The organism is Brachybacterium sp. J153, from assembly GCF_036311905.1.
Lineage (GTDB): Bacteria > Actinomycetota > Actinomycetes > Actinomycetales > Dermabacteraceae > Brachybacterium.
The window spans coordinates 1-57,671 of sequence record NZ_JAZDCH010000009.1 but is presented as its reverse complement, the minus strand read 5'-3'; the positions used below and the strand labels follow the sequence as shown (position 1 = coordinate 57,671).

Annotated in this window: 45 protein-coding genes and 1 other RNA gene (1 of these 46 running past the window's edge); 17 read left to right on the top strand and 29 right to left on the bottom strand. The window is 72.0% G+C overall.

Annotated elements, in window-relative coordinates; all coding sequences use genetic code 11:
• The 8 genes from V1258_RS05290 to V1258_RS05255 form a co-directional block, all read right to left on the bottom strand.
• Window positions 1–906 carry the 5' portion of a glycosyltransferase family 61 protein gene (locus tag V1258_RS05290; RefSeq protein WP_329748686.1) on the bottom strand. It extends 222 nt beyond the left edge of the window, so only the first 906 of its 1,128 coding nucleotides appear in the window; the start codon lies at window positions 904–906; its stop codon lies off the left edge, out of view.
• A 24-nt stretch (window positions 907–930) separates the two neighbouring features.
• On the bottom strand, window positions 931–2,070 hold the full coding sequence (locus tag V1258_RS05285) for a polysaccharide pyruvyl transferase family protein (RefSeq protein WP_329748685.1): 1,140 nt from the start codon (window positions 2,068–2,070) through the stop codon (window positions 931–933).
• Window positions 2,071–2,299: 229 nt separating this feature from the next.
• Complete coding sequence (locus V1258_RS05280; protein WP_329748684.1) at window positions 2,300–3,715, bottom strand: bifunctional dTDP-4-dehydrorhamnose 3,5-epimerase family protein/NAD(P)-dependent oxidoreductase; 1,416 nt, start codon at window positions 3,713–3,715, stop codon at window positions 2,300–2,302.
• A 2-nt stretch (window positions 3,716–3,717) separates the two neighbouring features.
• Window positions 3,718–4,734, bottom strand: a complete 1,017-nt coding sequence (gene rfbB, locus V1258_RS05275) for a dTDP-glucose 4,6-dehydratase (protein ID WP_329748683.1) — start codon at window positions 4,732–4,734, stop codon at window positions 3,718–3,720.
• A 30-nt stretch (window positions 4,735–4,764) separates the two neighbouring features.
• Entirely contained in the window at window positions 4,765–5,661 is an 897-nt protein-coding gene (rfbA, locus tag V1258_RS05270) for a glucose-1-phosphate thymidylyltransferase RfbA (RefSeq protein ID WP_329748682.1), read from the bottom strand.
• Window positions 5,662–6,598: 937 nt separating this feature from the next.
• Window positions 6,599–7,177: a hypothetical protein gene (locus tag V1258_RS05265; protein ID WP_329748681.1), complete on the bottom strand. Its 579-nt coding sequence runs from the start codon at window positions 7,175–7,177 to the stop codon at window positions 6,599–6,601.
• Entirely contained in the window at window positions 7,174–8,028 is an 855-nt protein-coding gene (locus tag V1258_RS05260; protein WP_329748680.1) for a glycosyltransferase family 2 protein, read from the bottom strand. The genes V1258_RS05265 and V1258_RS05260 overlap by 4 nt, the downstream gene beginning before the upstream one ends.
• Window positions 8,018–8,548, bottom strand: a complete 531-nt coding sequence (locus tag V1258_RS05255; protein WP_329748679.1) for a MarR family winged helix-turn-helix transcriptional regulator — start codon at window positions 8,546–8,548, stop codon at window positions 8,018–8,020. Before V1258_RS05255 ends, V1258_RS05260 begins: the two co-directional genes overlap by 11 nt.
• A gap of 118 nt (window positions 8,549–8,666) precedes the next feature.
• Between V1258_RS05255 and V1258_RS05250 the strand changes: the two genes are divergently transcribed.
• Window positions 8,667–9,104 carry a hypothetical protein gene (locus V1258_RS05250; protein WP_329748678.1) on the top strand — a complete coding sequence of 146 codons (438 nt, stop codon included), beginning with the start codon at window positions 8,667–8,669 and terminating at the stop codon, window positions 9,102–9,104.
• Between the two features lie 123 nt (window positions 9,105–9,227).
• Here V1258_RS05250 and V1258_RS05245 read toward each other — a convergent pair whose 3' ends face one another.
• Genes V1258_RS05245 through purB form a run of 7 tightly spaced genes read right to left on the bottom strand, consistent with a single transcriptional unit; the run spans window position 9,228 to window position 16,355 of the window.
• Window positions 9,228–10,586 (bottom strand): M20/M25/M40 family metallo-hydrolase, encoded by a 1,359-nt coding sequence (locus V1258_RS05245; protein WP_329748677.1) that lies wholly within the window; start codon window positions 10,584–10,586, stop codon window positions 9,228–9,230.
• Window positions 10,583–12,040, bottom strand: coding sequence for an MmgE/PrpD family protein (locus tag V1258_RS05240; RefSeq protein WP_329748676.1), 1,458 nt, complete (start codon window positions 12,038–12,040; stop codon window positions 10,583–10,585). The genes V1258_RS05245 and V1258_RS05240 overlap by 4 nt, the downstream gene beginning before the upstream one ends.
• The gene (locus tag V1258_RS05235; RefSeq protein WP_329748675.1) at window positions 12,040–12,888 is read right to left on the bottom strand and encodes an amino acid ABC transporter ATP-binding protein; all 849 of its coding nucleotides are present in this window, start codon (window positions 12,886–12,888) and stop codon (window positions 12,040–12,042) included. Before V1258_RS05235 ends, V1258_RS05240 begins: the two co-directional genes overlap by 1 nt.
• 7 nt (window positions 12,889–12,895) lie before the next feature.
• On the bottom strand, window positions 12,896–13,573 hold the full coding sequence (locus tag V1258_RS05230; protein ID WP_329746267.1) for an amino acid ABC transporter permease: 678 nt from the start codon (window positions 13,571–13,573) through the stop codon (window positions 12,896–12,898).
• A 3-nt stretch (window positions 13,574–13,576) separates the two neighbouring features.
• Complete coding sequence (locus tag V1258_RS05225) at window positions 13,577–14,371, bottom strand: transporter substrate-binding domain-containing protein (protein WP_329748674.1); 795 nt, start codon at window positions 14,369–14,371, stop codon at window positions 13,577–13,579.
• On the bottom strand, window positions 14,368–14,991 hold the full coding sequence (locus V1258_RS05220) for a GNAT family N-acetyltransferase (protein WP_329748673.1): 624 nt from the start codon (window positions 14,989–14,991) through the stop codon (window positions 14,368–14,370). Before V1258_RS05220 ends, V1258_RS05225 begins: the two co-directional genes overlap by 4 nt.
• Complete coding sequence (purB, locus tag V1258_RS05215; protein ID WP_329748672.1) at window positions 14,988–16,355, bottom strand: adenylosuccinate lyase; 1,368 nt, start codon at window positions 16,353–16,355, stop codon at window positions 14,988–14,990. The genes V1258_RS05220 and purB overlap by 4 nt, the downstream gene beginning before the upstream one ends.
• A gap of 386 nt (window positions 16,356–16,741) precedes the next feature.
• Between purB and V1258_RS05210 the strand changes: the two genes are divergently transcribed.
• Window positions 16,742–17,821, top strand: a complete 1,080-nt coding sequence (locus V1258_RS05210; RefSeq protein ID WP_329748671.1) for an adenosine deaminase — start codon at window positions 16,742–16,744, stop codon at window positions 17,819–17,821.
• Between the two features lie 259 nt (window positions 17,822–18,080).
• On the opposite strand, the gene V1258_RS05205 is transcribed toward V1258_RS05210, so the two are convergent.
• Together V1258_RS05205 and V1258_RS05200 are read right to left on the bottom strand one after the other, a co-directional pair.
• The gene (locus V1258_RS05205; RefSeq protein ID WP_329748670.1) at window positions 18,081–19,334 is read right to left on the bottom strand and encodes a galactokinase family protein; all 1,254 of its coding nucleotides are present in this window, start codon (window positions 19,332–19,334) and stop codon (window positions 18,081–18,083) included.
• On the bottom strand, window positions 19,331–20,131 hold the full coding sequence (locus V1258_RS05200; RefSeq protein WP_329748669.1) for a sugar phosphate nucleotidyltransferase: 801 nt from the start codon (window positions 20,129–20,131) through the stop codon (window positions 19,331–19,333). The genes V1258_RS05205 and V1258_RS05200 overlap by 4 nt, the downstream gene beginning before the upstream one ends.
• Window positions 20,132–20,284: 153 nt before the next feature.
• Here V1258_RS05200 and V1258_RS05195 point away from each other — a divergent pair, with 153 nt between their 5' ends.
• On the top strand, window positions 20,285–22,477 hold the full coding sequence (locus V1258_RS05195; protein ID WP_329748668.1) for a potassium transporter Kup: 2,193 nt from the start codon (window positions 20,285–20,287) through the stop codon (window positions 22,475–22,477).
• 18 nt (window positions 22,478–22,495) lie between these two features.
• Here the strand turns inward: V1258_RS05195 and V1258_RS05190 are convergent, their stop codons facing one another.
• The 4 genes from V1258_RS05190 to V1258_RS05175 form a co-directional block, all read right to left on the bottom strand.
• Window positions 22,496–23,782, bottom strand: coding sequence for a glycosyltransferase family 4 protein (locus tag V1258_RS05190; protein WP_329748667.1), 1,287 nt, complete (start codon window positions 23,780–23,782; stop codon window positions 22,496–22,498).
• On the bottom strand, window positions 23,779–24,204 hold the full coding sequence (locus V1258_RS05185) for a PRC-barrel domain-containing protein (protein WP_329748666.1): 426 nt from the start codon (window positions 24,202–24,204) through the stop codon (window positions 23,779–23,781). The genes V1258_RS05190 and V1258_RS05185 overlap by 4 nt, the downstream gene beginning before the upstream one ends.
• A gap of 432 nt (window positions 24,205–24,636) precedes the next feature.
• Entirely contained in the window at window positions 24,637–25,710 is a 1,074-nt protein-coding gene (locus tag V1258_RS05180) for an aspartate-semialdehyde dehydrogenase (RefSeq protein ID WP_329748735.1), read from the bottom strand.
• A gap of 41 nt (window positions 25,711–25,751) precedes the next feature.
• Complete coding sequence (locus V1258_RS05175) at window positions 25,752–27,119, bottom strand: aspartate kinase (RefSeq protein ID WP_329748665.1); 1,368 nt, start codon at window positions 27,117–27,119, stop codon at window positions 25,752–25,754.
• 454 nt (window positions 27,120–27,573) lie between these two features.
• On the opposite strand from V1258_RS05175, the gene V1258_RS05170 reads away from it, so the two are divergent.
• Entirely contained in the window at window positions 27,574–28,629 is a 1,056-nt protein-coding gene (locus V1258_RS05170; protein WP_329748664.1) for a hypothetical protein, read from the top strand.
• Between the two features lie 80 nt (window positions 28,630–28,709).
• Here V1258_RS05170 and V1258_RS05165 read toward each other — a convergent pair whose 3' ends face one another.
• A complete protein-coding gene (locus V1258_RS05165; protein ID WP_329748663.1) occupies window positions 28,710–29,651 on the bottom strand; it encodes a macrolide 2'-phosphotransferase in 942 nt (313 codons plus the stop codon).
• A gap of 293 nt (window positions 29,652–29,944) precedes the next feature.
• Complete coding sequence (locus tag V1258_RS05160; protein WP_329748662.1) at window positions 29,945–32,224, bottom strand: NAD(+) synthase; 2,280 nt, start codon at window positions 32,222–32,224, stop codon at window positions 29,945–29,947.
• 315 nt (window positions 32,225–32,539) lie between these two features.
• On the opposite strand from V1258_RS05160, the gene V1258_RS05155 reads away from it, so the two are divergent.
• From V1258_RS05155 to V1258_RS05135, 5 genes are all read left to right on the top strand, one after another.
• Window positions 32,540–33,403: a carbohydrate ABC transporter permease gene (locus V1258_RS05155; RefSeq protein ID WP_329748661.1), complete on the top strand. Its 864-nt coding sequence runs from the start codon at window positions 32,540–32,542 to the stop codon at window positions 33,401–33,403.
• 13 nt (window positions 33,404–33,416) lie between these two features.
• Window positions 33,417–34,295, top strand: a complete 879-nt coding sequence (locus tag V1258_RS05150) for a carbohydrate ABC transporter permease (RefSeq protein ID WP_329748660.1) — start codon at window positions 33,417–33,419, stop codon at window positions 34,293–34,295.
• 146 nt (window positions 34,296–34,441) lie between these two features.
• Window positions 34,442–35,818 carry an ABC transporter substrate-binding protein gene (locus V1258_RS05145; protein WP_329748659.1) on the top strand — a complete coding sequence of 459 codons (1,377 nt, stop codon included), beginning with the start codon at window positions 34,442–34,444 and terminating at the stop codon, window positions 35,816–35,818.
• Window positions 35,819–36,093: 275 nt separating this feature from the next.
• Window positions 36,094–37,239 carry an ABC transporter ATP-binding protein gene (locus tag V1258_RS05140; RefSeq protein ID WP_329748658.1) on the top strand — a complete coding sequence of 382 codons (1,146 nt, stop codon included), beginning with the start codon at window positions 36,094–36,096 and terminating at the stop codon, window positions 37,237–37,239.
• The gene (locus tag V1258_RS05135; RefSeq protein ID WP_329748657.1) at window positions 37,239–38,498 is read left to right on the top strand and encodes an ABC transporter permease; all 1,260 of its coding nucleotides are present in this window, start codon (window positions 37,239–37,241) and stop codon (window positions 38,496–38,498) included. Before V1258_RS05140 ends, V1258_RS05135 begins: the two co-directional genes overlap by 1 nt.
• Before the next feature lie 57 nt (window positions 38,499–38,555).
• On the opposite strand, the gene V1258_RS05130 is transcribed toward V1258_RS05135, so the two are convergent.
• Both V1258_RS05130 and recR read right to left on the bottom strand, forming a co-directional pair.
• Window positions 38,556–40,295, bottom strand: coding sequence for a hypothetical protein (locus V1258_RS05130; RefSeq protein ID WP_329748656.1), 1,740 nt, complete (start codon window positions 40,293–40,295; stop codon window positions 38,556–38,558).
• A gap of 9 nt (window positions 40,296–40,304) precedes the next feature.
• A complete protein-coding gene (recR, locus tag V1258_RS05125) occupies window positions 40,305–40,898 on the bottom strand; it encodes a recombination mediator RecR (RefSeq protein ID WP_329746247.1) in 594 nt (197 codons plus the stop codon).
• 246 nt (window positions 40,899–41,144) lie between these two features.
• On the opposite strand from recR, the gene V1258_RS05120 reads away from it, so the two are divergent.
• Together V1258_RS05120 and V1258_RS05115 are read left to right on the top strand one after the other, a co-directional pair.
• Window positions 41,145–42,458, top strand: a complete 1,314-nt coding sequence (locus V1258_RS05120) for a glycoside hydrolase family 125 protein (protein WP_329748655.1) — start codon at window positions 41,145–41,147, stop codon at window positions 42,456–42,458.
• Between the two features lie 209 nt (window positions 42,459–42,667).
• Window positions 42,668–43,198, top strand: a complete 531-nt coding sequence (locus V1258_RS05115) for a transcriptional regulator (RefSeq protein ID WP_329746245.1) — start codon at window positions 42,668–42,670, stop codon at window positions 43,196–43,198.
• A gap of 113 nt (window positions 43,199–43,311) precedes the next feature.
• Here the strand turns inward: V1258_RS05115 and V1258_RS05110 are convergent, their stop codons facing one another.
• Window positions 43,312–46,635: a DNA polymerase III subunit gamma and tau gene (locus V1258_RS05110; RefSeq protein ID WP_329748654.1), complete on the bottom strand. Its 3,324-nt coding sequence runs from the start codon at window positions 46,633–46,635 to the stop codon at window positions 43,312–43,314.
• Window positions 46,636–46,786: 151 nt separating this feature from the next.
• Between V1258_RS05110 and V1258_RS05105 the strand changes: the two genes are divergently transcribed.
• The 5 genes from V1258_RS05105 to V1258_RS05085 all read left to right on the top strand — a co-directional run bounded on the left by V1258_RS05105 (window position 46,787) and on the right by V1258_RS05085 (window position 53,063).
• Window positions 46,787–48,187, top strand: a complete 1,401-nt coding sequence (locus tag V1258_RS05105; RefSeq protein WP_329748653.1) for a hypothetical protein — start codon at window positions 46,787–46,789, stop codon at window positions 48,185–48,187.
• Window positions 48,188–48,263: 76 nt separating this feature from the next.
• Window positions 48,264–49,415, top strand: a complete 1,152-nt coding sequence (locus V1258_RS05100) for a WXG100 family type VII secretion target (protein ID WP_329748652.1) — start codon at window positions 48,264–48,266, stop codon at window positions 49,413–49,415.
• 186 nt (window positions 49,416–49,601) lie between these two features.
• Entirely contained in the window at window positions 49,602–49,883 is a 282-nt protein-coding gene (locus V1258_RS05095) for a type II toxin-antitoxin system prevent-host-death family antitoxin (RefSeq protein WP_329748651.1), read from the top strand.
• A gap of 214 nt (window positions 49,884–50,097) precedes the next feature.
• Window positions 50,098–51,600 (top strand): dicarboxylate/amino acid:cation symporter, encoded by a 1,503-nt coding sequence (locus V1258_RS05090; protein WP_329748650.1) that lies wholly within the window; start codon window positions 50,098–50,100, stop codon window positions 51,598–51,600.
• A 170-nt stretch (window positions 51,601–51,770) separates the two neighbouring features.
• A complete protein-coding gene (locus tag V1258_RS05085; protein WP_329748649.1) occupies window positions 51,771–53,063 on the top strand; it encodes an MFS transporter in 1,293 nt (430 codons plus the stop codon).
• A 41-nt stretch (window positions 53,064–53,104) separates the two neighbouring features.
• Here V1258_RS05085 and V1258_RS05080 read toward each other — a convergent pair whose 3' ends face one another.
• The 3 genes from V1258_RS05080 to ffs form a co-directional block, all read right to left on the bottom strand.
• Window positions 53,105–54,523, bottom strand: coding sequence for a TIGR01777 family oxidoreductase (locus V1258_RS05080; protein WP_329748648.1), 1,419 nt, complete (start codon window positions 54,521–54,523; stop codon window positions 53,105–53,107).
• A 98-nt stretch (window positions 54,524–54,621) separates the two neighbouring features.
• On the bottom strand, window positions 54,622–55,581 hold the full coding sequence (locus tag V1258_RS05075) for a CPBP family intramembrane glutamic endopeptidase (RefSeq protein WP_329748647.1): 960 nt from the start codon (window positions 55,579–55,581) through the stop codon (window positions 54,622–54,624).
• A 124-nt stretch (window positions 55,582–55,705) separates the two neighbouring features.
• Window positions 55,706–55,802: signal recognition particle sRNA small type (gene ffs / locus V1258_RS05070), an RNA gene on the bottom strand.
• Window positions 55,803–56,032: 230 nt separating this feature from the next.
• On the opposite strand from ffs, the gene V1258_RS05065 reads away from it, so the two are divergent.
• Window positions 56,033–57,577, top strand: coding sequence for an alanine/glycine:cation symporter family protein (locus V1258_RS05065; RefSeq protein ID WP_329748646.1), 1,545 nt, complete (start codon window positions 56,033–56,035; stop codon window positions 57,575–57,577).
• Window positions 57,578–57,671: the final 94 nt, after the last annotated feature.

The following is a 57,671-nucleotide window of genomic DNA, read 5'->3' as shown; positions in this document are numbered from 1 at the left end:
AGAAGGACCAATTATTGTCTCGGCCCCCGCGAAAAGGGCAAGCTGCTTACTTACGCTAAGGGAATCCGGGACTACAACTTCGAACCCCAAACTCGTCACCGCAGCTTCAACATCGGCACCATTGATGCAATATCTCGCACTCTTCGATGCGATTCCTCCATTTCGGGAAACAAAGATTCGTCTCGGCGTACCGCCATCCACACAGTTCGCGCCGAGGCCCCTCAGATCCGAAACCGCAAATGGAGAAAGGTGGAGGCCGTTCGCCAACTCGGAGATTAGATGAAAGCAATCGGCAGAATAGCTCCTCCACGGCTCGAACTCAATGATGTCCGCCGCGTCCCATCCAACTAGATGCAAAAGCTCCTTCTGGCGGGTATGACGGCAGTAAACAAGCAGCTTTGGAATTCCAAGCTTCTTAAACATTATCGCTCGCGGAAGTATCCTTGCAACGAATGAACCCCAGTTACTAGGTTCCGTGCCGAGCGCTGCTCCGACTGTTCCAGAAATGTGGACCGCGGGCTTGGCTTCCCCGGCACGCCTAAGGCCTACCGTCCCAGGCCCAGCATAAAGAGAAGTGTCTCTGTCGGTCTTGATAAAATTGGCCCACCGAAGGGCGTTGTCGGAGAATACTTTGTCAAGCAGAAACATGCCATCCTGCGAGTTCAAAAGAATTCTATGCCCGTCAGTCTTCCAGTTTTCACCTAGGGTGATATAGAAGCCCTCCATTGGCACAGATTCAATAGGTCGCGGACGCTTGAAGCCGACATCAAACGGGTCATCCCAGAAACGCGCATCGTTCCGGACTTCATGGCGCATCTCCCATTTTGCAAGCACACGAAAGTCTGGACCGCCCCTACGAGGGTCCACTACAAGCTCAAGAACCTCATCCAGATCATCGTATATCACCGGTCTCTCACCCTTCGGACAACTCTAGAGCTCGAAGTTGAGATTATTACCCTCGAGGAACCTCGAATACCCTTCTCGGAGTTCCTTCCTTCTCTCATCGAAAGCGCTAGGGTCGAAATCAAAGAGCCTTCGGAGGTTACCCAAGGTAACACCTTCAGACAAATCGCCCGGACGGACATAGGGGACCCTCATCGTCTGGCACAACTCCAGAGTGCGCGAATCGTGTGCAATGCAAATGGCCGGGACACCTGCCTGAAGGGCAAGCATAACTCCGTGGATTCGCGGACCGATCACAAAATCGAAATCTCGCATATAATTCATCCATGCGGGGACATTAAAGATCGCCGAGGAATATGCTCGGTACCACGCTCTCACGCTTGCTTCGTCTTCAGGGGATCTACCGATCGCCTCTGCCATAAGTTGCTTGGATTCCGGAGCAATTTCATCCCACTCTCCGCGATATCCTTGAAACATCTCTTCCGGGCTCTGAATGATGTATGAGCCATGAGTCTGCTCGACTAGAGCGATCAACGAATGCTCCAAACTCCAAAGATGTCGCCAACGATAGTGGCCCGAGGGGACAGCCACTCGCCGAACGGGGCGCTCTGCCGCCTCGGCAATCTTCTCGCCAAGTTTTCTGTCTGGATTAATGTGAAGGGAGGGGCACCCCAGCACCACTGCCTTGTTGGCAACTCCGTACTTTTCGAGAAGACGGAGCGTATATTCACCTCGGACACTAATGTTTGGCGCGTCGCCGTTTGAGCGTTCGGAAAGCTCCTTTAGCCATCGAACCGAGCCTGCGGGCAGGTCCGGCAAGTCCTTCATGTTGGCGTCAGCTTGCGCGCCGAGGCCGATCGAAACCATTCGCTTCTCGATCTTTGAGAAGTTCTCAGCTTCACCGCCAAGATCCTGATGGATGCCAAGGTGGTTCGCGCATGGAATAACTGCAGTTGAATATGGAGTGCTATTGATTGCATCTGGGTCATCGTGACGATACATACGAGGCAGACTTGAGCCCAATTGCTTATCAATTGCATAGATGAATGCGAGATTGCCGGAGTTGTGGCCAACAGTCCGATTCAGCTCCTTGCCACTCAAGTACGGGGCATCATCCACTGAAGTGGGTGATGACAGGAGGATTACATCAGGATTGCGATTGTTCACAATACACCTCTTCTTTGCTTGCGTGACCTACCATTGTGCGGTACGACCCTCGACGCGGAGCCGCTATTGCCGAACGAATTCTATACAGACTATCTATTCAGGATTGATTTCTGGATGAGCAGCAGCTCCGGGTCGTCCAGCAGATGCTGAACCGCCGATTCTGCGAGGAGTCGTGAGTTCCGCACGATGCGGAGGGGCCCTGGGACCCCGTTCATCGCCTCATCGCCACTCAATCCCGCAGATACGCCTCGAGCGCCACGAGCTGGTCCCGCACAGCGAAACCGGTGGCCTCGAGTCTAGCGAGATCCAGCGCTGACCCCCGCGGCCGCGGCGCGATCGTCCCGTCCCCCTCCGCCCTGCCCTGGACCGCGTAGTAGTCCGCGGTCGCGACGGGGGTTACCCGCTCAGAGTCGTGGCCGGCGAGCGCGAAGACCTGCTTCGCGATCCCCGCCCAGGAGAGCGGCTCGCCGGCGGCGCTTAGGTTGTACACCCCGGCCGCGGGGCGCACGGCGAGCAGGTGCTCGATGCCAGCGGCGAGGTCGTCCGTGAATGTCAAGCGACCGATCTGGTCATCTACCACGCTCGGGTCGATACCCCTCTCGGCAAGGTTCTTCATCGTGGAGACGAAGTTCTTCCCCTCTCCAATGACCCAGCTGGTGCGCACGATGTAGTGATCCGGGAGGATCTGGGCCAGCCGATCGCCGGCGGCCTTGGTCTGCCCATAGACCCCCAGCGGGCTCAGGGGCTCATCCTCGGTGTGGACCTCGATAGTTCCGTCGAACACGTAGTCGCTCGAGACGTGGACCATTGTTGCGCGCTGCGCTCTCGCTGCCTCGACCAGTCTTGCCACGCCGTCCACGTTCGTAGCCCACGCGTCGCGTCGACCCTGGGGTGTCTCGGCGAGGTCCACGGCGGTGTAGGCCGCGGCGTTGACGATCACGCCGTACGGGGCGAAATCGAAGTCTCCGACGGACTCGGCGCTCGCGATGTCGAGGCGGTCCCTGCCCACGAAGTCCACGTCAGGCCGGTCGGCCCAGCGCTTCGCGAGTGCTCTGCCGAGCTGCCCGTTCGCGCCGACCACCAGGGTGCGACGGGGCGGCACCGGGGTGACTTCCGCCAGTCTCGGGTGGGCGAGGTCCTTCGCAGAGAGCTCGGCCTGCTCGAGCGGGATCGGCCACGGGATCGCGACCGTCTCGTCGGCGAGGTTCAGGAAGGTGTACTGGGCTTGTGCGGCGGCGGACCAGTGGTCGTTGACGAGGTACGTGTACGCGGCCGGCGCCTGGAGGGTCTGGAAAGCATTCGCGACACCGCGGGGCACGAAAATCGCCGTCTCCGGGGTGATCTCATGCCAGTAGGCGGTGCCGAAGCTCTCGCCCTCGCGCAGGTCCACCCAGGCGCCGAAGACCTTGCCCGTGGCGACGGAGATGTACTTGTCCCAGGGCTCGGCATGCAGCCCGCGCGTCACGCCCACGGCCTGGTTGAAGGAGATGTTGTTCTGCACCGGCTGGAAGTCCGGCAGGCCCACGGCGAGCATCTTCTCCCGCTGCCAGTTCTCCTTGAACCAGCCCCGGGCGTCGCCATGGACGGGCAGGTCGAGAACGAGCAGCCCGGGGATCGGGGTCTCATGCACTGCGAGCTCCGCCATCGTCACTGTCCCGCCTTCGCGTACTTCGCCTCGGTCTCGGCCTTCTGGCCCCGCCACCACTCCTCGTTCGCGCGGTACCAGTCGATGGTCGCGGCGAGCCCGGCCTCAAAGTCCCGGTAGGCCGGGGTCCAGCCGAGCTCCTCGCGCAGCTTCGTGGAGTCGATCGCGTAGCGCAGGTCGTGGCCGGGACGGTCGGTGACGTGGTCGTAGTCGTCGGACTCCCGGCCCATCTGCTGCAGGATCAGCTCGACGACCTCCTTGTTCGACTTCTCGCCGTCGGCGCCGATCAGGTACGTCTCCCCGAGGCGGCCCTTCTCCAGGATGGTGAGCACGGCGCTCGAGTGGTCGTCTGCGTGGATCCAGTCGCGCACGTTCTCACCCTTGCCGTAGAGGCGGGGGCGGATCCCGTCGAGCAGGTTCGTGATCTGGCGGGGGATGAACTTCTCCACGTGCTGGCGGGGGCCGTAGTTGTTCGAGCAGTTCGAGATCGTCGCCCGCACATCGAAGGACCGCACCCAGGCCCGGACCAGCAGGTCGCTGCCGGCCTTCGTCGAGGAGTACGGGCTCGAGGGGTTGTAGGGGGTGTGCTCGGTGAACCGCTCGGGATCGTCGAGCTCGAGGTCCCCGTAGACTTCGTCGGTCGAGATGTGGTGCAGGCGCGTGCCGTGCTTCCGTGCGGCCTCGAGCAGCGTGTACGTGCCGAGCAGGTTCGTCTGCAGGAAGGGGCTCGGGTCGTTCAGCGAGTTGTCGTTGTGGGACTCGGCGGCGTAGTGCACGATCGCGTCACCCTCTCCGGTCAGCGGGGCGACCAGCTCGTCGACGAGCGCCACGTCAGCAATGTCGCCCTCGACCAGCCGCACCCGATCCTCGGGGAGTCCGGCGAGGGAGGCCGAAGAGCCGGCGTAGGTGAGCTTGTCGAGCACGGTGACGCGGGCATCGGTGTGCGCGAGGACGTGGTGGACGAAGTTGCTGCCGATGAAACCGGCGCCGCCGGTGACGAGGAGGTGGGGGGACGTCATGAGAGATTCTCCTGAGGCTGGGGGTGAGGGTCACTCGGGGGAATGCACGGGGCGCTGGGCGAGCTCACGTTCAAGAGTGTCGATCAGATACCTGCCGTAGCCCGACTTCACCAGAGGCTCAGCACGCTCGCGCAGCTCGTCGTCGCTGAGGAAGCCCATGCGCCAGGCGACCTCCTCCGGCGCGCCGATCGACAGGCCCTGACGGTGCTGCACGGTGCGGATGAACTCGCCGGCCGCTGCGAGGTCGTCGAAGGTTCCGGTGTCGAGCCACGCCGTGCCGCGGGTGAGGACCTCGACCTGCAGGGTGCCGTCCTGGAGGTAGGTGCGGTTCAGGTCGGTGATCTCGAGCTCGCCGCGCGGAGAGGGCTTGAGGGCCTTCGCGCGGTCCACCACGGTCGCGTCGTAGAAGTAGAGGCCGGGGACGGCCAGGTTGGAGCGGGGCTCCTCCGGCTTCTCCTCGAGGGAGATCGCTCGTCCGTTCTCCCCCATCTCGACCACGCCGTAGGACCGCGGATCGTTCACCCAGTATCCGAAGACCGCCGCCCCGTCGACCTCCGAATAGCGACGGAGATGCGAGCCCATCGACTCGCCGTAGAAGAGGTTGTCCCCGAGCACCAGCGCCGCACGATCTCCGTCCAGGAAGCCCTCACCGAGGATGAAGGCCTGCGCCAGTCCATCCGGGGACGGCTGGGCCACGTAGTCGAGACGCACCCCGAAGCGGGAGCCGTCTCCGAGGACACGCTGGAACGCTTTCTGATCATGCGGGGTCGTGATGATCAGGATGTCGCGGATCCCGGCCAGCATCAGCGTGCTCAGCGGGTAGTAGATCATCGGCTTGTCGTAGACCGGCATGAGCTGCTTCGAGACGCCGATGGTCAGGGGGTGCAGTCGCGAGCCGGTGCCGCCCGCCAAGATGATTCCGCGCATAGGTGCAGTATGCCAGCAGGGGCAACGCACACGGAGGCCCGCCCCGCGTTTCCGCAGGTGGGCGTCGTTCGTTCCGGGTAGCCCCCACCGTTCACACATGATCATTTTGCTGTGGAGTCATCGCCCGTTCACCAGCCGCGATGCGCAGGCCTCATCGACGTCCCTCGTCACCGGTAGGACTCCGACACCCAGCGCGGCGGCGAGGAGCAACCGCGAGAAGCCGGGCCCATCGCCGGCGCGGTCGCCGCCTTTCGTCGCGCCAGGGATGGGGAGCGGGAGCCGCTGCTGGTGCGCGTGCTGCGGGTGGTCGTCGGCCGGGAGCTGTCGGGGCTGCTCCGCGCCGCCGTGCACGTGGTCGAGCTGGAGGACTAGCCGGCGGCGACGGCGAGGTTGAGGCCCACCGCTGGTGCAGCGACCCGGAGATCCACGCGCTGATCCGCGACGGCGAGATCGCCGACGGCATCACCCTCTCCGCACTCCTGCTCGCCGGGCTCGGGAACTGAGGTAAACAGTGTCTGTCCCTCTCGATCGCCGCGATGGCCAAGCCGTCTTCTGGCTCGACGTACTGGTCGCGGAGACACGGTTCCTCATCGCCGCGACGGTTCAAGAGCACCGGGCAGTCATTGCGACCCGGAACAGCGCACCACGCAACGACTTTCGGGCGAGGGACGCCCGCATTTTCCGGCGGAGGACTGCAGAGCATCTGACTGGCGTCAGCGCGCGCCTCCGCCAAGGTCTGGACACGGTCCCCTGACAGTTTGGCCCGCCCTCACCGACCAACGGTTGGCGGTGCGACACCCTTCCGACGCAGTCCCACTGACTTGAGTCGGTGGTCGGAGTCACAGTGGCAATCGGCCGAGTCACGCTTGCGCGTGCGCGTCTGCCGCATCGTCCCTTCGGCCACCTCTCTTCAGTCGCCGCCCGGCGCGGGATCGCGTCACGCCGGTGGCGTCGATCGACTGCGTCGCCAGAGAAACGCCGCGAGGACGGAGCCGGTGACCCCCGCCGCGATGTCGAGGGCCGTGTCCGCGGGCGCCGTGTAGATCGCGGAGTCAACCCACCTCGAGCCCGCCAGCTCCATCCCCTCCCACACCACGGCCGCCGCGACCCCGCACCGCACGATCGCCGCGACGGAGGGTCCCGCGGGGCGCAGCACCCGCGCGATCAGCACCGCGATCAGGCCGTTCGCCGCGAGATGCGTGGGGACGTCCCACCAGGGGATCCGCTCGAACAGGAGCAGGAACGAGCTCACTGCGGCGGACAGGCAGACCGCGGAGCTGCCGATCTCCCACGCCAGGGGCAAGGAGGAGCGCCAGGCGACCACCTGGGCCAGGGCGACCAGCATCGAGACCGCGCACTCCACCCACATCCCGAGCCCCGCGAAGACGGCGGCGAGGGCGAGACCCGACCAACGCACCGGCAACAGGGCGAGCGCACGGACCCGCGGCCGGCGCGCGTCGGCCCTCGCACCCGGCGTCGCCCCGGTCCTCGCCGCGTCGCGCAGCTCGGCGCTCATCGGGTGTCCGCCGCCTGCTCGAGGGGCGAGGTCCGTCCGGCGATCACGGCCCGCCCGTCGATCGCTCGCTGCGCCTCGGCGCCGTGGGCGGCGCGGCCGAGGTGGAGGCGCTCGGCCCATCGCTCCCACGGCCGCTGCCGGGCCCAGTTCCGTCGGAGCGTGCTCACCGCGCGTCTGCCGCGCAGCGTCGCGAGGCGGCCGGGGAGCAGTGCCCGCGGGGACATCCCCACGCGCGTCCGCCACGCCAGCAGCACGTCCTCCTCGGGCGCGACGCGGAAGGAGAGGTCCATGTCGTCGTGGACCCCCGCGTCCAGGGACACCTCGTCCCGCACCCGCTCCCACCAGTCCCGGCGCATCGACATGGTTGTGCCGAAGGCGGGGAGGTGGCCGAGGGCCGCTCCCGTGCACAGCATGTACGCCCCGAGATAGGCGATCGCGGCGACCGCTCCCCAGGGGCGCGGCAGCAGGAAGGTCGCCGGACCGGTGACGAGCGCGACGGAGCGTCCGCCAGCGCGGTGGGCCTGCTGATGGGCCGCGACCCATCCCCGCGGGAGCCGGCTGTCGGCGTCGCAGCGCAGGATCAGGTCCCCGCGGGCGGCGTCGTAGCCCGCGGCCGCCGCGGCCGGGATCCCCGGCGCTGGCTCGACGACCAGGCGGCAGCCCGCCCGTCGGGCGACCTCCGCGCTGTCGTCGCGCGACCCGTTGTCCACCACGATGACCTCGGCGGGAGGATGGGTCTGCGCGGCGAGATCGGCGAGCAGGTGCCGCAGATGCCGCGCATCGTCCTTCACGGGGACCACCACGGAGCAGCACGGATCCGTCGCCCTGGACACCGGGCGCCTACTGCTCATCAGCATCACCGGAGGCCCCCAGCTCGTCCAGGGAATGGTGGAGGCGGCGCAGGAAGTCGATGACGACGGCCCGTTCCTGGGCGGTCATGTCCTCCGCGACGGCCATCATGCGCGCGTGCATCGCGCGCAGCCGCTGCTGCACGCGGCGGTGCGCCAGCGCCGTGGGGACAACGGTCGTGGATCGTCGGTCCGTCGGATGGGGCGTGCGCTCGACGTACCCATCCCGCACCAGCCGATCCACCAGCGCGCTGACCGACGCCCCCGAGATCGAGAGCCGCTCGGCGAGGTCCCGCTGGCGGATCCGGCCGCCGTCGGCGTCGGCCGCGAGCAGCAGCCGCAGCGCGAGCAGATCCTTCTCTCCCATGCCCATGTCGTCCCGGAGTTGCGAGCGCATGCGGGAGTTCGACTCCTGATACCGGCGCAGCTCATGCAGCAGCTCGGCTGCGCTGTCCGTACCGGGCCTCCCGGCGCCGTACCAGTAGCCGCCGGGGCTCGTCGCCCGCGAGGTCTGCTCCACCATCCCGGATCACTCTCCGCTCGCACCCGTTGACACCAACACCCAGATTCGTTAGCCTCTCTAATAGTTAGATTACCAAATGAGTGCCGGGTCGTCGAGCCCGCCGACCTGAAGAGGCCCCATGAGCGCGATCACAGACGCCGCACCTCCCGCCTCGCGACGGATCGGTGCGATCACCGAGGTGCCCGGCTCCGCCGACGAGCAGCCCGCTGGCCCCGTGGAGACGGCGGAGGAGGCGACGGATCCCGTCTGGGAGAAGATGGCGGCCCGGGCGGGATCGCGCGCCGCTCGGCGCGCCCGGGCGCTGCCCGCTATCGCCTCGGCGCAGTTCTCGATCCACGGCACGCCGCAGGCCCCCGCCCTCGAGGCGCGCGTGGGGATCCGCGCGAGCGCCGATTTCGCGAAGACGGTCGACGCGGTCATGGAGCGCATCGTCCCCGACGTCGAGAAGGCCCTCGGGCATGACGTCCTCCGCACCGAGATCGACTTCTTCATCGCCCCGGCCCTACCGTCCCTGACCCGCCCGGCGTCCCCGACCACGGTGCTCACCATCGTCTGACCGGGCCGCGGTGCGGATCTCTCCGACGCCGCGCGCTCCCCGTCGGCCGCGCCGTGGCGGCCGGACGCACAGTGACCGCCGGCCGCCTTCACTCGGCCCCGTCGGCCGCCGATCCTCCGCTCCTCAGCAGTCCCCGACCAGCCGCAGCAGCACCCGGGCGCCGAAGCGGATGGCGTCCACCGGGACGCGCTCGTCGATGCCGTGGAAGAGGGGGGCGAAGTCGAGATCAGCGGGCAGCTGGAGCGGGGCGAAGCCGTAGCCGTCGATCCCGATCTGGGAGAGCTGCTTGTTGTCGGTGCCGGCACTGAGGCAGTAGGGGATCAGCTCGGCGCCCGGGTCCTCGGCGAGGATCGAGCGGTGCATCGCCTCGACGAACGCGGTCTCGTGCGGGGCGTCCAGCGACACCCCGATCTTGTCGATGATCACCTCGACATGCTCACCGGAGAGCTCGTCGATGAGCTGCAGCAGGTCGTCCTGGTGGCCGGGGAGGAAGCGGCAGTCGAGCTCCGCCTCCGCGACCTGCGGGATGACGTTGCCCTTGTACCCGGCGTGGAAGGTGGTGACGTTCGCGGAGTCGGCGAGGGTGCCGGCCACGAACTGGCGCGCCCCGCCGAGCAGCGGCAGGAACGACTCCGCGTCGTCCTCCTGCCACGGCGTGCCGGTGATCTCGGAGACCCGGTCGAAGAGGGTGCGGACGCTCGCCACGTACTCGCGCGGGAACTCGTGCGCGTCGATCGCGGCGACCGCCTGGGAGAGGCGCACGATCGCGTTCTCGTCGTTGGGGACCGAGCCGTGACCCGCGCGTCCGGTCGCACGCAGCTTGAGCCAGGCGTAGCCCTTCTCGGCCGTCTGCAGCAGGTAGGCGCGGACGTCCTCGCCCGTGTCCTTCCGCGGCAGGGTGATCGAGTAGCCGCCCACCTCGCTGATCGCCTCGGTGCAGCCCTCGAAGACCTCCGGGTGGTGCTCGATCATCCAGCGGGAGCCGTAGGTGCCGCCCGCCTCCTCGTCGGCGAACATGACGATGACCAGGTCCCGCGGCGGCTTCTGCCCGGTGCGGGCGAGGTGGCGGACGACCGCGAGGATCATCCCGTCCATGTCCTTCATGTCCACGGCGCCGCGGCCGTAGAGCATCCCGTCGATCACCTCCGCGGCGAAGGGATCCACGGACCAGTCCTCCGCCGCGGCGGGCACCACGTCGAGGTGGCCGTGCAGCACCAGGCCGCCGCGCTCGCGGTCCTCGCCCGGAAGGCGCACCACCACGTTGGCGCGGCCCGGCGCGGACTCGAGGATCTGCGGCTGGAGGCCCACCTCCTCGAGCTGGGCGACGACGTACTCCGCCGCTTCCCGCTCCCCCGGGCCCCAGGTCTCCGGGTCGTGGCCGCCGTAGTTGGAGGAGTCGATGCGGATCAGGTCGCGAGTGATGCGCACCGCCTCGTCCTCGACGAGGGCGAGCTGCTCGGGGGTGGGGTCGGCGAGGGTCACGCAGTGGGTCCTTCCAGCGGGGTCGAGGTCGGGGTCGGGGTGGCGGTCAGCTCCGCGAGGAGCCGGCCGACGGGGGTCTGGGGCGGCGCATCGGTGACTCCCAGCAGAGCACGGATCCGCTCGGCGCGGGAGACGTCGCCGGTCGCGGCGGCGAGCTTCGCGCGGCGGGCGTCGGCCGAGAGCGGGGTGCCGGGAGCACCGTGGGGTCGCTGCACCGAGGCGCGGTGGACGGCGCCGCGTGCGGCGTCCACCTCGACCTCGGCCCAGAAGTCGCGGCGCCCGCCGGGGAGCGGTTCCCCGGGGACGTGCTCGCGGCGCACCTTGGCGGCGAGGGCTGTGACCTGCGGGTTCAGGGGGCGCGGGGACAGCTCGGCGAGGTCGGGGGTGCGGCCCAGCAGGATCAGGGCGAGGATCGCCTCGGCGCTGAAGCGGGCCTCCTCCCCGGTGGTGGGGGCGGTGTGGACCAGGGCGGCATCGGCCCCCTGGCGGACCCGCACCACGACCTCGCGAATGGCCGACGGGTCGATGGCGGGGGCGAGCTGGGCGGCGGCATCCGCCATGGACATGGCGGCCGAGCAGAACGGGAACCGCTTCTGCCAGATCCCCGGGGAGAGGATCGCCCAGGTCTCCCCGAACCCGGCGGTGAGCGCCGCCCGCTCCTCCTCCCCCACCCCGAAGGCGGCGAGCAGGCCGGAGGGGCCGGTGACGGCGGCGTCGGCCGTGTGCAGACCGGTCCGGGCCCACTCCACCGCCTCGACGCCGGCCTGCGCGGCGAGGCCCGCGTGCAGCGGCTTGCCGGGGGTGCCGAACTGGGCCCGCACCCCACCGGAGCGCGAGGCCGCGATCGAGAGGGCGGTCGCGGTCTGCTCGGCGTCCAGGCGGAGCAGGTGCGCGCCCGCGGCCGCGGCGGCCACCGCCCCGGCCGTGCCCGTGGGATGCCAGCCGGCGGCGTAGTGCGCGGGGCCGAGGGTGCGGCCGAGCCGCGCCATCACCTCGAGGCCGACCACGTAGGCGGCGTACAGCTCGTCGAGCTGGCGGTCGTCCGCGGCGAGGGCGAGGAGGGTGGGGACCAGCACCGCGGAGGGGTGGCCGCGGACGTCCTCGTGAGTGTCGTCAAGATCCAGCAGATGCGCCTGGAAGCCGCCGACCAGCGCCGCGTGCGCCGCGGTCAGCCCCGGCGTCGCGGGGTCGGTCGGATCCCCGGCACCGATCACGGGGCGGGGCACGGCCGGTGTGCCCTGGTCGCGGGCCCAGGCGAGCAGCCGGTCGCGGTCCGCGAGGGCGGAAGGGTCCTGGGCGACGGCGAGGGACGCGGCGAAGACGTCGCTGAACGCCTCCGCAGCCGCCTCCCGCAGCGCACCCGCGCTCGCACCGCCGTCGCCCGCCGCGCTCGCGCGATCGCCGTCGCCGAACGGATCGGCGGCGGCGACCGCGCGGGCGAGGGCGCCTGTCATCAGCCCGGCAGACCCTGCGGGTCGAGCGGCGAGGCGCCCTGCGGACCGGAGCCCCTCCCGTCGAACCCCGACTCGTCGGACCCCGTCGGCCGCGACACCCCACCCGTGGCGTGCTCGCGCAGGAACCGGCGCGTGCGCTCCTCGCGCGGCTCGCGGATCACCTGGCGGGCCGGGCCCTCCTCGACGATCCGACCCTCGTCGATGAACACCACCCGATCCGCGACGTCGGCCGCGAAAGCCATCTCGTGCGTGACGATGACCAGGGTGATCTCGCGGTCGGCGAGGTCGCGGATCACCGCGAGCACCTCGCCGACGAGCTCGGGGTCCAGGGCGCTGGTCGGCTCGTCCAGCAGGATCGCCGCCGGATGCACGGCGAGCGCCCGCGCGATCGAGACCCGCTGCTGCTGACCGCCGGAGAGGGTCACCGGGAACTGGGTCTGCGTGGCGCCGACGATGCCCACGCGCTCGAGCAGCTCGCGGGCCTCCCGCTCGGCGTCGGCCGTCGCCACGCCCTTCGCGGTGAGGGGGTCCATGACGTTCTGCAGCGCGGTGCGGTTGCGGAACAGGTGGTAGCTCTGGAACACCATCGCGGTCTTCGAGCGCAGCGCCCGCACCTGCTCCCGAGGGATCCGCGGGGCGGTGACGCTCGCGCCATCGATCTCGATGGTGCCGGAGTCCGGGGACTCGAGCAGGTTCAGGCAGCGCAGCAGGGTGGACTTGCCCGAGCCGGACGGCCCGATAATCGCCACCACCTCGCCGCGGCCCACGTGCAGGTCCACACCGTCCAGGACGGTGTTGTCCCCAGACCTCCCGCGGAAGGTCTTCGACAGGCCGGTCACGTCGATCATGCTGCGCTCACCTCACGTACGCGCGGCTGAGCCGCTTCTCGAGTCGGCCCTGCAGGAAGGAGTAGCCCACCACCAGCAGCCAGTACACCAGGCCCACCACCAGGAAGGTTTCGAAGAACCGGAAGCTGGCCGAGGCGATGATCTTCGCCTCCGCGAACAGCTCCGTGAGCCCCAGGGTGAAGGCCACCGACGTCTCCTTGAGCAGGGAGATGAAGATGTTGCCCGTCGCCGGCAGGGCGTTGAACGCCGCCTGCGGGATGATGTAGCGCCGGTACACCTGCGGGGAGGACATGCCGGTCGCGAGACCCGCCTCCAGCTGGCCGCGGTCCACGCTGGTCAGCGCCGCCCGGAAGATCTCCGCGAGATAGCTCGACTCCTTGAGGGAGAAGCCGATGATCGCGGCGGTCAGCGCGTCCATCGTGGACATGGCGGGGATCAGCTGCGGCAGGCCGTAGTAGATGAGGAACAGCTGCACCAGGGTGGGGATGCCGCGGAAGAACGACACGTACACCTGGGCGAGCGGGTCCAGCACCGGCACCCGCAGGAACCGGATCATCGCCACGAGCAGGCCGATGAGGATCGCGAAGGCCATCGAGACCACCGCGATCAGCAGCGTGACCGGCAGGAGCTTGAGCAGCTGGGGCAGGACCTCCAGCATGTACCCCGGATCGAGATCGATACCCATGGATCAGCCTCCGGTGTAGCCCTCGGGCTCGGTCACCACGTCGTCGCCGTAGTACTTCTCCGACAGCTCCAGGAGCGTGCCGGCCTCGCGCAGCGCCGTGATCTGCTCGTTGAACTGGGCGACGAGCTCCGAGCCCTTCTCGAACGGGAAGGCGACGGACTCCCAGGCGATCGGCTCGCCCACGAACTTCAGGTCCGCGCCGGACTTCTGCATCTCCGCGTAGAAGATGCCGGAGGACTGAATGTAGCCGTCGACGCGCCCCGCGAGCAGGTCCTGCATCGCGCCGTCGCGGGTCTCGTAGGTGCGGATCTCGACGTCCACGCCGTTCTCCGCCGCCCAGGTCTCCAGGTGGGTGGTGTTGTTCGAGCCGAGCACGCCCGCGATGGTGTGGCCGGCGATGTCCGCGAGCTCGTTCAGCTCGGTGTTCGAGCCGAGCGCCGCCACGACGGCGCCCATGTACGCGTAGGGCTCGGTGAAGTCGTACTGGGCCGAGCGCTCCTCGGTGACCGCGACGTTGTTCGCGACGGTCTCGAGCTTGCGCGCCTCGAGCTGGCCCATCAGGCCCGAGAAGTCCGCGTTGGTCCAGGTGACGGAGCGGCCCAGGGCCTCGGCGATGGTCTCGATGAGCTCCACGTCGAAGCCGATCAGGGTGCCGTCCTCCTGGTAAGAGTTCGGGAAGGACTGGCCCGTGGAGCCGGCGCGGATCGCGCCGCTGTCGTCGCCGCCGGAGCAGGCGGCGAGGACCGGCGGGAGGGCCAGGACCGACAGGGCGGAGAGGGCGAAGGTGCGACGCTTCATGAGGTGAGTCCTTCCAGGAGGTCGGCGTGGCGGGTACGCCAGCCGGCATAGGCGGGGGGATCGAGGGGACGGAGATAGAAGTTCGTGAGGTGGCCGAGGCCGAGGTCCGCGCTGCCGACGGGCTCGAAGCCGAGGCGCTGATAGTAGGCGCCCAGCCACGGATGGTCGGCGGCCGTTCCGAGGGAGACGGCGGGGGCGTGCAGCTGCGGGATCAGCACCTGGTCGATGAGGGCCTGGATCAGCAGCGCCCCGGTGCCCTTCGGGGCGAGGGTCGGATGCGCCGCGAGCCAGCCGATGTGCGGCAGGCCCAGGTGCCCCGGGTTCGGGCCCCACGGCAGGCGCAGGGAGATGGAGCCGACGAGCGTAGCGGCGGGGGTGGCACCGGCGGAAGCGGCGCCTGCGCCGTTGGCGTCGACCGTGATGGCGTCGACCGTGAGCCCGTAGGCGAGGTTCTCCCGCAGGTGGCGGGCGATCTGCGCGTCGTCCGCGGTCGCGGCGGCGAAGTGGACGCCCAGCCGCTCCGGCTCCGCATAGGCGGCGTGGAGCAGCTCGCGGTACTCGACGAGATGGGACTCGTCGAGCAGCACCAGGGTCGGGCTGGAACCGGCGGGCGCGGTCATGCGCTCTCCGGGGCGGGCAGGACGTCGTCCGCCGCAGCGAGCACGGCGTCGATCGCGTCGGCGGTCTCCCCGAGATAGGCGGTCGCCTCGAGCCAGGAGCGGATCGTCGCCGGATCGAAGTGGGCGGAGACCCGCTCGTCCTCGGCGAGGACGTCGGCGAGGTGCCGGCCCTCCTCGACCGCCGTCATCGAGGCCGCGTAGACCACGTGGTGCGCGGTCTGCTTGCCGAGCTCGCGGCCGATCTCGAACATCGCCTTCTCGGAGAGGATCAGCCCGCCCTGCAGCTCGAGGTTGCGGCGCATGGCGTCCTCGTGGACCACCAGCCCGCCGAGGATCGTGCCCAGGGTGCGCAGCTGCGAGGCGAGGTAGAGGTGGATCTCCGGCAGCGCGATCCACTCCGCGCGCCACGAGATCGCGTCGCGCTCGTGCACGGTCGCGGCACCGTCGAGGATCAGGGCGTGGGCGTGCTTGATCGGGGCGGTCAGCGCCGCCGCGCCCTCGAGCAGCGCCGGATTGCGCTTGTGCGGCATCGTGGTCGAGCCGATCTTCCCGGCCGTGAACGGCTCCTCCACCTCGCCGATCTCGCTGTGCATGAGGGAGGACAGCTCGGTCGCGATCTTGCCGAGGGTGGTCGAGATCAGCGCGAGCACGCTCGAGTACTCGCCCATCCGATCGCGGGCCGCCTGCCAGGAGATCCGCGGCGCGGCGAGGCCCAGGTGGGCGAGGGTGGCGCGCTCGATCTCCCGGCCGCGGCCGTCGAAGCTCGCGTAGGTGCCGACCGCCCCGGAGATGTTGCCGGTGAGCACGTGACCGGTCGCGACCTCGAGGCGGTCCACGTGACGCAGCACCTCGTCGAGCCAGATCGCGGTCTTGAAGCCGAAGGTGGTGGGCAGGGCCTGCACGTAGTGGGTGCGGGCCGCCATCGGGGTGTCCCGGTGCGCGATCGTCAGCGCGCGCAGGGCCTGGCCCACGGCGACCAGGTCGCGGCGCAGCACCGCGGCGGCCTCGCGGATCTGCAGCACCGCGCCGGTGTCGACGATGTCCTGCGTGGTCACGCCGAAGTGGACCCACTCACCGTGCTCGCCCGCGGCGGCCTGCAGCGCGGAAACGGTGGCGTTCAGGGAATGCATCGCCTTCGCGCCCTCGGCGGCGATCGCTCCGAGGTCGAAGTCCCCGGCCGCGGCGGCATCGATCGCGGCGGCGGCCTCGGCCGGAATCACGCCCAGCTCCCCCTCGGCGACGGCGAGCGCGGCCTCCACGTCGAGCTGCCGACGCAGGCGGTTCTCCTCGCTCCAGATCGCCCGCATCTCCGCGGTGCTGAAGCTGTTGCCGATGGTCAGCATGTCCACGACGTGCGATGACACGGAGGGCCTCCCGAGCGTGGGGCAGGGTCGACGGGGCGGGTCGCAGCGCGGCTCGGCCGTAGGCATGCCCTGACCGGCATGTGGACCCGGCGAGATGGTTGATGACGAACATAAGCGTACGTGATGCGGGACTGCGCGGGCCGGGACGTGAGGCGGCTCATGCGGGGGCGGCGGCGAGACACGGGGCAGGGCGGCGGAGCACGACGGGGCGAGGCGGTCATGGACGTCGGTCAGCCGCGTCGACGCTGTCGTTGCTGTCGGTATTCGCGCGCATTCCGACAGCAACGACAGTGTCGCGCCGCGCGGGGCGCTCCCGGGCCGGGATCTCACGGACGGGAGCTCGCGGACGGGAGCTCGCGGGCGGCGGCGGGACGTACCCTGCCGGGATGAGCCTCACCCCCGCGCAGATCCGCTCCCTCCCCACGGCCGTGCTGCACGACCACCTCGACGGCGGGCTGCGCCCGGACACCGTGCTCGCGCTGAGCGTCGAGCTGGGCCTCGAGCCGCCCGCCCGGACCGCCCCCGAGGTCGCCGACTGGTTCCACGATGCCGCGGACTCCGGCTCCCTCCCCCGCTATCTCGCGACCTTCGACCGCACCCTCGCGCTCATGCAGCGGCCCGAGGACCTCCGCCGCATCGCCCGCGAGTTCGTGGAGGACATGGCCGCCGACGGGGTCGTCTACGCCGAGACCCGCTGGGCGCCCCACCAGCATCTCGAGCGCGGCCTCACCCTCGAGCAGGCGATCGAGACGGTGCAGGCCGGGCTCGAGGAGGGGATGGCCGCGGCATCGGAGGCGGGGACGCCGATCCTCGCCGGGCAGCTGCTCTGCTACCTCCGCCACCTCGAGCCGACCGAGGACCTGGTGCGGCTCGCCGATGCCCACCGCGACCGCGGCGTGTGGGGCGTCGACCTCGCCGGGCCCGAGGCCGGGTACCCCGCCTCCCGGTTCCGGGAGGTGTTCGAGCTCGCCCGCTCGCTCGGGGTGCGGGTGACGATCCACGCCGGGGAGGGCGATGGGCCCGCCTCGATCGCCGACGCCCTCGACTGCGGCGCCGAGCGGATCGGGCACGGGGTGCGGATCGCGGAGGACCTGGGCGGGGACGACGCAGGGGCCGAGGCTGGTGGGGCCGGGGCCGTCGCCGCGCGGGTGCTGGCCCACGGGATCTGCCTCGAGGTGTGCCCCAGCTCCAACCTGCAGACCGGAATCGCCTCCACGATCGCCGAGCATCCGGTGCGCCGGCTCGACGCGGCCGGCTTCCGCCTCGCCGTCTCCAGCGACAACCGGCTCATGTCCCGCACCTCGACCAGCCGCGAGCTGACCCGGGTCGCCGAGGCCTGCGACTGGACCGTTCGCGACCTCGAGCGACTCACCCTCACCGCCCTCGACGCCGGCTTCGCTCCCGCCGCAGCCCGGGAGGCGCTGCGACGGGACGTCGTGGAGCCTGCGTACGCCGCCGCGAGGTGAGCTGAGCGGGCGGGGCCCCGGCCCCGGGGCAGAACTCCTGACCTGGGTGGCCGAATCCTCGGCCCGGCTGGCAGACCCGACCCCGCCTCCGACCGTCGCCCCAGGGCAGAACCCCCACAGACTTGGGGGTATTCGGCGCGGATTCCCCCAAGTCTGCGGGGGTTTCGACGCGAGGTGGCGGGGAGACGGGGCAGCCGAGCCGTGGGAGGCGGGGCGGGCTCGGCGGACGGAGCGGGGCACCCCGCCCCACCCAGCGCCCCTACTCCACCCGCCGCCCTGCGGGGCCGGGGCGGGTGACCAGGGTCGTGGCGCGGTCGTGCGCCTGCCCGGGGCCGGAGGCGCGATAGCGGGCGAGCCAGTCGGCGGCGAAGGCGTCGGCCCCCGTCGTCGGCACGAGAGCCCACACGCTCCCCCCGAAGCCCGCCCCGAAGGCGGACGCCGCCCGCGCGCCGAGGTTCTCCGCGAGGCGCACCAGCTCGACCGTCTCCGGCACCTGGTTCCCCAGATGCGTCTCGGCGTACCGCTGCGAGGTGCGCACCGCGGCGGCGAAGGCATCCAGGTCACCGTTCCGCAGCGCCCGGTGCGCCGCCGGCACCAGCTCGACCGACTCGCGCACGAACTGCTCCAGCCGCTCCCGCTCCGACCCCGGCTCCGCCACGAGCAGCAGCGGGGCGAGACGCGCTTCCTCGTCGACCACGACCGGTCCCGCGAGATCCTCCCCGAGCAGCGCCCGCAGTGCGGCCTGCAGGCTGGCGTCGGACCGTCGCGTGCGCCGGTTCCACCGCGCGAGCAGCTCGCCGAGCAGGGCGGGGCCGCGGTTGTACGCCTCCTGAGCGCCGCCCGTCTTCTCCGCGAGCACCCCGCTGACCGCGACGACGAAACTCCACTCCTCCGGCAGCGCGACCCGGTCCAGGATCCGCATCGGATCGAACTCGGCGAGGGAGAGCATCCCCGCCTCGCTCGTGAGCATGCCCGTGTGGTCGAGCGAGCCGCCCGAGGTCCCGACCCCCGTCCGTCCCGCGAGCGTGCCGAAGGTCTTCCCGTTCTCGATCGACGCGGCGTAGCCGGCGACCGCGACCCGGTCCGGGATCTGTGCCTGCCAGGCCTCGGTCGAGGGCACTCCCGCGAGGTCGGCGAGGGCGAGGGCCGTGCCGGTCAGCAGGGCCGAGGAGCTCGACATGCCCGAGGCCGGCGGCAGCGTCGAGGTGATCTCGAGCCGGGCCGCGGGCAGCGCGCCGAAGTTCGCGGTCAGACGGTCCAGGACCGTCTGCAGGTACCGACCCCAATGCCCCGCGGGCAGGCCCGCCTCCTCCCCCGCCCGCAGGCGGAGCGAGCCGTCGACGACGTCGGTCGTGGCCTCGATCGTCCCGTCGGCCCCCGCGATCACGGCGGCGCGCACCGTGACGCCGCGGTCGACGGCGCAGACCAGCACCCGGCCGCCCCCGTAGTCGGTGTGCTTGCCGAGCACCTCGAGCCGGCCGGGCATCTGCCAGGTGACGTCGGCAGAGCTCACAGCGCGACCTCGACGCCGGACAGACGGCGCGCCACCTCATCGATGTCGTCGCGACGCGAGAGGTCCAGCACCCCGCCCGCGAACGGGATGACCTGCACGTGCGCGAGCTCGCGAACCGCGTCGACGATCTCCAGCTCACCGCGGGCCGACGGCGCGATCCGCGCGCATGCCGCGAAGATCTCCTCGGTCAAGGCGAAGGCGTTCATGGAGACGAGGGCGTGCTCGCCCGCGGCCTCGACGGTCGCCGCGTCGGGCTTCTCGACGATCGCCTCGAGGCGGCCGCCCGTCTCCTCGAGCAGGGCGAAGGCGGCGATGCGGTCCTCAGGGATGTTCGACTCGGCGACGAGCGCGGCCCGGTCGAAGCCCAGCAGGGCGTTCCCCTCGGCCTGCAGCAGCGCGCCGACGCCGCCCGTCGGATACAGGTTGTCGCCATTGACCATCACGAACGGCTCCCCGCCGACGGCCTCGCGCGCCGCGGCGACCGCGTCGGCCGTGCCCCGCGGCTCCGCCTGGACGGCGAGCTCGACCCGCAGGCGCTGCGGCGCGACGCGCTGCAGGTGCCGGGTGAAGTCCTCGTGCTCCGGGGCGACGACGAGGATCGCTCGGGTGATGCCCGCGTCGGCGAGCGCGCTGAGGGAGTAGTCGATCAGGCGGTGCGCGCCGATCGGCATGAGCGCCTTGTGCCCGGACGCTGCGGCGGCCGCCTGCTCGTCGGTGAGGGCGGCATCGGCCGACGCGCCGGCGGCGCGCATGCGCGAGCCGAGACCGCGGGCCAGGACGACGGCGGTGGTGATCATGCTGGTCATCGTAGACGCGCGGTGGATCCTCGGTGCCGCGCCGCGGACCGCTCCCTCCGCTCCACGCCCCGGCCGGCACTGGTGACGCACAAGACAGCCCGTGCGGGGCCCAGGGGCTTGCGCCGGGCCGCGGTGGTGGCAGGATTGCCGCTCGTGTCAGAGCACACCTCGGGCGACTCCCTCCGCGGAGAACCCACCGCCGACCCGTCGGCCACCGCGGACGACTCGTCCGACCCCGCCGAACCCTCCGTCGCGCCCCCGCCCGACCACGACCACCCGCACCGCAACCTCGACCACTCGGGCACCGAGCGTCGGCCGAAGCCGCTGCCGCTGCTGGTCCTGGGCGCGCTGGGTGTCGTCTTCGGCGACATCGGCACGAGCCCGCTGTACGCGTTGCAGACCGTCTTCTCGACCCACCACAACGCGGTCGCCCCCACCGAGGCGGACGTGCTGGGCGTCGTGTCGATGGTGCTGTGGTGCCTGATCCTCATCGTCACCGTCACCTACCTGGGCCTGATCATGAAGGCCGACAACCAGGGCGAGGGCGGGATCCTCGCGCTCACCGCGCTGATCGGCCGCAAGCTGACGGGCCGCGGCTCGGGCCGGGAGCTGAAGGTCGCGCTGGTCCTCGGCGTGGTCGGCGCGGCGCTGTTCTACGGCGACTCCGTGATCACCCCGGCGATCTCCGTGCTCTCCGCCTTCGAGGGCATCGAGACCACCGGCTCCGTCTCCAACGCGGTGATCATCCCCGGCGCGGTCGTGGTGCTGACCTGCCTGTTCGCCGTGCAGCGCTGGGGCACCGGCCGCATCGGCGGCACCTTCGGGCCGATCATGGTGACCTGGTTCGTGGTGCTGATCGCGATGGGTCTGCCGCAGATCGTCGCGAACCCGTCGGTCCTCCGCGCGATCTCCCCGCACTACGCGCTCGCCTTCGTCGTCGACCGCCCGGTGGTCGCCTTCATCGCCCTCGGCGCCGTGGTCCTCACCATCACCGGCGCGGAGGCGCTGTACGCGGACATGGGGCACTTCGGACGTCGGCCGATCCTCGTCGCCTGGGCCGCGCTCGTGCTCCCCGCGCTGGTCATCAACTACTTCGGGCAGGGCGCGCTGATCCTCGCCGACCCGACCGCGATCGTGAACCCCTTCTTCTCGCTGGTGCCGGAGGCGCTGCGCCTGCCGCTCGTGGGCCTCGCCGCCGCGGCCACCGTGATCGCCTCCCAGGCCGTGATCTCCGGGGCGTTCTCCGTGTCCCGGCAGGCGACGCGGCTGTCGCTGCTGCCGCGCCTGAAGGTCACGCAGACCGACCGCGAGCAGGGCGGACAGATCTACATCGGCCTGATCAACCTGATCCTCTTCGCGGGCGTGCTCGCGCTCGTGCTGGTCTTCCGCCGCTCCGAGGCGCTCGCCGCCGCGTACGGCCTCGCGGTCACCGCGACGATCATCCTGGTCCTCGCCCTGTTCCTGCTGTACGCGCTGAAGATCCGCCGCTGGCCGCTGTGGCGGGTGCTGCTGCTCGCGGTCGTGGTGGGCGGTCTGGAGCTGGTGCTGCTCGCCGCGAACGTCGTCAAGATCCCCGCCGGCGGCTGGCTGCCGCTGGTCATCGCGGCCGCACTGACCTGCATCATGCTCACCTGGAAGCGCGGCTCGCGGATCATGTTCGGGCGGCGCCGCGAGATGGAGGGGCCGATCCACGAGTTCGTCACCGGACCGGCGCGGCAGGCGCGACGCGTGCCCGGCCTCGCCGTCTACCCGCACGGCGACCCCACCACCGTCCCGCTCGCGCTGCGCACCAACGTCGCGATGAACCAGGTGCTGCACGAGCACGTCGTGATCGTGACGATGAAGCATCTCGGCGTCCCGCACGTGCACCGCGATGACCGCGTCCACGTCGACGACCTCGGCGACCCCTTCGACGGGATCGTGCACGTCACCTACCTCGTCGGCTTCCACGACAGCCAGGACGTCCCGGCCGCGCTGCGCACGGCGGTCGAGGAGCTGGGCGCGCCGCATCGGTTGGGTGGGGCGGCCGGGGCCGGGGCCGGTGGGGCGGCCAGCGTCGGCGGCGCGGCCGGCGCGGACGGCTCGGCCAGCGTCGGCGGCGCGGCCGGGGCCGAGGCGGTCTGCGCCCCGGACTGCACCGCGCACTGCCCCGAGCTGATCGTCGATCCCGAGCAGGCCGTGTACTTCCTGTCCGTCTTCCGCATCGAGCCGGGCAGCGACGACGCCATGCCGCGCTGGCAGCGGGTCCTGTTCCGCCAGCTCGAGAAGGCCTCGGCGAACCGCACCCAGGTGCTGCACCTGCCGCCCGCGCGCACGGTCGTGATGGGCGCGGAGTCGGTGCTCTAGCCCGTAGCCCGGAGGGGCTCAGCGGCGGACGACGCCCTCGAGGATGTCCAGGTACCGGGCGGCGAGCACGTCATCGTCGGCGTTCTCGGCGATCCAGCGTCGGCCGCCGTCCCGCACCGCGGTCCGCGTGCGGTCCGTCGCGATCTCGCGCCACAGCGCGACGAGCGCCTCCTCGTCCTGCGGCGGCACCACGTCGCCCGCCCCCGCGGCGCGGACCACCCCGGCCGCCTCGCCCGCGAGCAGCGCCGTGATGTGGCGCCCCGTGGCGAGCACCTCGTACAGCTTCGACGGGACCGTCCACGCGAACGGGGCCCAGTCCCGCAGCGACACGATCACCGAGTCGGCCCACGCGTACAGGGCGTCGACCTCGGCGTGCGGGACGCGCGGCAGCACCTCGACCGGCGCGCCCAGCTCATGCGCGAGCGCGGCCAGGACCGGCGCCTCCACCCCGTGCCCGACCAGCTTGACCTGCACCGGGACCCCCTCGGCCCGCAGGCGCGCGGCGGCGTGGACCACCGTGTCCAGGCCCTGGGAGCGACCCATGTTGCCGAGGTACAGGCAGCGCAGCTCCGCATGGTCGTCCGGCGCATGATCGCGCTGCCGCGGCACGACGGAGAGGTCGGTCCCGTTCCGCACCACCTGCACGTCCACGATGCCGCGCTCGTGGAGGACGTCGGCGAACAGCTCGGTGGTGGTGACGACCGCGCGCGCCGACCGCTGCCAGCCGGTGACCGCGCGATGCACCCGCTCCTTCGCGAGCGCCACCCCCCAGTCCACGCCTCGACGCGCGGCCGAGCGGCGCGGAGCGTGCGCCACCTCGGCGGGCAGGGCACCGACCGGTCCGACATGCGTGACCAGATCCGGCCAGGCGTCACGCATCTCGACCACGAGCGGAACTCCCCAGGCCACCGAGAGGATTCGGCCCACCAGCAGCGTCGGGATCGCGGGGGCGGTCGCCACGATCACCTCGGGGCGATGCTCGCGGCGGCCGAAGCGGGGCAGCAGCCGGCGCAGCGCGTCCGCCGCCGCGACGGCATGGTCCGCGGTGCGGGTGCCGATGTCGGCCCGATGCGGCAGATACGCGGTGCGGAGGACCGTCTCCCCCTGCGCTCCCCGCTCCACGGCGCCGACGCGATGGTCCCGGCGCTGCTGGCCCGTCGGCCAACCTCCCGGATAGTGCGGCACCGGCGTGGCGACCGTGACCTCGTGCCCCGCGGCCAGGAAGCGCTCGACCAGCGCCGACCAGCGGCGCTGCGGGGCGCCGAACTCGGGGGCGTAGTAGTGGGAGAGCAGCAGGATCCTCATCCGGCGGCGGCCTCCTCGAGGCCCAGGGCGCGGGCCGCCTCCTGGAGGGTCGCCGGGTCGGCATGGCCGAGGGCGGGCGGGCGGATCCCCGCGCGGGCGGCGGTGCTGTCGAGCCGCAGGTGCAGCTCCGGTCCGTGCTCGGCCGACGGGGTCAGCTGCGCGGCGATCTCCGCGGTCGACGCGGCGAGGGCCGCGGCGGGCAGCAGGATCGCGCGGGAGCTGAAGTGCCGGGGGGTCACGGAGACGGCGGCCAGGTCACCGCTGCGATCGTGGAGGTAGACATCGCGGACACGGCCGACGCGGGCACCGTCGGCGCCATGCACCTCGACCCCGGCGAGCAGCTGCCAGCGGGGATCCGTGGTTGCGGGGGTGGTGGATGAGGGGGAAGGCGACGAGGACACACCGGGGACGGAGTCGGCCATGCCCTGGTCTCCTGTCCCGCCGCGGGGCGCTCTCAAGTCGTCGTCGTGATTCCGGGCGAACGGACGCTCGATCCCCTCACCCTTGCCGCTGCCCTTCGCCGACCCCGACCCGTCGAAGCGCGCGGAACCGTGTTATGCAACGGTGGAAACATACTACTCACCTCGGACACTTCTCACGTCCGCCCATCACAATGCGCCGCGGGACCCGCCGACACGGTCCGCGCCCTGGTCAACCCCGCAAACTTGGGGGAAAAGCGCCGGATTCCCCAAATCTGCGCCGTTACCAAAAGGTCACCGAAAGGGCGCGGCGCGAGAGGGGGTCGGAGCGCGGGAAATGGGCGCTCGGGACGGGAGGGGGTCGGCGCACGGGAGCGGGGCGCCCGGATGCGAGAGAGGGCCCGGCGCGGGCCCTGCCCCAACGCGCCGGTCACCTCAGGCGCGGGCGGCGATCAGCTCGGCGATCTGGATGGCGTTGAGCGCGGCGCCCTTGCGCAGGTTGTCGGCGACGGCGAAGAGCACGAGGCCCTTCCCGTCGGGCACCGACTGGTCCTGGCGGATGCGCCCCACGAACGTGCCGTCCTTCCCGGCCGCGTCGAGCGGAGTGGGCAGGTCCACGAGGGTCACGCCCGGGGCGGCGGCGACGATCTCCTCCGCGCGCTGCGGCGAGATCGGACGGTCGAACTCGGCGTGGATCGACAGCGCGTGGCCGGTCATCACCGGCACCCGCACGCAGGTCCCGGCGACGGGCAGGTCCGGCAGGCCGAGGATCTTGCGGGACTCGTTGCGGAGCTTCTGCTCCTCGTCGGTCTCCCCGGAGCCGTCGTCGACCAGGTTGCCGGCCATGGCCAGGACGTTGAAGGCGATCGGCGCGACATAGGTCGAGGGCTCCCCGAGGGAGACCGCCGAGCCGTCCAGCGCGAGCTTCTCCATCTCGTCGGTCCCGGCGCGCACCTGCCCGGCGAGCTCCGCGACCCCGGCGACGCCCGAGCCGGACACCGCCTGGTAGGTGGAGACCTTCAGCCGGGCGAGTCCCGCCTCGTCGTGCAGCGCCTTGAGCGCGGGCATCGCGGCCATCGTGGTGCAGTTCGGGTTCGCGATGATGCCGCGGGGTGCGGACTCGATGGCCTGCGGGTTCACCTCGGCGACCACCAGCGGGACCTGCTCGTCGCGGCGCCAGGCGGAGGAGTTGTCGACCACGGTCGCGCCGGCCTCGGCGAAGCGAGGGGCGAGAGCCTTGGAGGTCGAGCCGCCGGCGGAGAAGATCGCGACGTCGACGCGCTTCCCGTCGGACGTGATGTCCGCGGTCTCGGCGTCCTCGACCGTCAGCGGCAGGCCGGCGTACTGCACGGTCGTCCCGGCGCTGCGGGCGCTCGCGAACACGCGCACGTCGCGGTGGGGGACGGCGCGGTCGGCGAGGAGGGCCAGCATCACGCGGCCCACCTGGCCCGTCGCGCCGACGACCGCGATCACGGGGCCGTCAGGGGTGAATCCGGGGCTGCGCCCCATGTCCACCGCGAGGGCGGGGAAGAGCGGTGTGTTCTGCTCGGTCATCGTCCGGTCCCTCCGTACACCACGGCCTCGGTCTGCTCGGCGTCGAGGCCGAACGCGGAGTGGATCACCCGCACCGCGTCGTCCAGGCGCGACACGTCGGTGACCACCGAGAGGCGGATCTCCGAGGTCGAGATCATGTCGATGTTGATGCCCGCCTCGCCGAGGGAGCGGAACAGGGTCGCCGACACCCCCGGATGCGACTTCATGCCCGCGCCGACGATGCTGACCTTGCCGATCTGGTCGTCGTAGCGGACCTCCGAGTAGCCGATCGCCTCGTGGGCGGCCTCGATCGCGGCGAGCGCGGCGGGAGCGTCGGACTCCGGGAGGGTCAGCGAGATCGCGACCGTGTCGTCGGTCGTCGAGGTGTTCTGCACGATCATGTCGATGTTCGCGCCGGTCGCGGCGACCACGTCGAACAGCAGCGCGGCCTTGCCCGGCGAGTCCGGCACCTCGACGACGGTGATCTTGCCCTGGCTGCGGTCGTGCGCGACGCCGGAGATGATCGGGGCCTCGAGGCCCGGGGCGGGGACGAAGTCCATGGGGAGCTCCTTGCTCGGATCGGCGGCGTCGCGGCGGACGACGTCGGCGGTGCGGACGGTGACGTCGGGGTCGATGGGGATCACGCGCTCGGGATCGTCGGAGACGATCGTGCCCAGGCGCCCCGAGTACGAGGAGCGCACGTGCAGCGGCACGCCGTAGCGGCGCGCGTACTCGACGCTGCGGACCATGAGGATCTTCGCGCCGTTCGCGGCGAGGTCCAGCATCTCCTCGCACGAGATCAGCGGCACGCGGCGGGCCGACGGCACGATGCGCGGATCCGCCGTGAACACCCCGTCGACGTCGGAGTAGATCTCGCAGACGTCGGCCTCGAGCGCCGCCGCGAGCGCGACCGCGGTGGTGTCCGAGCCGCCGCGGCCCAGCGTGGTGATGTCCTTCGTGGTCTGCGAGACGCCCTGGAAGCCGGCGACGATCGCGACCGACCCCGCCTCGAGCGCGTCCCGGATGCGTCCGGGCGTGACCTTGAGGATGTGGGCGCGGCCGTGCACCTCGTCGGTGATCACGCCCGCCTGCGATCCGGTGTAGGCGCGGGCGTCGACGCCGTCGGCGTTCAGCGCCATCGACAGCACCGCCATCGAGATCCGCTCCCCCGCGGTCAGGAGCATGTCCAGCTCGCGGGCCGGCGGGGCGGGCGTGACCTGCTCCGCGAGATCGATCAGCTCATCGGTGGTGTCGCCCATCGCCGAGACCACCACGACCACCTGATGGCCCGCCTTGGAGTACTTCGCGATCCGGTCCGCGACGCGCTTGATCGAGGCGGCGTCTGCAACGGAGGATCCTCCGAACTTCTGGACGACCAGGCTCATGGGGCGCGTTCCTTCGGGTGGGCGAGACGGGTGGGGGCGCGAGGGTCGCGCGCGCGGGGGCGCAGGCACGGCCGACGGTGGCGGCCAGTCTACGAGGGGCCCCGCGGCCGACGGCGGCTCGGGCCGCGTGGCGAGACGGGAATGCAGGTCAGGGGTGGATTCGCAGGGTGACGTGGCGCACGTGGGGTGGGCGGGGTGTGTGGGGCGGCCGGGGCGGCCGGGGCGGCACCGTCCTCAGCCCCGACCCCGTTACCCCCACGAACATGGAGGAATACGCGCCCCATTCCCCCATGTCTGCGGAAGTTCTCGGGGTCCGCCTGCGCCGCGCCTTGCCCTGGGGCTCTGTGCCTCTGGGGCCGCCGATGCCCTGGGGAGGAACGGTCGCCCACGCCGCTGACCTCGGCGTTGTGTACCGTCCCGGGGCAGCGAGCGCCCACGGGGACACCCTGTGGTCATGCCTCGCCGACCCTCCCCGATCCCGCCCGCTCTCCCCCGCCCCGTCTTCACCGCCTCCGAGGCGCGCGCGGTGGGGGTGAGCACCGATCGACTCCGCGCGCAGGACATCCGCCGCCTGGCCTACGGGCTGTACGCGGTGGCCGACGTCGACCTGTCGGAGCGCGCGGTGCTCACCGCGATCACGCGTACCGATCCCGACGCCGTCGTGAGTGGGTTCAGCGCCGCCCGCCTCCTGGGCCTCCCCCTGCCGTCGTGGGTCGCACCGCCTCGACCTGCCGCCGGCGGTTCCAGCGCGCCGAAAGCCGGATACATCCTGAGCGCCGGCGCCGACTCCGGCCTCCCGCGCGCATCCACCCCGAGTCCCACGTACGTCGCCACCGCGGAACCCGGCGCCCCGATGCTCCATCTGACCTCCCAGCGCACGCGGCGGGATCACTCGTTCATCCGCTGGCGCGAGCAGACGCTCCCGGCAGAGCAGATCCTCACCGTCGGCGATCTGCGCCTGACCGACCGCGTGCGGACCTGGCTCGACCTCGGGACGGAGCTGCGCCGTGAGGAGCTGGTGGCGGTCGCCGACCATCTCGTCCGCCGGCCACGGTCCTGGGCCGAGAACCGGAGTGACCCCTATGCGACTCTCGAGCAGCTCGCCGAGGCGGTCGAGGAGCATCCCGGTCGGGGCCGACCTCGCCTGCGGGAGGCGCTGGCGCTGAGCCGGGTCGGCGCCGACTCCGCGGCGGAGACCACCGCGCGCCTCGCCCTCGGACGTGCGGGGATCCCCGAGGCGGAGCTGAACCGGGAGATCGTCGAAGACGGCGTGGGCCTCGGGGAGCCGGATCTGTCGTGGCCCCGGTGGAGGGTCTGCCTCGAGTACGACGGCGCGCATCACCGCCGCAGGGAACAGCATCGCTTCGACATCCGCCGCCGTGAGCAGCGGGAACGGCACGGCTGGATCGAGGTCCAGGCCATGGCCGACGACCTCGCCGACGGCTTCCGCTCCACGGTGCGCCGGCTGGAGCGGGCCCTCCGCGAGCACGGATGGAGCCGGGACGGGTGAGGGCGAGGTGGTGAGGAAACGGCGGCGGTGATGCGCTGTCGGAGCCGCACTGCCGGAGACGAGCCCGGACGCGGCGCGACCTACCCCTCGGCCGGCGGGTCGAGAACGGCGGCCGCGGCGGCGCGATGGTCGGCGTCCCCGGTCTCGAGGGCGTACAGGCCGTAGCCGAGGGGGCTGGCGGAGAACATTTCGGTGCAGTGCTCGGCGAGCCCGTCCCACACCTGACCGCCCCCAGCGACGTATCGCTCGAGCGCCACCTCGAACACGTCGGGTGGCGCGCTGACCTGCAGGAACATCAGGTCCTTAGCGGGGTCGCCGATCGCGGCCGTGGTCCAGTCCAGGACGGCCGAGATGGTCTCCCCCTCGACCAGGGTGTGCGCCGGGTAGAGCTCGCCGTGGGTGAGCACGGTGTGCTGGGGCCAGTAACGGTCCTCGCCGATCCACGCCTCCCAGCGTTCCCGCAGCTCCGGAGCGATACGGAACTCGGCGGCGACGCGCTCGAGGTCGCGGCGCCAGATCTCGCGGACCTGCTCGGGGGTGCGCACGTCGATGCCGGTCGCCGCCGCCTCCGCGGGGTCGAGGCTGTGCAGTTGGGCGACGACGTCCCCGAGGCTCGCCGCATACACCGTCGAGGTCATGTCCACGCGCCACTCGACCTGGCCGTCCGCCGTCATCTCGAGACCCGGCAGACCGGGCAGCAGCGGGTACGCGATGAGTTCCGGTGTGTGGACGCGCCAGTCCGGCACCGCCACGTCGAGATGGGGGCCCACCATCCGCAGCAGACGCGCCTCGACCTCGGCGCGTGCCAGCACGTCCGGCCGACGGGGGATACGCAGCACCCAGTCCTCGCCGTCGGCGGCACGGGCGAAGGCGACCCGGAAGTCGAGCCGAAGCTCCTCGACGCGCACCGACGCGGGGTCGACGTCGAGCCCGTGCCGCGCGGTGAGGGCGGAGATCCCCGCGGCGTCCGACGGCGGGGTGGGGTAGTCCGACGGGGCGGGGTTGTTCGGGGCGTCGATCATCGACCCAGCGTGACAGTCGGAGGCAGCGGGCGCGAGGAAATACCGTTGGCCACTTCCCCTCGCCTCGTGCGCCAAGCCCCCAAGAACCGGGTATCGCGAGCCGGGCCTGGGAGCCGGACCTCACGGATACCCCCACACACTTGGGGGAATTCCGGCTCTATTCCCCCAAGTCTGCGGGGGTTCTCGCGGAGAAGGGCGCGGGGCGGCGTGGGGAAGGGCGCCGGCGCGGGGAAGGGTGCGGGCGGGCGGGGGCGTCCCGGCGAAGCGTGCGCCCCGCCCCCCGCCCCCCACCCTCACTCCTCCGGGACGTCCCGCTCGATCTCCGCGAGCCAGGCGGCCGACGCCGCGTCGGACGGCATCCGCCAGTCGCCCCGCGGCGACAGCGACCCGCCGGCCAGCACCTTCGGGGCGTTCGGCAGCGCGGACCGCTTGAACTGGTTGCTGAAGAAGCGCTTCGTGAAGACGGTCAGCCAGTGCTTGATCTCGGCGCGCGAGTACTCGCGATGGTCAGCCTTTGCGTACCCCGAGGGCCACTCCCCCGCCGCCTGATCGCCCCAGGCCTGATGCGCGAGGTAGGCGATCTTCCCCGGGCCGTAGCCGCGGCGCAGCATGTGGTAGAGCGTGAAGTCGTGCAGGGCGTAGGGGCCGATCGAGTCCTCGGTGGACTGCGCCTTCTGCCCCGGGGCGGTGGGGATCAGCTCCGGCGAGATCTCGGTGTCGAGCACAGCACGCAGCACCTCCGCGGTCGCCGCGTCGAAGATCCCCTCGGAGATGACCCAGCGGATCAGGTGCTGGATGAGGGTCTTCGGCACCCCCGCATTCACGCCGTAGTGGGACATGTGGTCGCCGACGCCGTAGGTGCACCAGCCGAGCGCCAGCTCGGACAGGTCGCCGGTGCCGACCACGATGCCGCCGTGATGGTTCGCGAGGCGGAACAGGTAGTCGTAGCGCATCCCGGCCTGGACGTTCTCGAAGGTCACGTCGTAGACCGGCTCGCCCGCCCCGAAGGGATGCCCCATGTCCTTCAGCATCTGGGTGGAGGCGGGGCGGATGTCGATCGTCTCGAAGGTCGCGCCGATCGCCCGCGAGAGCAGCTCGGCGTTGGAGCGGGTGTGCTCGGTCGTCGCGAAGCCCGGCATCGTGTAGGCGAGGATCTCGGAGCGGTCGCGCCCGAGCCGGTCCATCGCGCGGGCGCAGACGATCAGGGCGTGCGTCGAGTCGAGGCCCCCGGAGACGCCGATGACGGGTCGCGCGCCGCCGGGCTTGTCGCCGCCGATCTGCTGCAGCCGACGCACGAGCCCCGCGACCTGGATGTTGTACGCCTCGTAGCAGTCCAGGGCGAGGAGCGCCGGGTCGTCGGGCACGAAGGGGAAGCGGTCGTGCGGCCGACGCAGCGGCCCGGTCGCGGGCGGGTTCCGCAGCTCGAGCAGCTCGGCGCCGGTCTCGGCAGAGCGCGCGTCGTGCTGGGCCTGGGCGGCGCGTCGTCGGCCGCCGAGCAGGATCGGCGCGGGCACCTCGTCGTCGTCGACGTCGTCTGACTCGTCGTCCCAGAGGTCGGCCGGAGCCCACGGCCCGAACAGGTTCGTCTCGTTCCAGGTCTGGTACTTCTCGAGCGCGTCGGCGTGGGTGCGGCGGTTGTCGTCGAAGGTGTTCTGCCGACGACGCTCGGCGGCGATCCGGTCGAGGTCGACGTCGACGATCGTGTGCCGCACCCCCTGAGGGAACCGCTCGGACTCCCCGAGCAGGTCGCCGCACTCGTACACGAAGGTCTGCCCGTCCCAGGCGAGGTCCGTCGTCGACTCGCCCTCGCCGGCGGCGGCGTAGACGTACGCGCTCTGGGTGCGGGCGGAGGCGGAACGGGCCAGCAGCTTGCGGTCCTCGGCGCGGCCGATGGTGATCGGGGAGCCCGAGAGATTCACGATCACGGTCGCGCCGGCGAGCGCGGCCTCGGCCGACGGCGGGATCGGCACCCACATGTCCTCGCAGATCTCGACGAAGAGCTTCAGCCCGGGCACGTCCTCGACCGTGATGATGCCGTGCGGGGCGAGCGGGGCGAACTGTCCGCCGAGCCGCACCTGCTCGTTGCAGGCGTCGTCGCCGGGCGCGAACCAGCGACGCTCGTAGAACTCGCGGTAGGTGGGGAGGTTCTGCTTCGGGGTGACGCCGAGGATCTGCCCCCGGTGGATCACGACGGCGCAGTTGAAGACGCGGGAGCGGTCCTTCGCGCGGAGCGGGGCACCGAGCACGATGATCGGCATCAGGTCCTCGCTCGCCTCGAGCACGGTGAGCACGGCCAGCTCGGCCGCATCCAGCAGCGGCTCCTGCATGACCAGATCGTCCAGCGAGTATCCCGTCAGCGACAGCTCGGGGAAGACCGCGATCCCGACCTGCTGGTCGTGCAGGTCGCGCAGCACCTCGAGGTGGCGCTCGGCATTCGTGGCCGGGTCGGCGAGCGCCACCGGCAGCGTCACCGCGGCGACGCGCACGAAGCCGTGGTCGTAGACCGAGGCGTGGGGATGGTCGACGGGGTCGGCGGCTGCGGAGGGGCCGGTGGGCTGGGTCGCTGCGCTCATGGTGCCGAGAGTAGTGGAGGGCGTCGCGGCGGGCAGGGTGTCGCGGAGGGCAGGGCGTCGCGGGGAGGGCAGGGCGTCGGGTGGGGCGGGGCGTCGAGAGCGGGTCGGCCCCGTGTCCGCCAAAGGGACGTCAGCGGCACGAGGCCTGTCATATGCAGGTCTCGTGCCGCTCAGAGCCCTTTCATGGACAGCCCTGACCGCTCCTCCCTCTGACGCCCAGCCCACACCCCGTTCCCTCTGGCGCAGCTCCCCCGCCCCGCTGCGGTAGCTTGGGCCGGTGCATCACCGTGACAGCGCAGGCAGGAGGGCGAATCGATGAACTCCCGACGACCCCTTCTGGGCTGGCTCCTGATCGCCCCCAGCCTCATCGGTGTCACGGCCTTCCTCATCCTGCCGGTGCTGCTCGCGTTCCTCGTCTCGCTGTTCCGCTGGGACCTGCTGGGCTCGCGGGAGTTCGTCGGCCTCGAGAACTACGCGGCGCTGCTCACCAGCGGCTCGCTCGCCAACTCGCTCCTGGTCACGGCACTGTTCACCCTGATCTCGGTGCCGGTCTCCCTCGCGATCGGGCTGGTGCTGGCCACGCAGCTGGTCCGGGCGCTGCCGGGATCGGCGATCGTGCGGGTGATCGTGGTGATCCCGTGGGTGTGCGCGCCGCTGGCCCTGGGCGTGGTGTGGAAGTGGATCTTCCAGCCGTCGGTCGGCGCGCTGAACCAGATCCTCGGGGTGCGCATCGAGTGGCTGACCGATCCCTCGCTCGCGCTGCCCGCGGTCGCCTTCGTGGCGATCTGGCAGAACGTCGGCTACATCTCGCTGTTCTTCCAGGCCGGGCTCTCGCGGATCCCCGGCTCGATCTACGAGGCGGCGCGCCTGGACGGGGCGGGTCCGGCGCAGCAGCTGTGGCACATGACGATCCCGCTGCTGCGGCCCACCACGTTCTTCCTCGCCGTCACCCAGGTGGTCGCGAGCTTCCAGGTGTTCGACACGGTGTTCGCGCTGACCGGCGGCGGTCCGCAGCACCGGACCGAGGTGATCGCCTCGCTGATCTACCAGGAGGCCTTCGTCTCGAGCCGACTCGGCCGCGCGAGCGCGATCGCCGTGATCCTGTTCCTACTGCTGGTGGCGATCACGCTGGTCCAGCAGCGGTGGTTCTCCCGCCGCATCACCTACGACATGAGCTGAGAGGAGGAGCGAGATGACTGCCCACTTCGCCCGTCGGCCCCGGAGCGCCACCGCCCTGGGACGCCGCCTCCTCGGCAGCGCCGCCACCTACCTCGTGCTCGCCGTCGCCGCGGCGCTGACCCTCGGCCCCTTCCTGTTCTCGGTGATGACCGCGCTCACCTCCACGCAGCAGTTCGCGCAGCAGGGGCCGCTGTCGATCCCGGCGCCGCCGGTGCTCGACAACGTCGTCGCCCTGTTCACGCCGACCTCCACCTCCGACGGCTTCGTCACCCCGGTGGCGGTGACCGTGCAGATGGTCGCCGTGATCCTGGTGGGCCAGATGGTGTTCTCGGTGCTCGCCGCCTATGCCTTCGCCCAGCTCCGGTTCCCCGGCCGTGACCTGCTGTTCTGGGTGTATATCGCGACGCTGATGGTGCCGCAGGTGGTGGTCGTGGTGCCGCTGTACCTGATGCTCAGCGAGCTGGGTCTGCGCAACACCTTCTGGGCGCTCGTCCTGCCCTTCGTGCTCGGCTCCCCGTACGCGATCTTCCTGCTGCGGGAGAACTTCCGCGGCGTCCCGACCGAGCTGATGGACGCGATGCGGATCGACGGCGCGGGGACGCTGCGGCTGCTGTGGCACCTCGTGGTCCCGCTGAACCGGCCGATCATCGTCACGCTCGTGCTGATCACGGTGGTCACGCACTGGAACAGCTTCATGTGGCCGATGGTCATCACCTCGGGGCCGCAATGGCAGACCCTCACCGTCGCCACCTCCGCGCTGCAGTCGCAGTACAACAACAACTGGACCCTGGTCATGGCCGGGACGACACTGGCGATGCTGCCGCTCGTGCTGCTCATGGTGGTGTTCCAGAAGCAGATCACCCGCTCGATCGGCGACGCGACGCTGCGGTAGGCGGGGCGCGGGGTCGGGGGCGGGGCGGGCGGCGCCGCGCCACTCGCGTTCATACCCCTCCCCCGTCGGGCAACGGATGCGGGGATACTGGGAGGATCCCCCGGGGCCTCACCTCCCGGGGCGGATCCGCGTCCGGAAGGAACCCCATGCTTCGCCGCATCACCCGCCGCACCGTCCTCTCCTCCCTCGCCGCCGCCGGCCTCCTGACCACCGCCGCGGCCTGCTCGCCCACGGGCGGCTCGGGCTCAGGCTCGGGCGGCGATGGCTCCGCGAGTGATGCCGGGGGGAGCACCGGGGGCGACCAGGGCACGCTGACCTTCCGCCTCTGGGACCAGAACGCGGTGCCCGCCTATGAGGAGTCGTTCGCGGCGTTCACCGAGGCCAGCGGCTGGAACGTGAGCATCGACGTGGTGCCGTGGGCGGACTACTGGACGCAGCTGCCCCTCGACATCGCGAGCGGCGACGCGGCCGACGTCTACTGGCTGAACTCCGCGAACTACATCCAGCTCAAGGACTCCGACGCCCTCCTCGACATCAACGAGGTCATCCCCGACGGCGCCGCCCAGTGGGAGCCGTCCGTGGTCGAGCTGTACACGCGCGACGGCGGGCTCTGGGGCGTGCCCCAGATCTGGGACTCGATCGCGCTGTTCTACAACGCGGCGCTGCTGGAGGAGGCGGGGGTGGACCCGTCGGCCCTCGCCTTCGACCCGGCCGCCGCGACCGACTCGCTGCGGGACGCGGCCCGCGCGCTGACCGTGGACGGTGCGGGCCTGCACCCGGGCGAGGACGGCTTCGACCCGGACACCCGCGCACAGTTCGGGTTCAACTCGCAGGCGGACCGGCAGGCGATCATCGGCCCGATGCTGGCCGCGAACGGCGCCGAGTGGCAGAGCGAGGACCAGTACACCTTCGCCTCCCCCGAGGGCATCGCCGCGTTCCAGTACATGGCCGACCTGATCAACGTCGAGAACGTCGCCCCGAGCGCCGCGGACACCAACGAGAACGGTGACTTCACCCGCGACCTGTTCACCCAGGGCAAGCTCGGCCTGTTCCAGTCCGGCCCGTACAACCTGCTGGCGATCTCCGAGGGCGTCGCGGACTCCTTCGAGTGGTCGCTCGCCGCGCCGGTCGCCGGTCCGGCGGGCCCGAAGTCGCTGGTCCACGGCGTGGTCGCCGCCGGAAACGCGAAGGCCGACGAGGCCCGGCAGGAGGGCATCGCCGAGCTGCTCACCTGGCTCGGGTCGAAGGAGGGGCAGCTGCCGCTCGCCGAGAAGGGCGTGTCCTTCCCCGGCCATGTCGAGGCGCAGGACGCCTTCATCGCGTTCTGGGAGGGCAAGGGCGTGGACGTGAGCGTGTTCGTCGAGGCCGCGAAGAACGCCGCGGAGGCGGACACCGGGGCGCGCGCGAACGCCGGCCTGACCGCCGCGATCCCGATCTTCCAGGAGGTCTTCATCGGCCGGCTCACCGCGGAGGAGGGCATCCCGCAGGCTCAGGAGGAGGGCAACGCGGCGATGGCCGGCTGAGCCGACGGGCGGCCGTCGGCGGCGGCGTCCCGAGTCGGCTCCTCCCCGAGCCGGCTCCATCCCGAGCCGGCTCCATCCCAAGTCGGCTCCTCCCCGAGCCGGCTCCTCCCCGAGCCGGCTCCACCCCGTGCCGACGGCGCCGCCGAACCCCGGTGCGCCGGCGCCGCCGGGCCCCGGTGCGTCGGCGCCGCCCTCCACGAATCCGCCACAGATCGTGCCCGGAACGTGCCCGCGCGAGGGGCCCGGAGCGCGCCCGCCCGTGCAAGGGTGAGCCCATGACACAGAACACATCCTCACCCGGGGGCTGGGCGCGAGGATCCCAGGGGGATCAGTCAGGGGTCGGTGCGGCCGACGGGTACGGCTGGGCCGGGGGGCCGTTGCCCGCCGACGGGTACGGCTGGGCCGGGGGACCGACGTCCGCCGGTCCCACGGCAGCGGCTCCCGGCGTCGGCCCCGAGCCGGGCCCGGCAACGGCCTCCGGCATCGTCGTCGAGCACGTCAGCCGGGCTTTCGGCAGCGTGCAGGCGGTCTCCGACCTGACCTTCACCGCGCCGCGCGGGGCGGTGACCGCGCTCGTCGGCCCCAACGGCTGCGGCAAGTCGACGCTCATGCTCATGCTCGCCTCGCTCCTCGCCCCGGACTCCGGGCGAGTGCTCGTGGACGGCGTCGACCCGGCGCACGACTCGCCCGCGGTGCGCGCCGCGGTGGGCTGGATGCCGGACCAGTTCGGGGCCTGGGACTCGCTGCGCGTCGGCGAGGTGCTCGAGGTGATGGGTCGCGCGTACTTCCTGCCGGCGGACCGCCTGCGCCGACGGGTCGACGAGCTGCTGCACCTGCTGGACCTCGACACCCTCGCGGCGCAGCCCGCCCATGTCCTCTCGCGCGGGCAGAAGCAGCGGCTCGGACTCGCCCGCGCCCTGGTGCACGAGCCGCGGGTGCTGATCCTGGACGAGCCGGCCTCGGGCCTGGACCCCGCCTCGCGCCGACGCCTGCTGCGCGTGGTCCGCTCCCTCGCCGAGTCCGGCACGACCGTGCTGGTCTCCAGCCACATCCTCTCCGAGCTCGAGGAGATGGCCGACCACGTGGTGCTGATGGACGCGGGACGCGCCGTGACCTCCTCGTCCGTGAAGGACCTGGCCCGGCTCGCCCGGCCGTGGCGCATCTCCTCGCTCGACGCCGCAGCGCTCGATGGCGCCCTGCGCCGCCTCGGCGTGCGCCACGGCGGGGTGACCCCTCCGGATCGCACACCGAGCGGCCATGCCGAGGCCCGCGTGACCCTCCCCGACGAGGCGACGGCGGCGCGCCTGCTCGCGGATCTCGTCGGCGCCGACGCCCGCGTGATCGGCTTCGCCCCGGAGACCGGCCGTCTCGAGGCGGCCTATCTCGCTTCCCATGCCGCCCGCCGCGAAGGAGCCCTGTGATGAGCCAGCCGCAGAACCCCCAGCAGCCCGCGCAGCAGCCCGCCGCGCCGCACCCGTCGGCCCAGCAGCCGTCGGCCCCGCAGCCGTCGGCCCCGCACCCGTCGGCAGCCCACCCGTCGGCTCCGCAGCCGCACGCCGCCCCGCCCCCTCCCCGCAACGCCCCGCTGAACGGGACGCTGTCCCTGCGCCTGCGCGGTCTGCGCCTGGTGACCTCGCTCGAGCTGCGCCAGCGGATCCGCTCGCGGAAGTGGTACGTCGCGCTCGGGGTGTGGACGCTGATCCTGCTCGGCCTCGGCGGGGTCGCGCTCGTGCCGACGATGCTCTCCTCGGGCTGGTCGGAGGTGCGCTGGATCGCCTCGATCACCTTCAGCCTGCAGGCCATGCTGGTGCTCGCCGCCATGCTGCTGGTGGTGCCGGCGCTGTCCGCCGGATCCCTCAACGGCGACCGCTCCGCCGGGACTCTCGCGATCCTGCAGGCGAGCCTGGTCAGCCCGCTCGAGATCGTGCTCGGCAAGCTCATCGCGGGCTGGGTCACGGGGCTCGCCTTCCTCGTGCTCGCCCTGCCGTCGGTGCTGCCGACGATGTTGCTCGGCGGGATCGCCCCCCTCTACGCGCTGCGGCTCGTGGTGGTGATCGCGCTGCTGACGCTGTGCGTCACCGCGGTGGGCCTGGGCCTCTCGGCGATCACGCAGCGCCAGCTCGGCTCGGTCGTGCTCGCCTACGTGATCGTCTTCGGGGTGACCGCGGTGCTGCCGATCGTGTGGGGCACCAGCGCGGCCGTCCTCGCGGAGGAGCGCACCGTGACCACCTGGACGTACGACTACGAGAACTGGCCGGAGGACGGCTCGAGCCCCGCCGAGATGCAGTGCATCGAGCAGGAGGAGGAGCGCACGGTGCTGCGTCTGGACCTCACGATGCCGCTCATGTGGGGCAATCCCGTGGTGCTGCTCGCCGAGGCCGCTCCCACCCTGGGCACGGACTGGTGGAACGACGAGGCCGACGGGTCGCGGGCCGACGTGCTCACGCTGACGAAACTCGGAATGCGCACCGCGGCGACGCCCCTGCATCCGAGCCACTTCGTCAGCTGCTCATCGGACACCCCCGGTTATCCGACCGACCTCGGCTCGGCGCAGAACCGGCCGCTGTGGCCGATGGGCTTCGGCCTGTGGATCCTCGCCGCGGCCGCCTCGCTCACCGTCGCGGTGCTCCGGCTGCGGGTGCCGATCCGTCGTCTCGGCGCGGGGACCCGGATCGCCTGAGCGGGTGGGCCCGCGGTCCGGCCGACGGGCCCGCGGCTGGGCCGACGGGCCCGCGGCTCAGAGCTCGCGCAGCCCGGTCGTCGACTCCGGGACCTGGTGCTCGCCGCCGTCGGCGTCCCGCCGGCGCCCGCCCGCCAACGGTTCCGCCGTGCCGTAGCCCGCGGCGGCGACCCCACCGGACCCCGACCCGTCCCCCGCCCCGAAGTCGGGCAGATGTCCCGCGCCGAGATCGGCCGCGCGCACCTCGGTGGGCCGGGCGCCGGGGGCGGAGTCGTCGACCCACAGCCGCTCCCCCGCGGCGTCCAGGTCGAAGATCTCCAGCGCGTGATCCCCGCCCTGGGCCTGCAGGCGCTTGCGCAGCGCAGCGCGGACGGCCGGATCCTGGGCGCGGTCGGTGCGGGTGCCGAGATCGGGGGCGACCAGGGCGTGCGGGGTCTCACGGCGCATGACGTCGCCGGCCGGCCCGTAGAGCACGTACCGCAGCCCCGAGCGCAGCGAGTGCGCGGCGCCGCCGCCGAGCAGCGGCACGAGCACGAGCGCCGCCATGACCAGGGCCGTCCAGATCAGCGGGGTGCCGACCCCGAGGAGTGCGACGCCCGTGCCGGCGGCGACGAGCCCGAGCAGCGCCACGAGCGCCGCGAGCACCCCCGAGAGCGTGACCGCCCGCGCCTCCCACGGGTTCACGCGGGCGCGATGGACCCACTCGCGATAGGTGCGCTCGTCGATCACCTCGGCCCGCGCCCCCTCGGCGAACCGCACCGCCACACCCGGGACGAGGCTCAGCCCGAGCACGACCAGGCCCAGCAGCGGCGTGCCTAGCGCGATGATCTCCCAGGTCAGGATGGGTTCGAGGGCGGCGAGGTCGTCGATCGAGAGACGGGTGAACATCGAGACGGCGTCGGCGATCCCGAACACCAGCCAGCCCAGCACCCCGGCGGCAGGCAGCACCCAGGTGAGCGTCGAGCGGCCGATCACGGCGAGGGACCGGGCCATGCCGCGCGGGCTGAGCCCGGCGCCCGCCTCGGGGGTGCCGGGGACGGGCGGGAGGTGGCGACGATCCTGCGCGAGGACCCGGCGAGCGGCGGTGCGGCGCGCGACGGGGTCCCGACCGATCCGCGCGGTGACCTCGATCGCCGCGTACGGCTCGACGCCGAGGAGACGCGGCGCGGAGAGCAGTCGGCGCACCAGCAGCCACGCCCCCATCACGGCGAGCAGGGCGAGGCTCAGCGCGGTCAGCTGCCCGGCGCCGACCCCCGCCCACGGCTGCGGCACGCCCACGGCCGCGAGCAGCGGCACGAGCAGCAGGGCCAGCACCGGCGGCGCCATCACGGCCGCGGTCGCGAGATCCCGCACGGCCTTCTGGAAGGACTCCTCGGAGAGGAAGCGGCGCGGCTCGAGGGCGGCGATCCGCGAGCTCGCGACCGGCAGCAGCACCGCGCTGGCCAGCGTCGCGATCGGGGGGATGAGCAGCAGCGCCGCCCACAGCCCGCTCGGGCTGAAGCCCAGCCCGAAGAGGGTCGCACGGAGATAGGCGGCGTCCCCGATCGCGAAGAGGAGCGCGAAGGCCCAGAAGGTCGGCGCCGCCCCCCACACGTACAGCAGCACGAACACCAGCCAGAGCCCCAGCAGCACCAGTCCCGGCGCCCAGGAGCGGCGCAGCAGGCGCCCGGTGAGGGCGCGGCGGGACTCGAGCAGGATCTCCGTCGGCGGGAGGAGCGTGGTGTCCTCGCGGGGCAGGCGCGGCGGCGGGGGCAGGTCCCGCAGGGGTGGCAGTGCGCGGTCCGACGGCGAGGTCATCGGGCTCTCTCAGACGGTGCGGCGGCCCAGGAAGGCGCGCCCCAGGGTCATCTCGTCGGCGTAGTCGAGGTCGCCGCCGACGGGCAGGCCGGAGGCGAGGCGGGTGACGGTCAGCTCGAGCGGGGCGAGCAGGCGGGAGAGGTAGGCGGCGGTGGCCTCCCCCTCGATGTTGGGATCGAGGGCGAGGATGACCTCCTGGGTCTCCCCGGAGCCGAGACGGCTCATCAGCTGGGTGATGCGCAGGTCGTTCGGGCCGACGCCGCCGATCGGGTCGATCGCGCCGCCGAGCACGTGGTAGCGGCCGCGGAACTCGCGGATCCGCTCGATGGCCACGATGTCCTTGGACTCCTCGACCACGCAGATCACCTCGTCGCTGCGGCGGGCGTCCGCGCAGATGCGGCAGCGCTCGTCGGCCGAGACGTTCCCGCAGATCTCGCAGAAGCGCACGGTGTCCTTGACCGTGATCAGGACCTCCGCGAGACGGCGCACGGAGGCCTCGTCGGCGTCCAGCAGATGGAATGCGATCCGCTGCGCCGACTTGGGGCCGATGCCCGGCAGCCTGCCGAGCTCGTCGATGAGGTCCTGGACGATGCCTTCGTACACGGCCTCAACTGTAGTCATCGGCACCGACGGCGGCGGCCGACGGGGACCGGGTGTGGATGTGTGGTGCGCGGCATCGGGCGCAGCGGCGGGCGAAGCGTGCCTGCGTCCTATCCCCGCGATTTAGTCCATCGCCCGGAGGAAACCGGCTACGCTGACCGCACCCCGCAGATCCACCGCCCGACGCCGCCCTCCCGGGAGCCGTCGGCCGGAGTGGCCCTGCACCCCGCGGATCGCCCGAGGAGAACCATGGTCCACCTGCCCTCCGCCCTGCTGGACGCCGTGCACGAGCGGGTCCTGACCGGGCTCGGCGACGCGCCCGCGGGCCGCGAGATCGCCGACCGCGTCGTCGCCTACCTGCGCAACACCTCCGAGACCACGGTGAGCGTCGACGAGGACGGCACCACGTTCGTGATCACCGGGGACATCCCCGCGATGTGGCTGCGGGACTCCGCCGCGCAGCTCACCCCTCTGCTGCGCCTGGTTGCGGCCGGGGTCGGCCCCGAAGAGGACCGGGCGGTGCTGGTGGATCTGCTCGCGGGCCTGCTGCGTCGGCAGTGGCAGCAGATCGTCCTGGACCCGTATGCGAACTCCTTCAACCGTCGGCCGGACGCCTCGCACTGGGACTCCGATGACACCGACCGCGAGAACCCGTGGGCGTGGGAGCGGAAGTTCGAGCTCGACTCGCTCTCCTACGGGCCGGACCTCGCGTGGCGGCTGTGGCGGGCGACGGGCGACACCAGCTGGGCCGGGGAGCAGTTCGTGGCGGCGGCGCGCACGATCCTGGAGACGGTCCGCACGGAGCAGCATCACGAGGAGCGCTCGACCTACCGCTTCCGCCGCGCCGGGGTGCCCGCCCAGGACACCCTCGCCCGGGACGGCCGCGGCTCGCTCACCGCACCGAACGGCCTGGTCTGGGCCGGGTTCCGGCCGTCCGACGACGCCTGCGAGCTGGGCTACAACATCCCCGGGAACCACTTCCTCGCCCTCGCGCTGGAGCGGCTCGGCGACCTGCTCGAGCAGGTCGCGGGCGAGGGGGACGAGGCCGCGGAGGCGCGGCGGCTGAGCGCGGAGATCCGGGAGGCGCTCGCGGCGCACGGTCAGATCGACGGGCCCGACGGGCGACGGATCTGGGCGTACGAGGTCGACGGTCGCGGGAACCACGTGTTCCTCGACGACGCGAACGTGCCGAGCCTGCTGGGCCTGCCGTACCTGGACTGCGCCGAGGCGTCGGACCCGGTGTACGTCGCCACGCGCGCCGCGGTGCTGTCCGGCGCGAACCCCTACTACTACGAGGGCGCGCAGCTGCGCGGCGTCGGCTCCCCGCACACCCCGCCGAACCACGTGTGGCCGATCGCGAAGTGCGTCGAGGGCCTGACCTCGGCGGACGATGCGGAGCGCCTCGCGATCCTGGAGACGCTCATCGCGACCGACGGCGGCACCGGGATGATGCACGAGGGCGTGCACGTGGACGATCCGACGCGGTTCACCCGCGAGTGGTTCTCCTGGTCGAACTCGATGTTCTGCGAGCTCGCGCTGGATCTGGCGGGCGTGCACCGCTGAGCGGCGGGCCGACACGAGGCGCTCGATCCCGGCGCGGGCGCGCCGCGCAGGGGCGGCGCGCTCACAGGGCCGGCCCAGGCGGTCGACGGAGGTCGCGGGGCCGTCGACCGTCGGCTGGTGCGCTCCTCAGCGCAGAGGGGTACGGTCGGTCGCGTCCGTGACTCGGAGCGCCTCAGCCCGAGCCCATCTCCCGAACAGGAACCGCCTCGATGACCCCGCTGCCGCCCCCGTACGACGCCGCCGATCCGGCCGCCGAGACCCAGGTGACGACCGCGCCGGAGGTCCCGACCGCGGTGGTGCGGCGCCGGGACTTCCCGATGTTCGAGATGCCCGACCTGATGGACGGCACCTTCTCGCACCTGGTGTCGGCGCTCGCCGAAGCGGGGATCGCCCCGATCGGCCCCGCGTTCTCGCTGCATCACCGGGCGCCCGTGCAGACCGCCGATCTCGAGGTGGGGCTGCCCGTGGACCGTCCGCTGACGGAGGGGATCACGCTGCCGAACGGCTTCGAGGTGGTCGGGTCGGTGCTGCCGGCGGGACGCATCGGCTGGATCAGCCACGTGGGCAGCTACGGCGGGCTCGCCGAGGCCTGGGGCTCCTTCACCGAGGACATCGGCGAGTCCGAGGAGCAGATGACTTACCCGTTCTGGGAGATGTACGTGACCGAGCCGACGCCGGACACCAACCCGGCGCACCTGCGCACGGACCTGTTCAGCCTGCTCGTGCCCCGCGAGGGCTGAGTTCGCGGCGGCAAGGTTCGCAGGGGCCTGCGCTCACCAGGGCTGAACCCGCCGGGGCCGAGCCCGCGGCGGCGGCTGAGTCCGCGGCCGTGGGAGAGCCCGCGGCGGCGGGGTCACATCTGCGGGGTCTCGTCGATGACCTCGAGGACCCGGCCGCCGAGCACGCTCTCGATCACCTCCCGGCCGCTGCGCGAGGTCACCTCCGCGTCCTCGTCGTCGCGCGAGGCGCCGCCGGTGGGGTCGACCTCCGGCTCGGGCTGAGCGCCGGCTCGACCGACCCGACCTCGCTGCTGGTTCGCGGTGCGCGAGGCCAATGCCGCCTCCCGCACGAGCGCGGCGCCGCTGCGAGGAACGGGGGCCCGATCCGCGGGTGCCGACGGTGCCGCCGACGCAGTCGCCGGTGCAGGCGCCGCCGCAGATGCAGCCGCCGCCTGCGGTGCGGGGTCGCCCGCAGCGGCGATCCCGGCCGTGCCCCACGAGGCGGCCGCGCGGGCTGCAGCGGAGGGCGCCTGGGCTGCAGACTGTCCGTCCACGGGCGGACCGTCCGACCCCGAATCGTCGGGGCTCTTCGGCGACTCGGGGCTCAGCGGCGACGCGGGGCTGTCCGCACCGACGGGGCTGCTCGGGCTCATCGGAGAGGGGCCGCTGGATGGGCTCGCGGGGCCGGAGTGCGCATCGACCGCAGACCACTCGTCGGGCGCGGGGCCGCCCCACGACGGCGCGCCCTGGTCGTCCGCGGCGGTAGCCGCGCCGGCGGGTCCGCCGACGGTGGCGCCTCCGGCGGTGGAGTCGCCGGAGGTGGAGCCGCCCGACGGGGGCAGCGAGCGGACCACGCGGCCCTCGGCGAGCGCGCGGCGCAGAGCCGCCTGGCCATGGGTGCGCGGTTCGCCGTCGGGGACGGAGTCGCGTCCCTCGTCCTCGACCTCGAGCACCTCGCCGGCGGGCACCGCGGAGGCGGCGTTCCCGGGACCGGACTCCTCGTCGACGCTGCCGCCATGGCGTTCGAGCAGGTCGGCCCACCGCGGTTTGACGGACGCCGAGGCATCAGCCGCCGCTGTCGCGTCCGTCGCCGGGGCCGCGGGACGGCGCTCGCTCAGCCGGGCGTCGTCGGCGTCATGGGGCGGGTAGTCGTCCTCGGGGTCCGGCGGGAAGGGGTCCTCCGGCTCCGGGGGGAAATCCTCCGAGGCTGCTGCGGGAGCGGGGCTCCTCCGGGCGTCGGGACGCGAGGGACCGGGCGCCGAGTCGCCCCAGGGAGCGCTGCCGCCCCGCGGATCCTGCGCGGCCGCGGCTTCGCTCCGGGCGCGGGGTGCCCGCCCGGGACCGTGCTCATCGCGCGGGGAGGGGGCGGGGCCGGCCGGCTGCGACGGGCCACCCCCGGCAGGACCACCGGCAGAGCCACCGCCAGCAGGTGCGCCGCCAGTCGGACCACCGGCAGAGCCACCGCCAGCGGGCGCGCCCCCGGCCGGGCCGCCGGCCGGACCGCCGCCAGCAGGGCCTCCCTCGGTCGGGCCACCGTTGCCGGGGCCCTCCCCGACCACGGCCTCCACCGCGACGTCGCCCCCGAGCACGCGCCGTGCGGCGTCGGCCAGGTTCTGCGGCGCCGTGCCGCGGTGGTACGCAGCGAGGAGCCCGTCGGTGCGGAAGCCGATCACCAGGGAACGCCCGCGGACGGCATTGAGCTGGGCGTTCTGCGCGATGAGCGCCCAGGCCGGCCGACGGATCTGCTGCAGCTCGTCGAGGATCGCGCCCCAGCGGCCGCGGACCTCCTGCTCGTCAAGGCCGTCGCCGCTCGGCGCGGCACCCTGCGGCGCGGCACCCTGCGGCGCCGCGTCCTCTGCGGCCGACTCCTGCGACGTCCCCGGCTGCGGCCCCGCGGACCGTGCGGCGCCGGACGGCACCTCGGCAGGCCGCCCCGGCGCCTCCCCCGGAGTCCCGGATCCCGCAGCGGGCGCTGCCGGGGGCGGGGTCTGCTGCTCGGGACGGGACGCGCCCACACCGGGTCGCGCGGTCGCGATATCGCCCCATCCGCTGCCGCCCTGCTCGGCGGGCCGCTGCTGCGGGGCGGCCGCCTGCTCGGTCCGCTGGGCGGGCTCCCCTGCCGGCCGACCTCCGCGGGCCTGCCGGGATGCGGTGGCGCGCTCCTGCGCGATACGCCGCGCCTCCTCCCGGCCACCGCCGGCGGGAGCTCCACCTCCGGCGTCGGCCGGAGCGGGCCCGGCGGGAGCCCCTCCGCGCGTCGGCCCACCGGCGGCTCCCGGCCCGCCCGCTGCGCCTCCGCGGGAACCGGTGCCCGCGGGAGCTCCGCCCGTCGGCGCCGCGGCGACCGCACCCGCCCGCTCGTCGCGCAGCACCAGTCGCGCGGCCAGCAGCTCGAGGTGGAGGCGCGGCGAGGTCGCGCCCGACATCGTCGAGAGGGTCTCGTGCACGAGATCGCCGCACAGCGAGAGGTCGGCCGGAGAGAAGAGGGTCGCCTGCTGGCGCATGCGCTCGAGCTCGTCGGCCGGGACCTGCGGCAGGAGATCCGCGCCGCGATCCGGGACGGCGGCGAGCACGATCAGATCGCGCATCCGCTCCAGGAGGTCCTCCACGAAGCGGCGCGGCTCGTGACCGGTCGCGAGCACCTGCTCGACCGCTCCGTAGAGCGCCGCGGCGTCCCGCTCCGCGACCGCGGTGATCGCCGTGTCCAGCAGCGCCGTGTCGGTGAAGCCGAGCAGCGCGATCGCGGTCGGGAAGTCGAGACCGTCCTCCCCCGCGCCGGCCATCAGCTGGTCCAGCACCGACATCGAGTCACGGGCCGAGCCGCCGCCCGCCCGGACCACCAGCGGCATCACTCCCTCACCGACCTGCACGGACTCCGCCTGGCAGACCTCCTCGAGGTACGGGCCGAGGATCTGCGGCGGGATCAGCCGGAACGGATAGTGGTGGGTACGGGAGCGGATGGTGCCGATGACCTTGTCCGGCTCGGTCGTCGCGAAGACGAACTTCACGTGGTCCGGCGGCTCCTCGACGAGCTTCAGCAGCGCGTTGAAGCCGGCCGAGGTCACCATGTGGGCCTCGTCGATGATGAACACCTTGAAGCGGTCGCGGACCGGGGCGAAGGAGGCGCGCTCGCGCAGCTCGCGGGCGTCGTCCACACCGCCGTGGCTCGCCGCGTCGATCTCCACCACGTCGAGGGAGCCGGAGCCGCCGCGGGCCAGGTCACGACACGAGTCGCAAGTGCCGCACGGGGTGTCCGTCGGCCCCTCGGCGCAGTTCAGGCAGCGGGCGAGGATGCGGGCGGAGGTCGTCTTGCCGCAGCCGCGCGGGCCCGAGAACAGATAGGCGTGGCCGACCCGTCCCGCGCGCAGCGCACGCCGCAGGGGCGTGGTGACGTGGTCCTGGCCGATCACCTCGGCGAAGGACTCCGGGCGGTAACGACGGTACAGAGCGGTGGCCACCCCGACAGGCTAGTCGAGGCCGCCCACAGCCACGCCCGGATGGGGACGAGCGGGCATTGGGGAGGAACGGTCCTTGTCCACACCCCCGGCGAGTCCACAGTCCCGGCGCGAACGACTCCGCTCGGGCGCTGCCCATGGAATCATCCTCGGCATGACCCCGCCCTCGCCGCGCACACCGCCGACAGGGCCCGCGTCCTCCGAGCGCAGGCCCCTGCTCGTGGTGCTCACGGGACCGATCCTGCTGATCCTGGTCCCCGCCGCGACCTTCCTGATCGCCGCATCCGCGGGGAGCGACGGCGGGCTTCCCTTCGCCGTGATCGCCGTGATGCACCTCCTCGCGCTCGCCGGGGCGGGCTGGCTCGCACTGCGCGGCCTGCGCGGCAGGGAGCCCTGGCGGGCGGGTGATGTGGTCGGACCGCTCCTGATCGCGATCGGCGTCGGCGGTTCGTTGGTCCTCGACCTCCTCCTCGCCGACGCCCAGGGGATCCGGCAGGGGGCTCTGTTCCGGGTGCGGCACGCCATGCCCCTGCCCGAGGACACGCCCTTCGTCCTCTCCGTCGCCCTCGCGGCCGCCGCGCTCATCGCCGCGGCCGTGGCGATCGTCGGCCCCGCGGTGCGCGGCCGGCTGCAGCGGAGGGACCGCGAAGGCCGCGAGTCGCCGTCCGGCCGCCCGCTCCGGGAACCACGCCCCATCCGCTATGCGACCGGCCCGAAGGACTCCGGGCTGACGCGTCTCGTCTCCCCGGTCACCCGGGTGCTGATCGTGCTCAGCGGTCTCGCCTCCCTCGTCTGCCTGCTGCTGTTCTCGCTGCGTCCGTTCGACCCGGACACGGCGGAGCTGCTGACGATCGCTGTCGTCCTCCTCCCGGTACTGCCGATGCTGTGGGCGGTCGTCGAGACGCTCTGGCGGCTCGATGCCGAGATCGGTCCGATCATGAACTCGCTGCGGCTGACGATGGCGGTGCCGGTCCTGGTGTCCGTGGTCGTCTTCGTGCCGCTGATGCTCGTGAGCCTCCTGCCCCCGATCTGGCGCGGCTTCTCGACCCACCACATCACCCTGATCGGCGACGACGGCCTGGTGGCGGCCGACGCCCCGGTGGTCGGTTTCCTGGGGCTCGGCGCGATCACCGCGTTGGGAATGGGGATGGTGGGCGGCCTGGCGGCGAGCGTCTTCGTGGTGATCCCGGCGGTCGCGATCTTCCGGCCCGACGTGATGATCGGCGAGAACGAGCTCGACACCGACCCCGAGCACCGACGGGCCAACACCACGGCGGTCCGGCTGATCGCGGCGGTGATCGTGATGATCTTCGTGCTGTCGATCTGCCTCGGCCTGTACTCCCAGGACGAGCTCCCGGAGTGGCCGGCGGTCGTATCCCTGCTGGTGCTGGTCGGTCTGCTCGTCGCGGTCTGGGCGATGCAGCGGGTGGACCACAAGGCGCGGGCGCGCTCCGGCACCTCGGCACGGGTACGCAGCCCGTTCGATCCGAAACCCGCGGAGTTCTCCGAGTCCGAAGAGGGGCCGACGGACGACGCCCCCGACGCGTCGCGCTGAGCCGCTCCCCGGGGTCCCGGCGGTGGGGAGTTCTCCCCATGTCCTCCGGCGCGGAGCCCCCCTACCCTTCTCAACCATGACGGGATTCCTGGGGGCCGACACCGAGCAGGTGCGCGAGCAGAGCGAGCTGACCACCACGAGCGCGACGACGCTCGAGGAGCTGGTCGAGGCCGCACTCGCGCTCTCCCATCAGGTCGCGTGGGTGGGGACCGACGCCGATGCCTTCCGCGCCGACTGCGACCAGGCCCGCCAGCGCCTGCGCGAGGTCCTGCGGACGCTGCGTCAGCGGGCCGACGAGCTCCTCGAGCACGCCGACGAGCAGGATGACACCTCGTCGGGCGACGGGTCCGGGATCCCCGGGCTCCCCTTCGGTCCCTTCGGCCCGATCGGCGCCCCGTTCGGTCCGTTCTCGCCCTTCGGGCCCGGCGGTCCGTTCGGGCCGGGTGGTCCGCTCGACAAGATCAACCCCTTCCGGGACGGCGGCCCGCTCGATCGGGTCCTCGGCGAGGACGCCCCGTTCCCGCCCTTCGGCCCGATCAACGCCCCGCTGGGGCCGGACAACCCCCTCAACAGGTTCGTCGAGAAGAACCTGGACCTCATCCTCGGCAACAACCCGCTCGAGCGGGCGAAGAACTGGGGCACCGAGGCCCTCTCCAAGGGGTGGGAGTGGGGGACCGAGAAGACCGGGGAGTGGCTCTCGAACTCCAAGGACTGGTTCGACGACTCCAAGTTCGCCAAGAAGGCGTTCGACCTGACCCGGAAGGGGGTCCCTGTGATCCCGGACCTCTACGAGATCGGCAAGGCGGCGAGCGAGGGCGACGCCGAGGCCGTCCTGTGGAAGACGAACCGGGCTGCTTTCGAGGCCATCCCCGGTCTGACCGTGGCGGACCTCATCGGGGGCGAGATCACGTCGCGCCTCGGGGACGAGCACACCGTCTTCGGCACCGACATCAAGTGGAACGAGGGCACGCCGCTCGACGGTGTCGAGGCGTACCTGACGGAGAGGACTCGCGAGGTCGGGATCACCGAGCCGGGCGAGCAGCTCGGCACGGACATCGCCGACGCCCACGGCGTCGAGAGCGAACTGGGCCGGAACCTGCTGAAGACCGGCTTCGGGGTCGGGGTGAGTCAGACGATCGGCGGACCCGCCGCCCTGCTCTTCGATCAGGTCACCCCGGGCAACTCGCGGGGCGCCGCCTACAAGTTCCTCCAGGACAACCTCACCTGATCCCGGCCGATCGGGACGGGCCCGCACGATCGCACTTCGCCCACCCGATCCCACGCGCCCGCACGATCGCACCGCGCCCGCCTGATCGCACTTCGCCCACCCGATCCCACCGCGCCCGCCCGGACCGGACCCCGGTCCCTTCGCAAGAATCCCGGTACATCATGTACATGATGTACGGTCATTCTCATGAACACACCGGTCCTCCTGACAGCCGCTCGGGCAGCGGTGAGCAACGCGGTGGTGTCGACCGCAGAGTTCCGTGCGCGACTGAGCGAATTCCTCGAGCGCGCCAACCACCAGCCGGTGAAAATCGTGAGCCGCGGCGCCCGACCGCGCGGCGTGCTCGTCTCCGCGGACTTCTTCGAGCGGGCCTGCGAAGCACTCGGCGACGAGCCGTACACCCGGCCCCCGAAGTCCCGGGATGAGCAGCTCCTGGAGGACGCCCTCGACATCCTCGAGGGACTCTGACGCGCAACGCCTCTCCGAGGTCAGCGACACATCCGCACGGACCCGATCCGCCACATGCGCCTGCGTGGACACGATGAGCCACGCGCACCTGCGCGGACACCCCGTCGACGCACGCACCAGCGCCACTCTGCGACCGCACCCCCAAAGCATCGCTAATGTGATCCCCTAGCAATCATGTTGAAAGCGAGCGCACCGCTGGGTAGCGTTCTCGGCCGTGAGCACACCCACCACCTCCTCCCCCACGGCGACCCCGTCGGCCCGGCGCAACCCGCTGGCCGCGATCGCCCGCATCCCCTTCGGCTGGCAGGTCCTCGCGGGCCTCGTCCTCGGCGTGATCCTCGGTCTGACGGCCGCTGCGATCGGTCCCGTCGCCCCCACCGACTCGAACCCCGACGGTGCGAACTGGCTCGCCGTCACCCTGGACACCATCGGCACGATCTTCGTGACGCTGCTGAAGGCCCTGGTCCCGCCGCTAATCTTCCTCGCGATCGTCACCTCGATCGCCAATCTGCGCAATGTCACCAACGCCGCGCGCCTGGCCTGGAAGACCCTGCTCTGGTTCGCGATCACCTCGCTGATCGCCGTCTCCATCGGCATCGCCCTCGGCGCGATCACCTCCCCGGGCGCGAACTCCGGCGTGTCCGCCGACGCAGCCGAGGCCTCCTCCACCCAGGGCGGCTGGCTCGACTTCCTCACCGGCCTGGTCCCCTCGAACTTCCTGGGCATCGCCGGCTCCACCCGTGACGACGGCTCCGTCTCCCTGAGCTTCAACGCCCTGCAGATCCTGGTCATCTCGATCGCAGTGGGCATCGCCGTGCTCAAGGTGGGCGAGAAGGCCGAGCCCTTCCTCAAGGTCACCGGCTCCGCCCTCGAGATCGTGCAGAAGCTGCTGTGGTGGGTCATCCGCCTCGCCCCGATCGGCACCATCGGCCTGCTCGGCAACGCCGTCGCCTCCTACGGCTGGGACGCGATCGGCCAGCTCGGCCTGTTCACCCTCGACGTCTATGTGGGCATGCTCCTCGTGCTGCTGGTCGTCTACCCGGTGCTGCTGAAGGTCAACGGCCTCTCCATCGCCTCCTTCTTCCGCGGCGTGTGGCCGGCGACCTCCCTCGGCTTCGTCTCCCGCAGCTCGCTGGGCACCATGCCGATGACCCAGACCGTCACCGAGCGCATGGGCGTCCCCCGCCACTACGCCTCCTTCGCCGTGCCGCTCGGCGCCACCACGAAGATGGACGGCTGCGCCGCGATCTACCCCGCGCTCGCCGCGATCTTCGTCGCGAACTTCTACGGCGTACCGCTCGGCATCACCGACTACCTGCTCATCGTGCTCGTCTCCGTGCTGGGCTCGGCCGCGACCGCGGGCATGACCGGCGCGACCGTGATGCTCACCCTGACGCTGTCCACGCTGGGCCTCCCCCTCGAGGGCGTCGGGCTGCTGCTCGCGATCGACCCGATCCTCGACATGGGCCGCACCGCCCTGAACGTCACCGGGCAGTCCCTCGTCGCCGTGATCGTCGCCAAGCGCGAGAAGATCCTCGACCAGCGCGCCTACGACGCCACCCGTCGCACCTCCTTCCAGGCCATCCAGGCAGAGGAAGCCGGGGAGGTGGAGCAGGCCAGGGCCGACGCGGGCGAGTCCCCTGACACCTCCGACACCGCGGTCCACGACGCGCACACCGCTCCCGGCGAGCGCCGCTCCGCCTCCGCGGGCGTCTGATCCGGGCGGGGGTGAGTCCGGGCACCGCGCCCTGGCCCACCCCCGCCTGAGCTGAATACACTCGGCGCGTCCCCATCCAGCCCGCCCCCGCGGGCTCCAGGGTGCATCTACCTCGGGTCCGTCATGCGGACCGTCCAAGGCGGCACCACCGTCGAGGAGGTCCCCGACCCATGACCCTGCCGCCCACCGCCGCACACCCCGAGGCCACCGCGCCGCCGACGCGCCCCACCACCCTGCGCGCCGCCGCGGGCTCCTCGTACTTCCCGGTCGCCTTCCTCGCCCGCTTCCCCTTCGCGATGATGGTCGTCGGCACCCTGACGCTGGTCGTCGCCGCCCGCGACTCGATTGCACTGGGCGGGCTCAACTCGGCGGTCGTCGGTCTGGGTGCCGCTCTCGTCGGCCCCCTGCTGGGCGCCGCCGCCGACCGCTACGGGCAGCGCCCCGTCCTGCTGATCTCCGGGATCGTCAACGCGCTCGCACTGCTGGCCCTCGCCTGGATCGCCTTCAGCCCGCTCCCCGATGCGGCCGTGCTCGCGGCAGGCTTCGCGATCGGCGCCTCGGCCCCGCAGATCGGCCCGTTCTCCCGCAGCCGGCTGGTCGCGCTGATCCTCACCCGTCTGCCCGCGGAGCGCCGCGCCCGGGCGATGAACGGGACCATGGGCTACGAGTCCGCGGTCGACGAGACCGCTTTCGTCTTCGGCCCCGTGGTGGTGGGCCTCCTGGCCACGACGCTCTCCCCCGCGGCTCCGATGATCGGTGCCGCCGTGCTGATCCTGGTGTTCGTCACCGCCTTCGCGTTGCACCCGACCGCCCGCACGCAGCCCGCCGACGACACCCAGGCCCCCGTCGGCCGTGCGTCCGTCGACCAGGCTCCCGCGCGGGAGCTGTTCACGCCCGCGATCCTCGTGGTCGTGGCGGGCGCGCTCGGGGTCGGACTGTTCTTCGGCACGGTCCTGACCTCGCTGACCGCCTTCCTCGGCGACCTCGGGCGCGGCGAGTCCGCGGGCCTGCTCTACGGGGTGATGGGCGTCGGCTCCACGGTGCTCGCGCTCTCCGTGGGGCTCTGGCCGGAGCGGTTCCGGCTGCCCGCGCGGTGGCTGGTGTCCTCCGCGCTGATGCTCGGGGCGATGCTCCTGTTCGCCTCGGCCGACGGGACGACCGGCGTGGTCGCGGCGATGGCGCTCGCGGGCATCGGCATCGGGCCGACGGTCGTGACCCTCTACAGCCTCGCCGCCCAGCACAGCCCCCACGGCCGCTCGGCGACGGTGATGACGATGCTGGGCTCCGCCACGATCGTGGGCCAGTCGGGAGCCTCCGCCCTCACCGGGGCGGTCGCCGAGTCCGCCGGGTCCCCGTCCGCGATGCTGCTGCCCGCCGCGGCGGCGGCGCTGGTCCTGCTCGCGGGAGTGGTCAACGCCCTGCTGAGCGGCGGCACCGGAGCTCCTCAGCACCGCGGCAGATGACTCAGCGCCGCAGCAGATGATTCAGCGTCGCAGCAGATGACTCAGCGCCGCAGCAGGTGACGCAGGGCGTCCTCGAGCCGCGCGTGAGCGGGCACGAAACCGCTCTGCTCGAGCCGCGCCGAGGAGACCTGCTGGTCCACCTGGATCAGCTCGTCGGCCGCGGCGCCGCCGAGCGCGAGCCGTGGCCCGAACGACGGCACCGGCACCAGCGCAGGGCGATGCAGCACCTCCCCCAGCGTGCGCGCGAACTCGCGCGCGGTGACCGGCTGCGGGGCGACGCCGTTGACCGGCCCGGCGACATCGGCCGACAGGGCGGCGTGGGCGAAGACCCGCACGATGTCGTCGAGCGAGATCCAGGAGGTCATGGCCCTGCCGGCGGTGAGGCGCCCGCCCACCCCGGCGAGGAACAGCGGCAGCTGGGGCAGCAGTGAGCCGCCCCCGTCGCTCAGCGCGAGGCCGGTGCGCACGTGGGCGACGCGCACACCCGCGTCGTCCGCGGCGCGAGTCGACCCCTCCCAGTCCCGCACCAGATCGGCGAGGAAGCCCTCCCCGCCGGGATCGGACTCGGTGAGCACCTCCCCCGGACGGCGCGGCCCGTAGAGGCCGATCGCCGAGGCCTGCACCAGGGCCGTCGGGCCGCCCCGCATCCCGGCGAGGGTGCGGGCGATCAGCGCCGTGCCGTCTAGGCGGGAGTCGCGGATCTCGCGCCGGGCGTCGGGCGTCCAGCGGGTCGCGATCGAGCGGCCCGCGAGGTTGATGACCACGTCGACGCCCTCGAGGTCGGCCGCATCGAGCTCCCCGGCGCGGGGGTCCCAGGAGATCTCCCCCGGGCCGACTTCGCTCCGTCGGACCATGCGATGCACGGTGTGCCCGCCGGTCTCTAGCAGGGCCGCGAGCTGGGTGCCGATCAGGCCCGAGGAGCCCGTGATCGCGATCGTGCGACGGGGCACGCCGCGGAAGCGGGCGTGGAAGGCGAGATCGTCGCGCAGCTGGCGGGCGCGGAAGGCGAGCAGTCGACGGATCTGCGACTCGGCGACCGGGGCGAGGCGCTCGAGGTGCCGGGGAAGCTCGACCTCGATGCTGTCGCGGATCACGGTGCTGGCCTCGCCTGCGGTGGCGGTCTCGCCCGCGGTGCTGGTGTCGCCCGTGGTGCCGTCGGCCTCGAGGCGATGCTCGTGCCGCCAGGTACGCCAGGGGCCGCTCACCTGCTGGTCCACGAAGTGACCCACGGGATCGCTCTCCACGTGGCGCAGCACCCACCGCGGACGCAGAGGGGCCGGCAGCGGCGCGGGGCCCAGACGGGCGCCGACCAGCCGCCCGGCCCGCATGCCGCCGACCGACGGATCCTCGACGGAGGCGATTCCGGGCGGAGTGAGCCGGACCAGCGCGCCGGGCCTGTCGTACCAGGCCAGGACGTCGGACTTCGCTTGCGCGACCCGGTGGACGGTCTCGATCCTCACTGCGGCTCCCTACCTCGGGGACGTGGTCCGGTGCCCGGTGGGCACGGCGCGCGGTCCCGCGGATGCGGCCGCGACCTCATGGACGTGGACCGGCCACGTTACGCATCCCGGGGGCGCGGCGGAAGGGCCGGGCCGGGGCGGGCCGCGCCACCGGCGACGGGAGAGCCCGGAGGGACCAGGCCGCGCGGAGCGCCCGGGGCGAGCGAGGCGCCGACGCGCAGGACCAGCCAGGCCACGCCGATCCACAGCGCCCAGGACGTCAGGTCCAGCAGCCAGGCGGTGCCGGGGTCGAGCGGCCCGAGCACGTTCTGCTCGATGGCGACGCGGACGCTGTTCAGCAGGCCATGGCCGAAGACGGCCGCCCAGGCCGTACCGGAGATCTCGCGCAGCGCGCCGAGCAGCGGCGCGACGGCGAGGATCGTGCCGAGATAGCCAACGGCCTCCCGCGGCGCAAGACCCAGGGCGAGCACGATCGGCAGATGCCAGAGCGCCCACATCGCCCCGATGAGCAGGGACGACCCCCAGAAGCCGAGGGGTGCGAGCTGCGTGTGCAGCCAGCCGCGCCAGCCCGCCTCCTCGCCGATCGCGAAGATCGCCTGCATCACCAACACCATCGGCACGGCGAGCAGCAGGGCGGAGAGCGAGGTGGCGTCGGCCGCGAGCGGCACCCCGGCGACGACCCCGATCAGCACCCGGGCGAAGGGCACGAGCGCGAAGGCCGCGGCGCCTCCGAGCACGGCGACCAGCAGCAGCGGCCAGGACGGCACCGACAGCGCCAGCGAGCGCCACCAGGGCTCGCCGCGGCGTCGCACGATCAGCGCCGCGACCAGGGGGGACAGCTGAGCGAGGGGCACGACGAGGCCCAGCAGGGCGGCCGGCAGGACGCCGAGGGCGATGGGGAGCGACAGACCCGTGGTCACGGCGAGCGAGATCGCGAAGAAGAGGCCGACGCGGCGCAGGTCCGGTGGGGCGCCGGGCGGGACGGGTCGGACGGCCCGTCGGCCGACGGCTGTCGAGGGAGTCGAGGAGGACGGGGAGGCGGCGGGAAGCGAGGCCAACGGGAGCTCCTGGGGGCGGGCGCCTCGCCTGCTGCGCTGCGCGTCGCTGCCCACGCTAGGAACGACCCTGCCGGCCCGAGAACGGGGGTGTCCGCCTCCGCGGAGTGGGGAAAACCCCCGGGCACTGAACGACCCCTCGTGCACCTGCCAGAGCCCACCTGCCCTTGCTGCCGTCAGGCCCTGGGGGAGTTCAGCGAGATGACACCGCACGAGGGGTCGCGCTCGATTCTACAGATGCCTCCCGAGCACGTCATGTCGGAGCGGCCGGATGTCACCCGGTTCACCGATTCCGAGCGTTGTCCGCGCATTGCAGTCGGATAACGGACAGGGGTTGACGTGCCCGGCGTCGCCCGACGCGCTACTGTTCCCCCACGGCGATGTCGGTGATCGGGCTCACAGGCGTGCCCGAGAACCGTCCACCTTCCCCCTTCCCCGTCCCCCTGGAGACCCCATGTTCTTCGACACCTTGATCACCGGGGCCAACAACCTCGTGTGGTCGCTCCCCCTGGTGGGCCTGCTGCTGCTGACCGGCCTCTTCTTCACCCTGCGCACGATGTTCCTACAGGTGCGCTGCATCCCCGACATGCTCTCCCAGTTGAAGAGGGGCGAGGCCTCCCCCGACGGCACCTCGTCCTTCCAATCGCTGATGATGTCCCTCGCCGGCCGTGTCGGCATGGGCAACATCGGCGGTGTCGCCACCGCGATCGCCATCGGCGGCCCCGGCGCGGTGTTCTGGATGTGGCTGATTGCCTTCCTCGGCGCCGCGACCTCGTTCATCGAGTGCACCCTCGGCCAGATCTACAAGGAGAAGGACAAGGACACCGGCGAGTACCGCGGCGGACCCGCGTACTACATCGAGAAGGCCTACAGCCACACCAAGGCGGCCCCTGCGTTCCTCGTCTACGCGATCGTGTTCTCGATCGTCACCGTCATCGCCATGTGCTTCTTCCTGCCGGGCGTGCAGGGCAACGGCATGGCCTCCGCGGCCTACGAGGCCTGGGGCCTGCCCCACTGGGTGACCGCCGTCGGCGTCGTCATCCTGCTGGCCTTCATCATCATCGGCGGCGTCAAGCGCATCGCCCACTTCGCGGTGCTCGTCGTGCCGGCGATGGCGATCCTCTACATCCTCGCCGCAGCGATCGTGTTCTTCGTGAACTTCGACCAGATCCCCCACGTCTTCGGGCTGATCTTCTCGAGCGCCTTCGGCGCCAACGCCATGTTCGGCGCGATCGTCGGCAAGGCCATCGAGATGGGCGTCAAGCGCGGCCTCTACTCGAACGAGGCGGGCCAGGGTACCGGTCCTCACGCGGCCGCCGCCGCCGAGGTCTCGCACCCCGCCAAGCAGGGCTTCGCGCAGTCCTTCGCCGTCTACATCGACACCCTGTTCGTGTGCACCGCGACCGCGTTCCTGATCATCTCCACCGACATGTACCAGGTGTTCCAGGGCCCCGATGAGGTGCTCATCTACGAGGGCTCGGTCCCCGAGGGCACCGACTACGGTCCCGAGTTCGCCCAGAACGGTTTCGAGACCGTCTTCCAGGGACTCGGCCCGACCTTCGTGGCGATCGCGCTGTTCTTCTTCGCGTTCACCACCATCGTGGCCTACTACTACATGGCCGAGGTCAACCTGACCTACCTCAACCGCTGGATCCCCAACCGCACCGCACGTCGCGCCCTGGTGCGCTTCCTGCAGGCGCTGATCCTCGTGGCCGTCGTCTACGGCTCGGTGACCACCACCGGCAACGCCTGGGCGCTGGGCGACATCGGCGTCGGCGCGATGGCGTGGCTGAACGTGGTCGCGATCCTCATCCTGCAGGGCCCGGCTCTCAAGGCCCTGAAGGACTACCAGCAGCAGAAGAAGGCCGGAAAGGACCCGCAGTTCGACCCGCGCCCGCTCGGTATCCGGAACGCCGAGTTCTGGGAGCTGCGGGCCGACGGGCTCGTCCGCCAGGGCGAGACCGGGGGCGAGCTCGAGAAGAAGGCCGCCGACCGCTGAGTCGGCTCCCGAGCGATCCCTGCACAGCGGAGCGGGGGGGGGGGGGGGGGGGGGGGGGGGGGGGTGTTGGGGGGGGGGGGGCGTGTGAGGGGGG

What these genes read in the sequence shown, in the direction of transcription:
- V1258_RS05260 (WP_329748680.1), bottom strand. Translation starts at nt 8,028, where the DNA reads ATGAGCAGTAGGCGCCCGGTGTCCAGGGCGACGGATCCGTGCTGCTCC.
- V1258_RS05100 (WP_329748652.1), top strand. Translation starts at nt 48,264, where the DNA reads ATGACGGGATTCCTGGGGGCCGACACCGAGCAGGTGCGCGAGCAGAGC.
- V1258_RS05225 (WP_329748674.1), bottom strand. Translation starts at nt 14,371, where the DNA reads ATGAAGCGTCGCACCTTCGCCCTCTCCGCCCTGTCGGTCCTGGCCCTC.
- V1258_RS05190 (WP_329748667.1), bottom strand. Translation starts at nt 23,782, where the DNA reads ATGAGGATCCTGCTGCTCTCCCACTACTACGCCCCCGAGTTCGGCGCC.
- V1258_RS05210 (WP_329748671.1), top strand. Translation starts at nt 16,742, where the DNA reads ATGAGCCTCACCCCCGCGCAGATCCGCTCCCTCCCCACGGCCGTGCTG.
- rfbA (WP_329748682.1), bottom strand. Translation starts at nt 5,661, where the DNA reads ATGCGCGGAATCATCTTGGCGGGCGGCACCGGCTCGCGACTGCACCCC.
- V1258_RS05175 (WP_329748665.1), bottom strand. Translation starts at nt 27,119, where the DNA reads ATGAGCCTGGTCGTCCAGAAGTTCGGAGGATCCTCCGTTGCAGACGCC.
- V1258_RS05180 (WP_329748735.1), bottom strand. Translation starts at nt 25,710, where the DNA reads ATGGGGCGCAGCCCCGGATTCACCCCTGACGGCCCCGTGATCGCGGTC.
- V1258_RS05200 (WP_329748669.1), bottom strand. Translation starts at nt 20,131, where the DNA reads ATGATCACCACCGCCGTCGTCCTGGCCCGCGGTCTCGGCTCGCGCATG.
- V1258_RS05240 (WP_329748676.1), bottom strand. Translation starts at nt 12,040, where the DNA reads ATGACAGGCGCCCTCGCCCGCGCGGTCGCCGCCGCCGATCCGTTCGGC.
- V1258_RS05280 (WP_329748684.1), bottom strand. Translation starts at nt 3,715, where the DNA reads ATGGCGGAGCTCGCAGTGCATGAGACCCCGATCCCCGGGCTGCTCGTT.
- V1258_RS05160 (WP_329748662.1), bottom strand. Translation starts at nt 32,224, where the DNA reads ATGAGCGCAGCGACCCAGCCCACCGGCCCCTCCGCAGCCGCCGACCCC.
- V1258_RS05230 (WP_329746267.1), bottom strand. Translation starts at nt 13,573, where the DNA reads ATGGGTATCGATCTCGATCCGGGGTACATGCTGGAGGTCCTGCCCCAG.
- V1258_RS05145 (WP_329748659.1), top strand. Translation starts at nt 34,442, where the DNA reads ATGCTTCGCCGCATCACCCGCCGCACCGTCCTCTCCTCCCTCGCCGCC.
- V1258_RS05140 (WP_329748658.1), top strand. Translation starts at nt 36,094, where the DNA reads ATGACACAGAACACATCCTCACCCGGGGGCTGGGCGCGAGGATCCCAG.
- V1258_RS05130 (WP_329748656.1), bottom strand. Translation starts at nt 40,295, where the DNA reads ATGACCTCGCCGTCGGACCGCGCACTGCCACCCCTGCGGGACCTGCCC.
- V1258_RS05265 (WP_329748681.1), bottom strand. Translation starts at nt 7,177, where the DNA reads ATGAGCGCCGAGCTGCGCGACGCGGCGAGGACCGGGGCGACGCCGGGT.
- V1258_RS05220 (WP_329748673.1), bottom strand. Translation starts at nt 14,991, where the DNA reads ATGACCGCGCCCGCCGGTTCCAGCCCGACCCTGGTGCTGCTCGACGAG.
- V1258_RS05115 (WP_329746245.1), top strand. Translation starts at nt 42,668, where the DNA reads ATGACCCCGCTGCCGCCCCCGTACGACGCCGCCGATCCGGCCGCCGAG.
- V1258_RS05150 (WP_329748660.1), top strand. Translation starts at nt 33,417, where the DNA reads ATGACTGCCCACTTCGCCCGTCGGCCCCGGAGCGCCACCGCCCTGGGA.
- V1258_RS05185 (WP_329748666.1), bottom strand. Translation starts at nt 24,204, where the DNA reads ATGGCCGACTCCGTCCCCGGTGTGTCCTCGTCGCCTTCCCCCTCATCC.
- V1258_RS05235 (WP_329748675.1), bottom strand. Translation starts at nt 12,888, where the DNA reads ATGATCGACGTGACCGGCCTGTCGAAGACCTTCCGCGGGAGGTCTGGG.
- V1258_RS05155 (WP_329748661.1), top strand. Translation starts at nt 32,540, where the DNA reads ATGAACTCCCGACGACCCCTTCTGGGCTGGCTCCTGATCGCCCCCAGC.
- V1258_RS05250 (WP_329748678.1), top strand. Translation starts at nt 8,667, where the DNA reads ATGAGCGCGATCACAGACGCCGCACCTCCCGCCTCGCGACGGATCGGT.
- V1258_RS05120 (WP_329748655.1), top strand. Translation starts at nt 41,145, where the DNA reads ATGGTCCACCTGCCCTCCGCCCTGCTGGACGCCGTGCACGAGCGGGTC.
- V1258_RS05170 (WP_329748664.1), top strand. Translation starts at nt 27,574, where the DNA reads ATGCCTCGCCGACCCTCCCCGATCCCGCCCGCTCTCCCCCGCCCCGTC.
- rfbB (WP_329748683.1), bottom strand. Translation starts at nt 4,734, where the DNA reads ATGACGTCCCCCCACCTCCTCGTCACCGGCGGCGCCGGTTTCATCGGC.
- V1258_RS05135 (WP_329748657.1), top strand. Translation starts at nt 37,239, where the DNA reads ATGAGCCAGCCGCAGAACCCCCAGCAGCCCGCGCAGCAGCCCGCCGCG.
- V1258_RS05165 (WP_329748663.1), bottom strand. Translation starts at nt 29,651, where the DNA reads ATGATCGACGCCCCGAACAACCCCGCCCCGTCGGACTACCCCACCCCG.
- V1258_RS05255 (WP_329748679.1), bottom strand. Translation starts at nt 8,548, where the DNA reads ATGGTGGAGCAGACCTCGCGGGCGACGAGCCCCGGCGGCTACTGGTAC.
- V1258_RS05065 (WP_329748646.1), top strand. Translation starts at nt 56,033, where the DNA reads ATGTTCTTCGACACCTTGATCACCGGGGCCAACAACCTCGTGTGGTCG.
- V1258_RS05085 (WP_329748649.1), top strand. Translation starts at nt 51,771, where the DNA reads ATGACCCTGCCGCCCACCGCCGCACACCCCGAGGCCACCGCGCCGCCG.
- V1258_RS05095 (WP_329748651.1), top strand. Translation starts at nt 49,602, where the DNA reads ATGAACACACCGGTCCTCCTGACAGCCGCTCGGGCAGCGGTGAGCAAC.
- V1258_RS05105 (WP_329748653.1), top strand. Translation starts at nt 46,787, where the DNA reads ATGACCCCGCCCTCGCCGCGCACACCGCCGACAGGGCCCGCGTCCTCC.